This is a genomic window from Streptomyces sp. NPDC050535, from assembly GCF_044457665.1.
Lineage (GTDB): Bacteria > Actinomycetota > Actinomycetes > Streptomycetales > Streptomycetaceae > Streptomyces.
In genome coordinates this window covers 461,374-519,044 of sequence record NZ_JBITHE010000004.1, presented here as the reverse complement: position 1 = coordinate 519,044, position 57,671 = coordinate 461,374, and the positions used below count along the sequence as shown (strand labels likewise).

Genomic DNA, 57,671 nt, shown 5'->3' with positions numbered 1-57,671 from the left:
CGGCTTCCTCAGCGACCAGTGGCTGCTTCTGCTGAGCGCCATGGCCGTCACGATCTGGAAGGGGCTCGGCTACTACATGATCATTTATCTGGCCGCGCTCGCCAACGTGCCGCGCGAGCTGCACGAGGCCGCCGCGGTCGACGGCGCGGGGGCGGTGCGCCGCTTCCTCACGGTCACCGTGCCCGCCGTCCGCTCCACGATGGTGCTGGTCGGCGCGCTGTCCTCGGTGGCCGCCTTCAAGGTGTTCTCCGAGGTCTATCTGATGGCCGGCCCGGACGGCGGCCCGGCGGGCGAGGACACCACCCTCGTCATGCTCGTCCAGCGCACCGGCACCGGACTGACCGGCCGCGTCGGCTACGCCTCCGCCATGTCGGTCGTCGTCTTCGTCGTCACCGTCGCCCTGATGCTGCTGGTGCTGCGCGCCGACCGGAAGGAGGACACGTGAGCGTGCTGGAGAAGGTACGTCCCGCCGAGCGCCCGGCGCAGGCGAAGCGGCCCCGTCGCCGGGTCACCGACGAGGACGGCCGCCGCGTACGCGCCTGGGAACTCGCCCTGCGCTACCTGCTGTTGATAGCCGTACTCGCCCTCACCGTCGGACCCTTCCTGTGGCAGCTGTCCACCTCGCTCAAGGGCCCGACCGAGGACATCTACAGCTCGACGCCCAAGTTCCTGCCCAGCCACCCGACACTGCACAACTACGACCGGGTCGCCGAGACCATCCCGGTCTGGGACTACGCCCTCAACTCGCTGAAGGTCGCGGGCGCCAACGTCGTGACGAACTGCGTCGGGTCGGCCCTCGCGGGCTACGCCCTGGCCCGGATGCGCTACCGGGGCCGGCGGGTGGCCACCCTCGTCTTCATCCTGGCGATGCTGGTCCCCGTGGAGAGCATCATCATCGCCCAGTTCACCACCATGCGTGAGCTCGGCCTGAACAACACCCTCATCGGGGTGGTGCTGCCCGCCTGCGTCAGCGCCATGAACGTCCTGCTGATGCGCAACGCCTTCCTCAACCTCCCCTACGAGATCGAGGAGGCCGCCTTCGTCGACGGGGCGAACGCCTGGCAGCGGTTTCTGCGGATCGCGCTGCCCTCGGTGAAGGGAACCCTCGCCGTCGTCGCGATCTTCGCCTTCATGGGCGCCTGGGACGACTTCCTGTGGCCGCTCATCGTGCTCAGCGATCCCTCGAAGTTCACCCTGACCATCGGACTCAACTATCTGCACGGCACCTTCGCCAACGACGAACGGCTCGTCGCCGCGGGCACGATCATCGCCGTGGCACCGCTGATCATCCTCTTCGCCTGCCTCCAGCGGTACTTCTTCCGCGGGGTCGGCGAGGGCGCCGTCAAGGGCTGACCGCTCCGTACCTCCCCTTCGCCCCGCAAGGATCCCGCATGCCTGCTGTCGTGCGCTTCGGCGTCAACTACACCCCGAGCCAGGGGTGGTTCCACCACTGGCTCGACTTCGACCTCGACGCCGTACGCGCCGATCTGGACTCGATCGCCGCACTCGGTCTTGACCACATCCGGGTCTTCCCGCTCTGGCCCTACTTCCAGCCCAACCGCACCCTGATCCGCCCGCGCGCCGTGGAGCAACTGCTCGCGCTCGCCGACGCGGCCGCCGAACGCGGACTCGACGTCAACGTCGACGGCCTCCAGGGGCACCTGTCGAGCTTCGACTTCCTGCCCGCGTGGACCCAGACCTGGCACCGGCGGAACATCTTCACCGACCCGGAGGTGGTCGAGGGCGAGGCCGACTACCTCCGGGTGCTCGCCGCCGCGCTCGCCGACCGGCCCAACTTCATCGGCATGACGATCGGCAACGAGGTCAACCAGTTCGCGGCGGGCCCGCATCCCGACCCGGACCGCATCACGCCCGGGCAGGCGGAGGCCTGGCTGCGACGGCTGCTCGCCGCCTGCGAGGAGGGCGCACCGGGCAAACTGCATCTGCACGCCTCCTACGACGCCGCCTGGTACCAGGACGACCAGCCGTTCACGCCCGAGCACTCGGCCAGGCTCGGCGCCGTCACGGCCGTGCACTCCTGGGTGTTCAACGGCACGGCCCAGCGCCACGGCCGTACCGGCGTCGCCACCGAGCACCACGCCGCGTACCTCATCGAGCTCTCCAAGGCGTGGGCCGACGATCCGCGCCGGCCGGTGTGGCTCCAGGAGGTGGGCGCGCCCGCTCCGCTGATCCAGGCCGGGCACGCGGCCGCGTTCACCGAGGCGACCGTCGCGAACGCCCTGGACTGCCCCGACGTGTGGGGCATCACCTGGTGGTGCTCGCACGACGTCAGCCGCGACCTCGCCGACTTTCCCGAACTCGAATACAGCCTCGGCCTGTTGACCAACGACCGGCAGGCCAAGCCCGCGGGTCGCACCATCGCGCGGATCATCGGGGAACAGCGCGACCCCGGCGGTCCGTACGGGCCCCCCGCACCCCGGACCACGGCCCTGGCGGTCGACATCACGCCAGGCCGTTCCGTGTGTGCCCCTGGTGGGCAGGTCTTCGAGGCCTTCGCCCGGCTGACCGCCGACGGGGCCCGCCCCACCACCGTTCTCGCGAGCCGCGCCGACGACAGGGAACACCTCGCGGCCCGTGGCATCACCGAAGTCGTCACACCTGATCAGGTCACCGAGTAGCCCGTCCCCACGACCACACGGAGCACACAGTGAACCTCAGCAGACGCACCGTCCTGCTCGCCGGAGCAGGCGTCGCCGCCGGACTCGCCCCCGGCCTCTCCGGCACCGCGGCGGCCGCCGCCCGAGACCTCCAGCCCTACGCCTCCTACTGGTACCCCGACTCGCTGCCCTCGGGCACCCCCGGCACCGGCATCACCTGGCGCGCCCTGAAGAGCTGGAGCGCCGCCAACGACGCCGACCTCGCGTTCAACGCCGCGTCCGTGCCGCTCGCCGCGCGCTTCACACCTACCCCGGCGAACACGACCGCCCGCGACGGCCAGGCCCGTATCCAGTCCCTCGTCTCCTTCGGCCCCACGGCGAGCAACCCCTCGCAGGGCGCGGCCGACGCCGACTACTACGCGCTCACCCACTGGGCGTACGTCGACGAACTCGTCTTCTGGGGCGGCTCGTCGGGCGAGGGACTGATCCTGGCCCCGAACGCGCCGATCGTCGACGCGGCCCACCGCCACGGCGTACCCGTCCTCGGCAATGTCTTCCTGCCGCCGGTCGCCTACGGGGGACAGCTCCAGTGGACCCGCGACCTGGTCCAGAAGGACTCCGCCGGGCACTACCCGCTGGCCGCCCAACTCGTCGCGGTGGCCGACGCGTACGGCTTCGACGGCTGGTTCGTGAACGCCGAGACGAGCGGCGGCAACGCGGCGCTCGCCACCGACATGCTCGGCTTCCTGAAGGAGCTCAAGGCGCTCGGCACGGCGAAGGGACAGCGCGTCACCTGGTACGACTCGATGACCGTCGGCGGCTCGGTGAGCTGGCAGGGCGCGCTGAACAGCCAGAACCAGACGTTCTTCCAGTCCGCCGACTCCATGTTCATCGACTTCCGCTGGTCACAGAGCAGCCTCGCCTCGTCAGGGACGCTGGCGCAGCAACTAGGACGCAACCGCTACGAGTTGTGGACAGGCGTCGATGTGGAGGCCAGCGGTACGAGCAAATCGGTCAACTGGAACGCCATCGTGCCGACCGCCGCGGCCCACGTCACCTCCATCGGTTTCTACCGGCCCGAGTGGACCCGCAACCACCTGCCCGCGGGCCGGACGCCCGGTGACTTCCACGCCGCCGACGACCTCTTCTGGACCGGCGCCTCCCTCGACCCCGCCAGGCCCAACACCACGGCCAGTTGGCGCGCACCGGCCCTCTCCGTCGCCGACCGCTCGACCGTCACCACCGTCCCCTTCGCGAGCACCTTCAACACCGGCCACGGCCTGAAGTGGTACGAGGACGGCACGGCGACCTCGGCGACGGCCTGGAACCACCTCGGTCTCCAGGACCGGCTGCCGTCCCGCCGCTGGGTCACCCGGACCACCGGCCAACGCCCCGCCGTCACCTTCGACTTCGCGGACGCCTGGCGCGGCGGCAGCAGCGTCCTCGTCGACGGCGCCCTCGACGCCCCGACCACGCTTGACCTGTACGCGACCCGGCTGCCACTGGGCACGGACACGGTGGTCGAGCTGACCCACCGCGCCGTCTCCGGAAGCGTGCGGGTCGAACTCGCCGTCGCCACCGCCGAACCGGACGCCGCGGGCGGGGCGCCCCCGTACACGTACTTCCCGGTGAGCGCGGGCGCCGACTGGGGCACCTCGACCGTGCACCTGACGGAACTGCCGGGAGAGGTGCGTGCGCTGGGCGTGCGGCTCACCGCCACCGGCGGGCCGGTGCGCTGGCGGCTGGGCGGCCTCGCCGTCCGGGACGCGGTGGTGACCCCTGCCGCGCCCACCGGCCTGCGCGTCACGGACTCCGACGCGGGCAGCCTGCGCTTCGCCTGGGAAGGCGCCCCGGGACCCGTGCGCCACTACGAGCTGTACCGGACTCTCCCCGACGGCACCCGCCGCTTCCTCGGCGGCACCTGCCAGCGCGCGTTCTACGTCGGCGGTCTCGTCCCCGAGCAGGGGGAGACGGCCGCGCGGTTCGAACTGCGGGCGGTGGGGGAGCTGTTCACCGTCTCCCTACCCACCACGACCACCCACACCTGGTAGCAGGCACCACCTCACCCCACGGAGCACTCTCATGCATGACGACCGCACTCTGGTCGAAGCCCGTCTCAAGCGCGTTCTCGACGAGCGCATCCGTCCCGCCGTGTATCCCGAGTCCGTACCGCTCCAGGTCGCGGTGTGGCACGCGCCCGGCGAGCCGGTCCCGGTGGCCGAGGGCCTGGCCGCCGCGACGGAGCCGATCGAGGTGGGCGCGCGCTGGGGTGCTCCGTGGGGCACGAGCTGGTTCCGCGTCACCGGCACCGTCCCCGAGGCGTGGGCCGGCCGCACCGTCGAGGCGCTGCTCGACCTCGGCTTCGACGAGAACATGCCCGGCTTCCAGTGCGAAGGACTCGTCTACCGGCCCGACGGGACTCCGGTGAAGGGTCTCAACCCGCGCAACCAGTGGGTCCGGGTCGGCGCACCCGTCGAGGGCGGCGAGGAGGTCCGGCTGCACATCGAGGCGGCCTCCAACCCGGTCATCCTCGACTACCACCCCTTCCTGCCGACCCAGTTGGGCGACAAGGAGACGGCGGGCAGCGAACCGCAGTACAAGCTGGAGCGGATGGATCTCGCCGTCCTCGACGAGACCGTCTGGCAGCTCGTCCTCGACCTGGAGGTGCTCGGCGAGCTGATGGCCGAGCTGCCGGTGGAGTCGGCGCGGCGCTGGGACATCCTGCGTGCCGTCGAGAGGGCGCTCGACGCCGTCGACCTCCAGGACGTCAACGGAACAGCGGAGGTGGCGCGTTCACGGCTCGCCGGGGTGCTGGCCGAGCCCGCCGTGCCCTCCGCGCACCGGATCAGCGCCGTCGGACACGCGCACATCGACTCGGCGTGGCTGTGGCCGCTGCGGGAGACGGTCCGCAAGGTGGCCCGGACGACCTCCAACATGACCGCGCTCATCGAGGACGAACCGGACTTCGTCTTCGCCATGTCGCAGGCCCAGCAGTGGGCGTGGGTGAAGGAGCACCGGCCCGAGGTGTGGGCGAAGGTGAAGAAGGCAGTCGCCGACGGGCGGTTCGTGCCTGCGGGCGGCATGTGGGTCGAGTCGGACACGAACATGCCGGGCTCGGAGGCGATGGCCCGTCAGTTCGTCCACGGCAAGCGCTTCTTCCTCGATGAGTTCGGCATCGAGAACGACGAGGCCTGGCTGCCGGACACCTTCGGCTTCGCCGCCGGACTGCCGCAGATCATCAAGGCCGCCGGATCCAAGTGGCTGCTGACCCAGAAGATCTCCTGGTCGCAGACCAACAGGTTCCCGCACCACACCTTCCAGTGGGAGGGCATCGACGGCACCCGCATCTTCACGCACTTCCCGCCCGTCGACACCTACAACTGCTCCATGAAGGGCAGCGAGATCGCCCACGCCGCCCGCAACTTCAAGGACAAGGGCGTTGCCCGGCACTCCCTCGCGCCCACCGGCTGGGGCGACGGAGGCGGCGGCACGACACGCGAGATGGTCGCCAAGGCGGCCAGGCTGCGGAATCTCGAAGGCTCCGCGACGGTGGTGTGGGAGACGCCGGAGGAGTTCTTCAAGAAGGCCGAGGCCGAGTACCCCAACGCCCCCGTTTGGGTGGGTGAGTTGTACCTCGAACTGCACCGCGCCACGCTCACCAGCCAGGCGAGGACCAAGCAGGGCAACCGGCGCAGCGAACACCTCCTGCGCGAGGCGGAACTCTGGGCGGCGACCGCGACCGTGCGAACCGGATCCCCTTATCCGTACGAGGAGTTGGACCGTATCTGGAAGACGGTGCTGCTCCACCAGTTCCACGACATCCTGCCTGGCTCCTCCATCGCCTGGGTGCACCGGGAGGCACGCGCCACCTACGACCGCCTCGCCGCCGAGCTGGACGGGATCATCGACACGGCCCAGCGCGCGCTGGCCGGCGAGGGCTCGGCCGCCCTCGTCTTCAACTCGGCGCCGCACCTGCGCGACGGTGTCCCCGCGGGCGGCGCGCGGACCGCGGCCATCGAGGGAAGCGCCGCGCTCGCACCCCGCGCCGACGGCGGTTTCGTCCTCGACAACGGGCTGCTGCGGGTCGCCGTCGACGCCCGCGGACTCGTCGTGTCGGCGTACGACATCGAGGCCGACCGGGAGACGATCGCGCCCGGCCAGGCCGCGAACCTGCTCCAACTGCACCCCGACTTCCCCAACATGTGGGATGCCTGGGACGTCGACGAGTTCTACCGCAACACGGTCACCGACCTGGTCGACGCCGACGAGGTCGTGCCCGGTGACGACGGCGTGTCGGTCCGGGTCGTACGGTCCTTCGGCGCGTCGCGGGTCACCCAGGTGCTGTCGCTCGCGGCGGGGGAGCGGCGGCTCGGCATCGACACCGAGGTCGACTGGCACGAGACGGAGAAGTTCCTGAAGCTCGCCTTCCCGCTCGACGTGCACGCCGAACGCTACGCGTCCGAGACGCAGTTCGGGCACTTCTACCGGCCCACCCACACCAACACCAGCTGGGAGGCGGCCAAGTTCGAGGCGTGCAACCACCGGTTCGTGCACATCGAGGAACCGGGCTGGGGCGTCGCACTCGTCAACGACTCGACGTACGGCCACGACGTGACCCGGACCGTCCGGGACACCGACTCCGGCACGACGACCACCGTGCGCGTCTCGCTGCTGCGCGCCCCGCGTTTCCCGGACCCCGAGACGGACCAGGGTGTCCATCGCTTCCGGCACGCGCTGGTGCCCGGCGCGGGGATCGGGGACGCGGTGCGCGAGGGATGGCGGATCAACCTCCCGGAGCGGCGGGTGACCGGTTCCGGGGAGGTCGCGCCGCTGGTGACCGTCGACCAGGACGCCGTCGTCGTCACGGCGGTCAAGCTGGCCGACGACGGCAGCGGCGACGTGATCGTCCGCTTCCACGAGTCACGCGGCGCCCGTACGCGCGCCACGCTGACTCCCGGGTTCGGGTTCGCCGGCGTCACGGTGACCGACCTGCTGGAGCGGCCGTTGGCGGACGCCGCCGCCCCCGAGCGGGACGGTGACCGCCTCACCCTGCGGCTGCGGGCCTTCGAGCTGGTGACGCTGCGACTGACCCGGGCCTGAGGAACCCCCGGCGCCCAGTACGGGCCGAAGCGATCGCGGCTCGATCGATGCGGGCGGTCCCGGCTACGGCGTGAGCTGGGACCGCAGCCACTGTTCGACCTCGCCCACGTGCGCGGCGGCGGCCGCCCTGGCCGCCTCCGGGTCGTGCGCGACGAGAGCCCGGTGAATCGCCGCGTGCTCGCGCCGGGTCCGTTCGAAGGCCCCCTCCTCCTGGTAGCCGCGCCAGACCCGGGCCCGGAAGGTACGGGAGGAGAGGCCCTCCAGGATGGCCGCCATCGTCTCGTTCCCGGCCGCACCCGCGATGGCGCGGTGGAAGGCGAGGTCGTGCGCGAGGATCTCCTCGGGGTCGTCCGTCGCGTTCATCGCCGCCAGGTGTTTCTCGACATCGGCGAGCTGGTCCTCGGTGATCCGCGCGGCGGCCAGCGCGGTCGCCGTCGACTCGAGGATCCGCCGGATCTCGAGCAGCTCGACCAGTCGCGGACCCCGGGACAGATCGGCCACCACGCCGAAGGTCTCCAGGAGGTCCCCGGCCTCCAACTGAGTGACGTAGATGCCCGATCCGTGCCGCGCCTCCAGTACCCCGAGCACGGTGAGCGCGCGGATCGCCTCACGCATGGAGCTGCGGGAGATCCCCAGCTGGGCGGCGAGATCACGCTCGGTCGGCAGCCGCTGCCCCGGCTCCAGCCGCCCCTCGCGGATCATCTCCTTGATCCGGTCGATGGCGCGCTGCGTCACGGTGCCCTTCTGCCGGGCGGGCTCGTCCACGCGATCTCCTCCAGTTGCCGGGTGCGCCGCAGTCTAACCAGCCAAGTGGTCCGACCACTACGGCCGAAAGTCAGGAAATTTTGGCGTCAAGGGGTGTTGTGACCCCGAAGTGGTCTGATAAATATTCGGCGCGGCGGCTGGAAGAGGGACCCTCCGGCCACCCGTCCTGCTCGATCTCGCTCAATGAGGAGCCGTCAGATGGCCGGCAGAACTGTGCGGAACACGCGAATCTCGTCGCGAACGGTGCGTGCGGCGGCTGCGGCCGCCTGCGCCACCCTCATGCTCGCGGCCTGCGGCAGCACCAAGGACACGGTCGCCTCGGGCGACTCGGGAGGCGACGGCGACGGCAAGGTCGGGGTGATCCTGCCCCTGCTGACCTCGCCGTTCTGGCAGTCGTACAACGACTACGTGCCGAAGATGGCGAAGTCCGAGGGTGTGAACGCGCTCAAGACCGTCAACTCCAACAGTGACCCGTCGCAGCAGATCACCGACATCAACAACCAGCTCAACCAGGGCGTCGAGGGCATCGTCGTGGCCCCCCTCGACAGTGCGGCGATAGCCGCCGGGCTCGACCAGGCCGAGCGCAAGGGCGTCCCCGTGGTCGCCGTCGACGTGGCGCCCGAGAAGGGCAAGGTCGCCATGGTCGTACGCGCCAACAACGTCGCGTACGGGGAGAAGGCCTGCGAATACCTCGGCGAGCAGGTCAAGTCCGGCAAGGTCGTGCAGATCATGGGCGACCTGGCGTCCGTCAACGGCCGTGAGCGCTCCGAGGCCTTCCGCACCTGCGTGAAGGAGAAGTTCCCGAAGCTGTCGGTCCTGGAGATCCCCGCCAAGTGGGAGTCCGACACCGCCGCCTCCAAGCTGGACACCCTCCTGAACGCCAACCCCGACATCAAGGGCATCTACATGCAGGCGGGCGGCGTCTACCTCGCGCCCACCCTGCAGACCCTCAAGTCCAAGGGCATGCTGAAGACGGTCGGCCAGGCGGGCCACATCGCCATCGTCTCGAACGACGGCATCCCGCAGGAGTTCGACGCCATTCGCAAGGGCCAGATCGACGCCACCGTCTCGCAGCCCGCCGACCTGTACGCCAAGTACGGCATGTACTACATCAAGGCGGCGATGCAGGGGAAGACCTTCAAGCCCGGCCCGACCGACCACGACTCCGAGATCGTGAAGCTGCCCAGCGGCATCCTCGAGGACCAGCTGCCCGCGCCGCTGGTGACCAAGGACAACGTCGACGACACGTCGCTCTGGGGCAACACGGTCGGATGAGTACACCACTGGTGGAGGCACGGGGGGTGGCCAAGCGGTACGGCCCCACCGTCGCTCTCCAAGACGGCCGGCTCACCGTGTTCCCCGGTGAGTCCCACGCCCTCGTCGGCCGCAACGGCGCGGGCAAGTCGACCCTCGTCACCGTCCTCACCGGCCTCCAGGCCCCGGACGAGGGCACGGTCAGTTTCGACGGCGAACCGGCGCCCCCGCTCGCCGACCGGGACGCCTGGCGCCGCAAGGTGGCCTGCGTCTATCAGAAGCCCACCGTGGTACCGGAGTTGACGGTCGCCGAGAACCTCTTCATCAACCGTCAGCCGACGGGCCGGGGCGGCTTCATCAGCTGGCGCAGGCTGAGGTCCGAGGCGGCACAGGTGCTGGAGACCTGGGACGTGCACGTCGACCCGGAGGCGCGGACCGCCGACCTCAAGGTCGAGGACCGCCAAATGGTCGAGATCGCAAGGGCGTTGAGCTTCGGGGCCCGCTTCATCGTGCTGGACGAACCGACCGCTCAGCTCGACAACCGCGAGATCGAGCGGCTCTTCACCCGCATGCGCGCACTCCAGGACTCCGGCGTCACCTTCCTGTTCATCTCGCACCACCTCCAGGAGGTGTACGAGGTGTGCCAGACGGTCACGGTGCTGCGCGACGCACGCTGGATCACCACCGCGCCGGTCGCCGAACTGCCGCGCGCGGCACTGGTGGAGGCCATGGCGGGGGAGGTGATCGCCGAACGGTCCGTGCAGACCGGGAAGGTGGACCGGGAGGCGCCGGTCGTCCTCGACGCCAGGGGGCTCACCTCCGACGCGTACGAGAACGTCGATCTGACCGTCCGCCGCGGCGAGGTCGTCGGCCTCGCCGGCTCCAGCGGCAGCGGGAAGACCGAGCTGGCCGAGTCCTTCGCCGGACTCCACACACCGAGCGGCGGCACGGCGCAACTCGGCGGCAAGGGGCTCCCGTTCGGCGACGTGCAGGCCACGCTGAGGGCGGGCGTCGGCTTCGTCCCCCGGGACCGGCACGACCAGGGCCTCGTCTCCGGCATGACCATCGGCGACAACGCCACCATGACCGTCCTCGACCGGCTCGGCCGCTACGGCTTCATCGGCACCGACCGCAAACGCACCTTCGCCTCCGAGCTGATCGAACGCCTCGACATCCACACCGAGGGCCCCGACCAGCCCGTCTCCGACCTCTCCGGGGGCAACGCGCAGAAGGTCGTCATGGCCCGCGCGCTCGCCTCCGACCCGCGGCTGCTCGTCCTCGTCAACCCCACCGCGGGCGTCGACGTGAAGTCCAAGGAGTCCCTGCTGTCCCGCGTGGACAGCGCCCGTGAGGACGGCACCGCCGTACTCGTCGTCTCCGACGAACTCGACGACCTGCGCCGCTGCGACCGGGTGCTCGTCCTCTTCCACGGCCGCGTCGTCGCCGAGCATCCGGCGGGCTGGCGCGACCACGAGCTGATCGCCTCCATCGAAGGAGTGGACCATGGCTGACACGAAGGCCCCGTCGGCCTCGACCGCCACGCCCGTACGGGTTCCCGACCCCCGCGCCGCCAAGGCGGTGCTGCTGCGGCGGGCCCGCGAACTCGCCCTCGTGCCCGCGCTGTTGCTGCTCCTCGTCCTCGGCGCGTTCGTCAACGACTCCTTCCTCACCGAGCGCAACCTGATCTCCATCCTGGGCGCCTCGGCCGCGCTCGCGATGGTGGTGCTCGCCGAGTCGCTCGTCCTGATCACCGGCAAGTTCGACCTGTCGCTCGAGTCGGTCGTCGGCATCGCACCGGCCGTCGGCGCACTCCTGGTGCTGCCCGCCGCGCAGTCCGGCTGGGGCACCGAGTTCCCCGCCGTGCTCGCCATTCTCGCGATGCTCGTGGTGGGCGGTGTCGTCGGCGCCTTCAACGGCATCCTGGTCGTGAAACTCAAGCTCAACGCCTTCATCGTCACCCTCGCGATGCTGATCGTGCTGCGCGGCCTGCTGGTCGGCGCCACCGAGGGCAAGACGCTGTTCGGGATGCCCGACTCGTTCTTCTCGCTGGCCACCACCACCTTCCTGCGCATCCCGATGTCGGTGTGGCTGGCCGCCGTCGCCTTCGGCGTCGCGGGCCTGATCCTCAGGTACCACCGCATCGGACGTGCCCTGTACGCGATCGGCGGCAACGCGGACGCGGCCCGGGCCGCCGGTATCCGCGTGGAGCGCGTGATGCTCGGCGTCTTCGTCGTCGCGGGAGTCCTCGCCGCCGTCGGGGGGATCATGCAGACCGGCTACGTGGGGGCGATCAGCGCGAACCAGGGCAACAACATGATCTTCACCGTGTTCGCCGCCGCGGTCATCGGCGGCATCAGCCTCGACGGCGGCAAGGGCACCATGTTCGGCGCCCTCACCGGCGTGCTGCTGCTCGGCGTCGTGCAGAACCTGCTCACGCTCGCCCAGGTGCCGTCCTTCTGGATCCAGGCCATCTACGGCGGAATCATCCTGGTCGCCCTGATGATCGCCCGTGTGACCACCGGCCGAGCCCAGGACTGACACCTCGACCCCGCACGGTCACCGAGGATCCCCTGTCACCGATCGAAAGGCCTTCCGTGTCCCCGACCCCCGCCCGCGTCACCGCGGTCGACACCTACGACATACGTTTCCCCACCTCGCGCGAGCTCGACGGCTCCGACGCGATGAACCCGGACCCCGACTACTCGGCGGCGTACGTCGTCCTGCGCACGGACGCGGCCGACGGCATCGAGGGGCACGGTTTCACCTTCACCATCGGGCGGGGCAACGAGGTCCAGGTCGCCGCGATCGACGCGCTGCGCGGGCATGTGGTCGGACGGTCCGTCGACGAACTGTGCGCCGACCCGGGCTCCCTGGGCCGAGACCTGATCGGAGACAGCCAACTGCGCTGGCTCGGCCCCGAGAAGGGCGTGATGCACATGGCGATCGGCGCCGTGGTCAACGCCGTGTGGGACCTGGTGGCCAAACGCGCGGACAAACCGCTGTGGCAACTGCTCGCCGACGCCGAACCGGAGTGGCTGGTGCGGCAGATCGACTTCCGCTACATCACCGACGCGCTGACGCCCGAGGAGGCGCTCGACTTCCTGCGGCGAGGCAAAGAGGGTGCCGAGGAGCGCCGGGCCCGGCTCGTCGAGCGCGGCTTCCCCGCCTACACCACCTCGCCCGGCTGGCTCGGCTACAGCGACGAGAAGCTCACCCGTCTGGCAGCCCAGGCCGTCGCCGACGGCTTCACCCAGATCAAGCTGAAGGTCGGCGCGGACCTGGCGGACGACGTACGCCGATGCAGAGTCGCCCGTGCCGTCGTCGGCCCGGACATCCGCGTCGCGGTCGACGCCAACCAGCGCTGGAACGTCGACGAGGCCATCGCCTGGACCAAGGCCCTCACCGAGTTCGACCCCTACTGGATCGAGGAGCCCACCAGCCCCGACGACATCCTCGGCCACGCCGCCATCCGCAGGGCCGTCGCCCCGGTCAAGGTCGCCACCGGCGAGCACGTCCAGAACCGCATCATCTTCAAGCAACTCCTCCAGGCCGGCGCCATCGACGTTCTCCAGATCGACGCGGCCCGCGTCGGCGGTGTCAATGAGAACCTGGCCATCCTGCTGCTCGCCGCCAAGTTCGGCGTACCGGTCTGCCCGCACGCCGGCGGGGTCGGCCTGTGCGAACTCGTCCAGCACCTCTCGATGTTCGACTTCGTCGCGCTCTCCGGCACCACCGAGGACCGCGTCATCGAGTACGTCGACCATCTGCACGACCACTTCCTCGACCCCGTGGTGATCCGCGAGGGTCACTACACGGCACCCACCGCACCCGGCTTCTCGGCCGCCATGCGGCCCGAGTCCATCGCGGAGTTCACCTTCCCCGACGGCACCTTCTGGGCCGCCGACCTCGCCGAGCAGCGACTCACCGACCCGAAGGGAGCAGCGGCATGACCGACTTCGAGGGCCTCAAGGCACTGGTCACCGGCGGCGCCGCAGGTATCGGCCGGGCCACCGCCGAGCTTCTCGCCGCCCGCGGCGCCCAGGTCGCCGTACTCGACCTGGACCCGTCGTCCGTGCGGAAGCCGCTCCTCGGCTACCGCGCCGACGTCTCCGACGACACCTCCGTCACCGAGGCCGTGGCCGCCGCCGTCGCCGAACTCGGCGGACTCGACGTGCTGATCAACAACGCGGGCATCGGCGCGGCCGGCACCGTCGAGGACAACGACGACGAGCAGTGGCACCGGGTCCTGGACGTCAACGTCGTCGGCATGGTCCGTACGGCGCGCGCGGCCCTGCCCCACCTGCGCGCCTCCGCGCACGCGGCGATCGTGAACACCTGCTCCATCGCCGCCACCGCCGGACTTCCGCAACGCGCCCTGTACGCCGCCTCCAAGGGCGCCGTGCTGTCCCTCACCCTCGCGATGGCCGCCGACCACGTCCGCGAGGGCATCCGGGTCAACTGCGTCAACCCCGGTACCGCGGACACCCCTTGGGTCGGCCGCCTCCTCGACGCGGCCCCCGACCCGGTCGCCGAGCGGGCCGCACTGGAGGCCCGCCAGCCCTCCGGCCGTCTCGTCTCGGCGGCCGAAGTGGCGGGCGCCATCGCCTATTTGGCCAGTCCGCTGTCCGGCGCCACCACCGGCACCGCGCTCGCCGTCGACGGCGGCATGCAGGGGCTGCGGCTGCGTCCGGCGGGACAGTGAACGCGCTCGGGAGGAGCGGCGTCGAGGTCAGCGCACTGTCCTTCGGCGCCGCGGGCATCGGCAACCTGTTCACCGCGGTGAGCGACGAGCAGGCGCGGGAGGCCGTGGACGCCGCCTGGGCGGGCGGCATCCGCTACTTCGACACGGCCCCGCACTACGGCATCGGGCTCTCCGAGCGACGCCTCGGCGCGGCCCTCCGGGACCGGCCGCGCGCCGAGTACTCCGTGTCCACCAAGGCGGGCCGCCGTCTGGAGCCTGCGGACCCGGCGGCCGGTGACGACCTGGACGACGGATTCGCGGTGCCCGCCACGCACCGCCGCGTCTGGGACTTCAGCGCGGACGGCATACGCCGGAGCCTGGACGCCAGCCTCGAACGCCTCGGCCTCGACCGCGTGGACACCGTCTACCTCCACGACCCGGACGACCACGCCGAGCAGGCCTTCCGCGAGGGCTACCCGGCCCTGGAGAAGCTGCGCGCCGAAGGCGTGGTGGGCGCGATCGGCGCGGGCATGAACCAGACCGAGATGCTGACCCGCTTCCTGCGCGACACGGACGTCGACGTGGTCCTGTGCGCCGGCAGGTACACCCTGCTCGACCACCGCGCCCTCACCGACCTGCTGCCCGCGGCGCGTGAACGCGGCAGGTCGGTCGTCATCGGCGGCGCCTTCAACTCCGGCCTGCTCGCCGACCCGAAGCCGGGAGCGACGTACGACTACGCCACCGCGCCGCCCGGGTTGCTGAAGCGCGCCCTGCGTCTGCGGGCGATCGCCGAACGGCACGGCACGACCCTGCGGGCCGCCGCCCTGGCCTTCCCCGCCGCCCATCCGGCGGTGGCGAGTGTTCTGGTGGGCGCCCGCTCATCGCACGAAGTCCGTGACTGCGTCGAGCAGTTCGCGACGCCGGTACCCGCGGCCTTCTGGCAGGAACTGCGGGCCGAGCACCTGCTGCCCTCCGATGCCCCCGTACCCGTACAGGAGCCGTCATGAGAGTCGTGCTGCACACCAGGGTCCGCGCGGACCGCGTCGCCGAGTACGAGGCCGCCCACCGAAAGGTCCCCGCCGAACTTGTCGCCGCGATCCGTGCGGCGGGAGCCAGTTCCTGGACGATCTGGCGCAGCGGCACCGACCTCTTCCACCTGCTGGAGTGCGAGGACTACGGCCGGATGCTCGCCGAACTGGAGAAACTGCCCGTCAACATCGCCTGGCAGGCCAGGATGGCGCAACTCCTCGACGTCGTGCACGACTACTCCGGCGCGGGTGCGGAGGCGGGCCTGCCCGTCGTATGGGAGCTGCCGTGACCGTCGACGCCCACCACCACGTCTGGGACCTCTCGGTCCGGGACCAGGACTGGATCGCAGGGGCCGAACTCCAGCCCCTGCGGCGGAACTTCACTCTCGCGGACCTCGCACCGGAAGCACGGGCCGCCGGAGTCGACCGCACGGTCCTCGTGCAGACGATCACCGTGGCGGCCGAGACCCCCGAATTCCTCGCCCTGGCGGCGGAGACCGAACTGATCGGGGGAGTGGTGGGTTGGACCGACCTGACCGCGCCGGATGTCGCCGACGAGCTCGCGCGGCTGCGGGAGCTGCCGGGCGGCCGCTACCTGAAGGGCATCCGTCATCAGGTCCAGGGCGAGCCCGACCCCGAATGGCTGCTGCGTCCGGACGTACGGCGGGGACTCGGCGCCGTCGCCGACGCGGGGCTCGTCTATGACCTGATCGTCCAGCCCCACCAGCTGCCCTCCTGCGTCGAGGTGGCGGCGGCGCTGCCCGAACTCACCTTCGTGCTCGACCATCTGGGAAAACCGCGCATCGCCGCCGGCGACCTCGAACCCTGGGCGTCCGACGTCCGGGCACTCGCCGCCCGGCCCAACACGGTGTGCAAGCTCTCGGGCATGGTGACGGAGGCGGACCCCGCGAAATGGACGTCCGACGACCTGCGCCCGTACGCGGACACGGTCCTGGACGCCTTCGGGCCCGGCCGCCTGATGTTCGGCACCGACTGGCCGGTGTGCACGCTGGCCGCAACGTACGGCCAAGTCACCAAGACAGCCGGGGAGTTGACCGCCGGCCTGGGCGCGGGCGAGCGCGAGCAGGTCTTCGCGGGTACGGCCACCCGCGTCTACCGCCTCTGAACCCCCGAGTCGAGCCGAGTCGGCGGCAGGAACTCACTTGCGTACGTCCGCTGCCAGCACGCGCCCGTCTCCCGCAGCTCGCGCCAGGTCGTGTAGCGGTACCGGTAGAGGCGGGCGCGGACATAGCGGGGCGGGGCGTCGGCCGGGAACGGGCAGTGGCGCAGCAGCCGTAGCGTGTCGCGGTCGTTCTCCAGGAGCCGCTCGACGAGACCCGCGAACCAGGTGTCGGCGTACGCGGGTGAGAGCGCCGCGAACCACATCATCCAGTCGAGCCGCAGATGGTACGGCGCGAACTGGCGCGGCCAGTGTCGCGGATCGCCCGGCTTGCCCTTGAACTCGTACTCCCGCCAGCCGGAGTCCGCACGCGGCTGCTCGTCCGACGTTCCCTCGATGACCACCTCGTGACGCACGCGGCCGATGCTGCCGAACGCGCCGTAGGCGTTGACCAGATGGAGCGGGTCGAAGGAGCGGTTCATGACCTGGCGCCGGGACAACAGATTGCGGACCGGGTGGTAGCCGAGCGCCAGCAGGGCTGTGGCCACCGCGAGGACCACGACCTCGTACCAGCCGGGTGCGCCGGTCATGTCCGGTGCGTCGGTGGGGAGTTCGACCGCCGACAGGGCCAGCACGATCGTGATCCAGTTCAGCCAGGAGAAGTTGCCGGACAGGATCAGCCACAGCTGGGTGAGGATCATCAGCGAGGCGGCGGCGGTGGCGATCGGCTGCGGTGTGAACAGCAGAACAGGGACGACCAGTTGGGTGAAGTGGTTGGCGGCCACCTCGACCCGGTGGAGCGGGCCCGGGAGGTGGTGGAAGAACCAGCTCAGCGGACCCGGCATCGGCTGGGTCTCATGGTGGTAGGCGAGACAGGTCAGGTTCCGCCAGCAGGGATCGCCCCGCAGTTTGATCAGCCCGGCGCCGAACTCGACGCGGAACAGCACCCAGCGCAGCAGGAAGAGGACGACGACCGGCGGAGCCACCTCGTCGTTGCCCAGGAAGACGGCGAGGAAGCCCACTTCCAGGAGCAGCGACTCCCAGCCGAACGCGTACCAGGTCTGGCCCACGTTGACGACGGACAGATAGAGCAGCCACGGCACGAGCCACAGCAACATGGCGCCCCAGAGCGGCAGATGGGAGTCCAGACCCGCGATCAGCGCCACCGACACCGCGCAGCCGCTCCAGCACCAGACCCCGAAGAAGCGGTCCGAGTAGTGGAGCTGGAACACACTCGGCGCGTGCCGGAACGGCGTCCGCGCCACGAAGCGGGGGACCGGCAGCATCCCGTGCTCCCCGATCAGCGCGCGGAACTGGAGCGCCGCGCCCAGGAACGCGACGAGGTACACCACGCCGAGCGCCCGTTGGAGGACGAGCCGGCTGAGCCAGTACTCGGGTGCGACGAACCACTCCACGATGGGTGCCCTCCTCTCCGTCCCCATTGTGACGCTGGGTGACCGGCTCCGCTTGCGACACCCAAGTGGGTGACGCAGACAATGGGTGACGAACTGCCCGGAACGGACGGGAGAACGTGGTGCGCAAACCCTCCAGAACCCTCGCCACAGCCTGCGCGCTCTCGGCGGCGTTCCTCGTCGGCGGGTGCGGCGGCGACGGCGGCCGGGACCGGACGTCCGACGGAGCCGGCGGTGAGCTGTTCCTCGAGCCGGTCGCGGCTCGGGGCACCGATCCCTTCACGGACCCCACCGCGACCCCACCTCCCGTCACCCGAATGCCGCAACCGGCCCCGACCGGCAATGCCTCCGCCCCGACCGGCAGCGCCCCCGCCTGGCGGAGCGCGCGCTCCCTCTCGGGCTCCACGCCGGGCCTCTACAGCGGCGTCCACGCCGTCGGGAGCTGCGACGTGGAGAAGCAGATCGGACTTCTCACCGCCGACCGGACCAGGGCCCAGGCCTTCGCGCGGACCGCCGGCGTCTCCCGGGCCTCGGTCCCGGGTTATCTGCGAGGGCTGACCTCGGTCGAGCTGCGGGCGGACACGCGGGTCACCAACCACGGGTTCAGCGACGGGCGGGCGGCCGGCCGTCAGTCGGTCCTCCAGGCGGGTACCGCCGTGCTCGTCGACAACCGGGGCGTGCCCCGCGTCCGCTGCGGCTGCGGCAACCCGCTGAAGCCGCCCGTCGAGTCCGGGCGGACCACGGACACCCACGGACAGGCCTGGTCCGGATACCGGACCGCCGAGGCAGTCGTCGTGACCCCGGCGCCGACGGTGATCACCAACATCACGATCATCAACATCGTCGACAACACCTGGATCGAGCGGCGGATCGGCGACGACGGCCACCACGACCACGCCGTACGGCCGCCGCGGGACTGGACGCGGTCTCCGGAACCCGAGGACTCGTCTCCGGGCGGCCGCCCGAGGGAGGAGGACACCCGGCCGGACGAGTCGGCGTCCGACTGTGTGACACCCATCGTGACGGTGGCGCCTGGGGAGACCGGGAGTGCCCCGGGGGATCCCGCCGACCGCGCCCCTGAGGGGCCTGCGGACTGCGCCACAGCCACCGTCACCGCCCCGCCCGCGACGGATCCGGGAAGCACACTGCCCCCCACGGACGAGAGCACCGCTCCCGAGACGGGGACGGAGACGGATTCCGGGCCGGACACGACCACGCCCGACCGGTCCACCCCCGAGGACCTGTCGACCTCCGACGGCTTCTCCATGCCGGAGGAGCCCTCCACGCCCGAGGAGCTCTCGTCCCCGCCGGACTCGACGACGTCGAACGAGGAGGTCGGCCCCGACACGGTGCCGGAGAGCCCCGACATCCCCGACGGCGGCGGGCTGATTCCCGACGACCCGACCACCTCGGACAGCGTCTTCGACGCGGCGACCGACATGTCCGGCGGTTGAGCGTCCGCCCGCCCCGGGAGCCAGGCACCGGGCTCCCCGGAAGCCAAAGTCGAATAATCCGGAAAATCCTGACAAAGTGGGCACATGGTTGATCGGGGAGCGAGCGCCCTGTCACTCCCGGACGACTGGCCCGCCCACCCGGATCCGATCCTGGCGCTCAACCGCATGGGCAGCTTCGACTGGGACCTGGACGCCGGATTGTTCCAGATGGACGCCCAGGCCCACGAGGTCTTCGACCTGCTGCCCGGGGAGTACGACGGGCACTCGGAGAGCCTCTCCGTGCGCGTACCTCCGGTCGAGGGCATCCGCCTGGACACCCTGGTCTCCCAGGCGCTCAAGGACGGCAGCGAGAACTACGGCGCCTACTTCCGCATCCGCTGCCGAGACGGCTCCCTGCGCTGGACCCACACCCAGGGCTACATCCGCCGTGACGAGACCGGCCGGCCCCGCCGGATCATCGGCATCGTCCGTGACGCGACCCAGGAGCTCGGAGAGCGCGCGGCGCGCCGGGAGCAGGCCGCCCAGGACGAGGCCCGCCGCCAGCAGACGAGCGTCGTGCAGATCACCACGGCGGCCCTCGCCCACGCCCGCACCGTCCAGGACGTCATCGACGTCCTGGAGGACACCCAGGGCATCACCCACCTCGGGGCCACCAGCCTGGTCATCGGCCTCGTGGAGGCCGGCCGCATCAACATGGTCGCCGCGGGCCCCAGGGACAGCTACGTGCCGGGCACCCGGATCACCCGCATCGACGCGCGGTACCCGATGAACGAGGTCGTACGGAGCCTCCTGCCGCACTTCATCGAGTCACCGGAGGAGTTCGCCGAGTCGTACCCCCTGCTGTGGCCGCACATCACCGACCTGAAGATCACCTCGGCCGCGTATCTGCCGCTCATCGTGCAGGCCAGGCCCATCGGCGCGATCGGCCTGCTCTACAACGACCGGCACGGCTTCTCGGAGGAGGACCGCAACGTCCTCCTTGCGCTCGGCAGCAGCATCGCGCAGAGCCTTCAGCGGGCCATGTTCTACGAACAGGACAAGGATCTCGCCCAGGGCCTCCAGCAGGCCATGCTGCCGCGCTCCATCCCCGACGTGCCCGGCGCCGACATCGCCGTCCGCTACCGCTCCGCCTCCCTCGGCAGGGACATCGGGGGTGACTGGTACGACGTGATCCCGCTGCCCGGCGGCCGCGTCGGCGCGGTCATCGGCGACGTCCAGGGCCACGACACGCACGCCGCCGCCGTCATGGGCCAGCTGCGCATCGTGCTGCGCGCCTACGCCGCCGAGGGACACACCCCGGCCACCGTGATGGCCCGCGCCTCGGTCTTCCTGAAGGAACTCGACACCCAGCGCTTCGCCACCTGCCTCTACGCCGAGGCCGACCTGTCCACCGGCGTGGTGCAGCTCGTGCGGGCCGGCCACATCGACCCGCTTGTCCGGGAATCCGACGGCGGCTGCCGCCGACTGCCGGTGGCAGGGGGCCTGCCGCTCGGTCTGTCCGCCGAGTTCGGCTGCCTCGAATACCCCGTGAGCACCTTCGAGCTGGACCCCGGGCACGCCCTGCTGCTCTACACCGACGGCCTGGTCGAGCAGCCGGGCATCGACCTCGACGAAGGCATGCGCACCCTGGAGGCGCTCATCCGCTCGGGCCCGGACGACGTCCACGACCTCGCGGACCGGCTCATCGACGTGGCCGAGGACCGCGGCGGCGACGACGACGTCGCCCTGCTGCTCCTGCGCCGACGCACCCTCACCGCCCAGCAGTCCGGCGGACGCCTCCAGCAGCATGTCGCGGCAGGTGACCCGGAGGCGCTCGTCGGGGCCCGGCACATGATCCGCGCGGCTGTCGTCACCTGGGACGCGGCGGAGCGCGCCGACGAGATCGAGCTGGTCGCCGACGAGCTGATCACCAACGCCCTGATGCACACCGAGGGCTCCGCGATCGTCACCCTGCGCGCCCTGACGGGCACCGACCGACGGTTGCGCGTCGAGGTCGAGGACTCCTCCAGCGCCCTGCCGCGCCGCCGCGAGGCCGGTGAGTCCGGCGTGTCGGGCCGCGGCCTCCTCCTCGTCGACCGGCTCACCGACGTCTGGGGCGTGGAGGCCCGCGGCGGCGGCAAGTGCGTGTGGTGCGAGTTCATCGTTCCGGAACGCGACTGACCTCCGGTCCACATCGTGATGTCGGCGCTCGGTGGCACTCTGGACGTATGCCGGAACTGCCCGAGGTCGAAGCGCTGAAGGACTTCCTGGCCGACCACCTCGTCGGCCGCGAGGTCGTGCGCGTGCTGCCCGTCGCCATCAGCGTCCTGAAGACGTACGACCCTCCCGTCAGCGCCTTCGAGGGCCGCGAGGTCACCGCCGTGCACCGGCACGGCAAGTTCCTCGACATCGAGGCGGACGGGCTGCACTTCGTGACCCACCTGGCCCGCGCCGGCTGGCTGCACTGGAAGGACACCCTGCCCGACGGTCCGCCCCGCCCCGGCAAGGGCCCTCTCGCGCTGCGCGTCGCCCTGGAGACCGGCGAGGGCTTCGACCTCACCGAGGCCGGCACCCAGAAGAAGCTCGCCGTGTACATCACACGGGATCCGGCGACGATCCCCGGCGTCGCGCGCCTGGGCCCCGACCCGCTCGCCGACGACTTCGACGAGGTGCGGTTCGCCGGCCTGCTGGCCGGCGAGCGGCGTCAGCTGAAGGGCGCGCTGCGCGACCAGAGCCTGATCGCGGGCGTGGGGAACGCGTACAGCGACGAGATCCTGCACGCCGCCAGGATGTCGCCCTTCAAGCTCGCCTCGACGCTGAGCCCGGAAGAGACGCGGCGACTGTACGAGGCGCTGCGCTCCACGCTCACCGAGGCCGTGGAGCGCTCCCACGGGCTGGCCGCCGGACGGCTGAAGAAGGAGAAGAAGAGCGGTCTGCGGGTGCACGGCCGGGCGGGGGAGCCCTGCCCGGTGTGCGGCGACACCATCCGCGAGGTGTCCTTCAGCGATTCCTCGCTCCAGTACTGCCCGACCTGCCAGACGGGTGGGAAGCCGCTCGCGGACCGCCGGATGTCGAAGTTCCTCAAGTAGCCCCGCGCCGACGGCACCTGACGTCAGCTGCCGGTGCCGGGCTTGAGCGTCACCAGGTGTTCGCCGGCCGTCGTGCGCACCTCGAACCGGCTGATCTCCGTGGGCCGCAACGCGGCGCCGCCCTGCATGCTGGTGGCCTCGCCGCTGTCCTCCCGGGCCATCCAACTGGTCACCGTCTGCTCGGAACCGTCCTTGCCGACGGCGATGAGCTGACAGGCGCGCGGTCCTCCCGCGTCCTTGACCCGCACATCGACCTCGCTGCCCCAGACCCGGTCCTCGGAGGTGACCTGCGCCCACACACCGGTCTCCGCGTCCGTCGCGGCGACCTGCGTGGTCGGCGCGCCGTCCGCCGTCAGGATCGCGACCGCCGGCCCGCCCGCCGCGATCACCACGCAGGCGGCCACGGCGTACAGCCACCGTCGGCGCCCGGCCCGGTGCCGGTTCGCCACCTCGCCCAGCAGCCGGTCGAGCAGCCGGGGCCCGGGGGCGGCGAAGGGGTGCACAGAGCGCGGGGTGGCCCGGCGGTACAGCATCATCTGCCGTGCCGCGGGCCGGAACTCACTCACATGGGTGGCGCACTGAGGACACTCCATGAGGTGATCCTCGAAGCGGAAGGCGTCCGCCTCATTCAGCACACCGAGCGCGTATGCGCCGACGTCGCGATGCCGTTCCAGGGACCTCATACCGAATACCGAATCCTCGTGGCGATGGTGGTGATGATGCGGGGTGGGGGTGCTGTTACTGCTGCCCACCGGTACGCACCAGACCGCCGAATCACTCAAGACCCGTTCGGAATAGCGACCAGGACGTTCGGAGCGGGTGGGCCCGCGGATTGGTGCGAGCCCGAAAAAGTTTGGAGAGCGGAGAGAACGGTCAGAACAGATGGATCGCCAGATGCCCGAGCGGTAGTCCCAGCCGCCAGGCGGGCGTCCACACCTTCGGCCCGTCGTCCTCTCCCGGCACCGGTCCGCCACCGGGCACGGCGTCCAGGTCAGGGGCGAGCAACTCGGTCTCCTCCAGCCAGCGCCAGGCCTCCGAGGCCAGTTCCAGGTCCGGGTCGGGGGCGCCCGAGTCGACGGCCTCGGCCACGAGCCGCGCCATGTGCTCGCGCACCCAGTCCTGCCACGGCTGGTCGTACGCCGTCAGCGAAAGCCAGGTCTCCAGTTGGGTGATGACCCTGATGCCGGAGAGCTCACCGCCGACGTCGGACAGGAAGATGGTCAGCGCCAGGGCATCCCGCCCCGCGCGGAACTCGAAGGAAGTGGGCGGCATCAGGTCGCCGGTCCGCAGCAGTTCGTCGGCGATGTACTCGGCGTACAACCACGCCATGGGAACGGTGAGTTCACCGCCGCCGGTGCCTTCCGTGCTTTCTTGACCTCTGTGCAGCATCCCTTCCTGCCTTCCTCCGGTGCGTGCGCGTCGCCCGACCCCGGGCCCCAGTCCGGAACACGGATGAGGACAGCAGATTGCTCAACCATGGTCCTTGGCAGGCGCTTTACGGAGGCTTGACCCGACCTTCGGTTTCAGCGCAGGTCGGCCGCGTATCCCGGAAGTACCCGGCGCAGGGCGCGGAGCGCGTAGTACGCGCGGGACTTCACCGTACCGGGCGGAATCCCGAGCGCCGCGGCGGCCTCCGCCACACTCGCCCCCTGGAAGTACACGAGCACCAGGACTTCACGGTGCTCCGGAGTGAGTGTCTTCACAGCCTCACGCACATCGAGCGTCGCCGCCGACCTTTCGGCGTGGTCGGCACACACGCGAGCACTCTCCAGCACCGCGTCCCCCACCTCGGCCGGCCGCGCCTGACGGGCCCGCCGGGCGTCTATCGCCAGCCGCCTCGCGACGGTGAGCAGCCAGGGACGTACGGAGTCGAAGTCGTCGGCACGCAGCGCCTCGGGGTGCTGCCAGGCCCGTACGAAGGTCTCCTGCACCAGATCCTCGGCGCGCTGGCGGTCGCCGTCGGAGAGCCGCAGGAGCAGCGCGAAGAGAGGGCGGCCGTGCTCGCGCTGAAGCGCGGCCAGCTCGTGCTCGGCGGTCGTTCCGCGGGCGATGGTGGTGGTTCCGGCCGTCATGGCGTGTATGCCAGCCGGTGCCGCTCCGTGAGGACAGGGCCGGCACACGGTTGTGCGGTGGGCGGTCGATGCCGTCGGTGAACGGCGCGACGAACGGTCCATCGGGTGAGCGTCGCCCTCGGTAGCCGGCACTCCGCTTTCCGGACGGCCATTCGTTCCGGCGTGTCCGTCCGCAAGCCGCCGGACGGGCGAAAAGCGTGCGTCGCTCCTTGACTCCGAGCCGTACGCGTAGGTGGATTCACATCGGTTCGTATTTAAATGTGACTGCATCGGGGCTGGGTATGAGGACACGTACGCGCCGGACCGTCTTGGCCATCGCGGCCCTGACCGTCGTCACTGGCTGTCAGGCCGCCGGGGACCCGCCGGCCGGGCGGACCGGGCTGCCCGCGGCTCCCGCCGACCCCCGCGAGTTCACTCTCGTCGCCTCCGGTGACGTACTGCCGCACACCTCCGTCATCGAGCGGGCACAGGCGGACGCGGGCGGCGACGGATACGACTTCCGCCCGATGTTCGCCGGGGTCCGACCCGTCGTGTCCGGCGCGGGGCTGGCGATCTGTCATATGGAGACGGTGTACGGCGGGGACGGCGACTACACGGGCTACCCGACCTTCAAGTCCCCGCCCCAGGTGGCCGAGGGGCTCGCCGCGACCGGCTACGACGCCTGCTCCACCGCCTCCAACCACACCCTGGACGACGGAGCCGAGGGCATCCGGCGCACCCTGGACGCGCTGGACCGCGCGGGTGTGCGGCACGCCGGCTCGGCGCGTACGGAGGCCGAGAGCGGTGCCACCGTGATGCGGGCGGGCGGCGCGACGGTCGCGCAACTCGCCTACACCTACGACACGAACGGCCTTCCGCTTCCGCAGGGGCGGCCCTGGGCCGTCAACCTCATCGACCCCGACAGGATCGTCGCGGACGCCCGGGCCGCCCGGAAGGCGGGCGCCGAGGTGGTCGTCGTATCCCTGCACTGGGGCACCGAGTGGCAGGACGAGCCGGACGAGCGGCAACTGGCCCTGAGCGAACAGCTCACCGCCTCCCGCACGAACGGGCGCCCCGACATCGACCTCCTCCTCGGCACGCACGCCCATGTCCCGCAGGCCTACGAGAAGGTCAACGGCACCTGGGTCGTCTACGGGATGGGCGACCAGATCGCCGGCGAGATGACCAATCACCAGGGCGTCACGGACCCCCGGGGCAACGAGAGCACCATCGGCCGCTTCACCTTCGCCCCGCCCGCACACCCGGGCGGCCGGTGGGAGGTGACGAAGGCCGAGTTCATCCCGCAGGCCTACGACCTCGACGCCGGCCGCGTCGTCGACCTCAACGCCGCCCTCGCGCAGGGGGCCGACGTCGGCGGTGTCCGCGACCGCATCAGGTCCGTCGTCCTCAGCCGCGGCGCGGCCAAGGACGGCCTGGTGATGGGACAGTAGCGGGGTCCCCCGGGGTGTTCGGTGCCAGGCGTGCGGTTACGGAACGACGGTGACCGGCCAGCGCCCCGCCTTCACCAGCCGGATCGCCACGGACCCCACGATCCGGTGCCCGGCCTGCTCGGAGGCACCGACCACCACGGCGTCCGCCTTCAGCTTGTCCGCCGCGGTCACCAGGCCGTTGTACGGGTCGCCGCGGAAGGTGTGGAACTCCCAGCGCACATCGAATATCCCCTTGACCCGCTCCGCGGAGTCGCGGATCTGGGTGACGAGATCCTCGGCGATCTCGTCCGTCGTATCGGCGATGGGCACCCCGAGCGCCGCGCCCGCCGCCATCACGGGCTGGACATAGACGACGGCGAGCAGCGCGTGCTGCCGGCGGGCCAGGCCTCCCGCGTACGCCGCCGCGCGCAGTGAGGAGTCGGAGCCGTCCACTCCGACGACGATGACCTTGGGGCCGTCCGTGCCTCGCTCGAACCCCTGCGAGTGCTGCTGTTCCGTCACGGCTGCGAGGTTATCGGAACCCCCAGGTCCGGCAGCCACACGGGCACACCCGGTCCGGATGACCCGAAATGCGTGGGGCCATTGGTGAGCCGCCTCAGAAATGGTCCAGGCGGGTGCTTTCGTGGGCCCGCACCGGTGTTGCTGAGCCGCGCCGCCCATCGACTGGGTGACTGATGAGTCATGAAAAAGGATCAGCTGATTGTCCGACGCCGGGCCTTGATCGCCGGCGCCGCCGTCCTGGGAGCGGCCGGTGCGGCGGGCACGGCTCACCTCCTCACCGCCGAACCGGCCACACCGCCGGTGGGCAGTGCCCCGCCCGCGTCGGGCCCGCAGGCACGCCGTGCCCTCAAGCCCTCCGCCTACCGCCTCCAGCCCATGACCGGCTACGGCCCGCAGCGCGCCAGGCCCGCCCGGGCCCTCGTCCGCCACGAACCGTTCCTGCGCATGTCCGGCCGCGGCCGCAGCATGGTGCTGACCTTCGACGACGGCCCCGATCCGCGCTACACCCCGGACATCCTCAGCACGCTGCGCGACTACGACGTGCGCGCGATGTTCTTCGTGTGCGGGGAGATGGCCGTCGACAACAAGGACCTGCTGCGCGAGATGGCCGACGACGGACACGTCGTGGGCAACCACACCTGGTCCCATCCGCTGCTGACCAAGCTCTCGCGCTCGGCGATCCACACGGAGATGGAGCGCACCTGCAAGGTCATCGACGACGCCTGCGGTGAGCCGCCCAGCTGGTTCCGCGCGCCCTACGGGGCCTGGAACCGGGCCGCCTTCCAGATCGGCGCCGAACTGGGGATGGAGCCGCTGGCCTGGACGGTCGACACGCTCGACTGGACGTCCCCCGGCACCCGCACCATCGTCGGCCGGGTCGAGGGCGGCGCGGCCCCGGGTGCCGTGGTGCTCTCGCACGACGCCGGCGGCGACCGCTCGCAGAGCGTACGGGCGCTGCGCGACTATCTGCCGCGGCTGCTGGATTCCGGCTATCACCTCACCGTGCCGCGACGGCGTTATTCATAGCGGGGCTCCACGGGCTTTCGCCCGCCCGGCCGGGGAACGCTCAGCGAACCTCGGCCAGGCGGGCGAACACGACGACGTTCCCGTCGTAGCCGTGCTGCTTGGAGAAACCGCCCCCGCAGGTGATGACCCGCAATTCGGGGGCTCCCTTGCTGCCGTACACACGGTCGCCGGGGAAGTTGTTCTTCGCGAAGACCTCGATGCCGTAGATCTCGAATACGGCGGTCTTCCCGTCCTTGCGCTGCACCTCGATCCGGTTTCCCTTTTTGAGCGCTCCGAGGCCGTAGAAGACGGCCGGGCCGCGCGTGTTGTCCACATGGCCGTCGATCACGGCCGTGCCCTTCTCGCCGGGCGAGACCGCGCCGCTGAACCAGCCCGCCAGGTTCGGGTCGTCCGGCGGCGGTGCGTCGACCCACCCGTCCATGTCCAGGCCCACCGGCATGACCGGGGCGTCGACGCGGATCGCCGGGATCCTGACCCGGTCGGCCACGGAGTACGGCAGCGGGGTCGGCAGGTTCGAGAAGGTGCCGCCCTGGGAGCGGGCGCTGTCCGCAGCCGCCGCCGAGGCGGGCTGCGGCGGGCCCACGTCGAACTCACCGGAACCATTCCGGATGAGCGCGAGGCCGGTCAGCAGAACAAGCGCTATCACGCCCCAAGGGGCGCGCCTCTTCTGCGGCTCCTCCTCTTCGGCCAGCTCGGACGCAGACATTCGCAATCCCCTCTCGACGCGGCCGTCGCCGCGTCCGTCGCGCATATGAGAACGCTAAGTGCAGCACGCCCGTCGGGCGACGGGGCAAAGGCGAACGGGTGGTGGAGTACGCCCTTCGTGAGCCATCCGAGTTGCCGAGGCCAGGAATTTTCTGACGGTCCGTGACCTGCGGCAATATCCGATTGTGTGGAATTCTCTCGGCGTGTCTTCTCACCAGGACGGACCATTCTCGAAATGCGGCCCCGCGCACGGCATCTGAGGGTCTGTCTGGGAGGCGCTTTCTCGCCGATCGACCGGGGACGGGTCCCGGGGCGTCTTCCGCGGAGGATCACATGCGTACTACTCGTGCCCTGGCGGTCAGTGCCGCCGCGGTCGCCGCGGTGGGGCTCGCCGCTCCGATGGCCGCGGCGTGGAACAACCCCAGCAACATCGTCGCCATGCCCAGCGTCATCGCCAGCGGCGGCCGGCTGACGGTGACCGTCGACGGGTGCCCCAGAGGCGGCACCATGACCTCGCCGGCGTTCCGGCAGGCGACACTCTCCTCGATCAACGGCAGCAACGAGACGTCGAGCGGAACGGCGACCATCGACCGCAACGCCCGCGCCGGCTCGTACGACATCTCGGTCAACTGCAGCGGGACGGGCACCTTGACCCGCCCCGCGGCCTTCACCGTCATCGGTGGTGTCCGCGGTGGTCTCGGCGGCAGCACCACCAGCGGTGCCACGCCCACCGACATGGCGATCGGTGGCGGGCTCGTGGCCGCGGCCGCCGTCGGTGGCGGGGTGTTCTGGATGCGGCGCAGGTCGGAGAGGAGAATCTGACCGGCCGCCGTAGCGGAGACCGCACGTGACAGCCCTTCGCCCCGGACCCTGCAGAGAGGGTCCGGGGCGAGGGGCTGTGCGGCGCCGTCAGGAGTCGTCGGAGGCGGTACGGCGGCGCGTCATGTACCAGGCGGCGCCCACGGAACCCGCGATGAGCGCGGCTCCCAGGCCGATCTCCTTGAGGTCGAAGCCGCCGACGGTGCCGCCGACACCGGCCCTGACGCCCCGTTGCAGAGGCACGGGGTAGTGGGTCGGGTCGCTGGGGCGGCCGGTGGCGATGGTGAGATCCGTGCTGCCGCTCATGCCGTCACACATGAACGTCACCTCGTACACGGCGCCCGGCTTCGCGTCCCAGTCGACCATGGCCGTCGCCGAGGACTGGCCCTTGGAGATGGTGACGGTGTCGAAGACACCCGAGGTGACCGTGGCGCGTCCCGAACAGCCCCCGTCCCTCTTCAGCAGCAGCGAGACCTGGCCGCCGGCGGCGATGGTCGACGGCTGCACGCTGAAACCGAACGGGGTGATGTTGTGGTTCTCGTCGCCCGCGACGGCGGCGGGTGCGGTGAAGGTCAGGGCGGTGACGCCCAGCAGTGCGGCCGAAGCGACGCGTATCGCGCGCATGGTGAGCCTCCAGGTCCCCGAGGAGCCTTGCTGCGGACCTTTTCCGCTTGCGTCAGAAATGCACCTCGATATCCGAAACGCTAGGAAAGGGTGGGCCCGGGCGCGATCGCAGTCGCGCGAATGGGGCAACGGTGTGGGCCGCACAGGGGACGGAGTGCGTGCAGAAGGGGGACGGACGCGGCGTGGCGTCCGTCCCCCGGCCGGGGAGCCCTGCCCCGGAAACCCCGTTGAGGGTCCGTTAGCCGGGCAGATTCGGGAACATCGCCATGAACGGCTCGGCCGATGCCGTGATCCCCCTGCTGTAGGGCGCGTCGAAGTCCCAGATCAGGAAGAGCAGGAAGGCGATCAGCGAGGAGAAGAGCCCGGCGAGGATCAGCTCCCGTGCCGTTCTCCTGATCTGGAGCGCGAAGACCATGCCGAGGGTGACCACGCCGCCGGTGATCAGACCGAACCACACCACGCCCGGCATGGTCGCCCCCGTCGAGCCGGCGCGGGAGTTCCGTGCCCCGTCCGCCACGGTGACCTGGTCGAGGAGCGGCTGGTACGCCTGGGCCTCGAAGTCGGACGCCGGTTCGTAGTCGGTGACATCCGCACGGACGCGTTCGAAGAGCCGGCCGCCCTTGTCGGTCACCCGGCCCTGGTTCGCCATGGTCTTCCACTCGGTGGTGACGACGTAGCCGACGTAGGTGTCGATGTCGCCGCGGATGCGGTCACGGACGTCGGGCGGGTAGACCCGCACTCGCTCCGAGATCTCGTGCAGCGCCTGGGCCTCCGTCTGAACGTGGTCCTGGGCGACGCTCCGCGCCTCCCAGACACCGGCGATGGCGAGACCGAGGACGATGGCGTAAACCACACCGATCATCATCGTCATGTACTCGATGACGTCCGGAGTCTCGGACGGATCCTCGTCCTCGCGTGCCGCGCGATGCCGTACGAGGGTCACGATGAGCACGACGACGCACGCGGCGGCCATCGCGAGGGCGAGAACAAGCCATTCCGACAAGGGTGCCTCCAGAAGTCAGCGCGGGCGCAGCGCCGCGACGGCGAGTACCGCGGGCGCGGTGATCAGCAGGGTGAGCGAGACCAGTGACGGGCCACTGCGCGGCGTGTGCCGTCGCGTCTGGGCGCGGTACGCCGGATAACTCACCGGGGACGGCGGCGGTTTGGGGCGCGCGCTCGGTGTGGGCGTGGGTGTCGGGGTGGGTTTCGGTGTGGGTGTGGGCGTAGGTGTGGGTGTGGCGATCGGTGCCGGTACGGGCTTCGGTGCGACCGGCAGTGGCGCCGGCGCCGGTGGTGGCGGAGGGGGCGGTGGTGGCGGTGGTGGTGGCGGCGGCTCGGGCGCCGGTGTGGGCGTCGGTGTAGGTGTGGGTTTGGGGGGTGGCGGTGGCTTGGGAGTCGGTTTGGGCGTCGGGGTGGGCTTCGGCGGTTTGGGCGTCGGGCTCGGGCTGCAGTAGCCGTCGCCGGCGACCGCCACCGCGTGGGTGCCGTCCGGGCCTACGGAGGCGTACGCGCAGGAGTCGGCGACAGCCGGGCCCCCCGCGGGTCCGCCGAGGATCCAGGCCAGCGTCAGCAGCGCCAATGCCCGTATGACGAGGGCGGACCGGGTCCGCTTGGGTCCATGCACGACGGCGATCATCGGTTGTTCCGCGTCCTCGTAGGAGCCAGTGGGGAGGGGTTAGCCCGAACGAAGGATGTCCGCGTCCGGGTGGTTTGACGTGTCGAGCGGTAAACGCCCGAGAAGGAGAACAGTTGCGCGATCTGTCGCGAGAGGGCGCCGCCGGGGCACAGGGGTCGTAAAGACACCGGTTCACAGGGTTCGTAAAGAAATTTGAGAGGCGGTTGAACATTCCCGCCGGTCCCGCCCGTACCTATGGCCATGCGCGGTGCCGCAGGGCGCCGCAACATCTATGCCAACAGCGGGAGTTACCAAATGAAGACCTCCTGGCGGAGCGCCTCGCTCGTAGCGACAGCTGCGGCCATGCTGGCGCTCACGACGGCGTGCGGTCAGGAACAGGGCACCCCTTCCACCGTGGGCCAGAACGTCGGCGCCACCGCGGCCGCGGGGGACTACGGGCTGAGCAGCCCCAGCCCGGCCGGGGTCGGCGCCCAGGCCGCGACCCAGGCGAAGTCCGCGGGTGCGCTCACCGTTGCGAAGGACGCGAAGCTCGGCGAGGTCATCACCGACAGCGCCGGACGCACCTTGTACCGCTTCGACAAGGACACGGCCGAACCGCCGAAGACGACCTGTGAGGGCGACTGCGCCACCGCCTGGCCGCCGGTTCCGGCGGACGGTGCCACGGCGGCCACCGGTGTGGACGCGGCGCTTCTCGGCGAGGTCACCCGGCCCGACGGCACCAAGCAGCTGACCGTCGGCGGCTGGCCGATGTACCGGTACGCGAAGGACACGAAGGCCGGTGACACCCTTGGCCAGGCCGTGGGCGGCACCTGGTTCGCCTCGTCCCCCGAGGGCAAGAAGGCGACCCTCGCCGACCTGCCCGGCCTGTCGACCCGCAAGGACGCGAAGCTCGGTGAGATCGTCGTCGACAAGAACGGCCTGACGGTCTACCGCTTCACCAAGGACACCGCATGGCCCGACTCGATCTCGGCCTGCACCGGCGCCTGCCTGGAGAAGTGGCCGGCGGTCGCGCCGGTCGAGGAGGCCGACGTCAAGGGCCTCGACATCGACTCGGACGGCCTCATGCCCTTCACCCGGTCGGACGGCATCAAGCAGATGGCCCTCGACTGCTGGCCTGTCTACACCTTCTCGGGTGACGAGGCCCCCGGAGACACCAACGGGCAGGGCGTAGGCGGCACTTGGTATGCCGTCTCACCCGAAGGAAAGCTGGTCGGCGCGCCGAAGAAGTAGGTCACCTCCCCAGGGCTGATCGTCTCACCCGGACACCCTCGGAACGTGGAAGGGAGTGGACACAGACAGGCTGGAGTGCCGGAAGAGAAGAAAGCAGCGCGCGCGACCAAGGTCCGCTCCCTCCGCACCGCACGGAGGGAGCGGGCCACTTGGCGTTCCCGGCCGAGGGAATCCACGGCGACTCTTCGTAACTCCTGGAGCCTTTTTGGAGTGCTTCGGAGCGATTTCACGGTTACGGCTGACGGCGTGTTCGAAGGCTGTTCACAGGTCGTCAATTCGGCACTTGCCGGAGGCAGTGACCGGGAACGGACGGTCAATTTCCGTTTTGACTCGCTCCTTTGGCGGGCGATCAGTAGCCTCAGCTCGAACACCGGATCGCCTACGCCGTCGTCTACGCCTTGGAGAGATAGATGGAGCGTCCCGCCTGGGCCCCTCGGAGCATTGACATCTCAGTGCCGAGCGTCTCCCGCATCTATGACTACTACCTGGGCGGTTCGCACAACTTCGAGGTCGACCGGGAGGCGGCCCGCAAGGCGATGGAGTTCATGCCGGGACTTCCGAAGATCATGCAGGCCAACCGGGCGTTCATGCGCCGCGCGGTGCGCTTCGCGGCCGACGAGGGCATCACCCAGTTCCTCGACATCGGTTCCGGCATCCCGACCTTCGGCAACGTCCACGAGATCGCGCAGGCGTCCAGACCCGGCGCGCACGTCGTGTACGTCGACAACGATCCGGTGGCCGTCGCGCACAGCCAGGCCGTCCTCGAGGGCAACGAGGACGCGGGCGTCCTGGCGGCCGATCTGCTCAAGCCCCAGGAGATCCTGGCGAGTTCCGAGGTTCAGCGACTGATCGACCTGAACCGACCGGTCGCCCTCCTCCTCGTTGCCATACTTCACTTCGTGGAGGACGCGGACGACCCGTACGAAGCTGTGGCCGAGCTGCGCGACGCGCTCGCGCCGGGCAGCCTGCTCGTCGTCACGCATGCCTCGTACGAGGGAATTCCGCTGCCTCAGGAACAGGCCGAGGGCACGGTCGACGTGTACAAGAACATCCGCAACCCACTGATCATGCGCTCGCGCGAGGACATCGCGCGGTTCTTCGAGGGGTACGACATGGTGGAACCGGGACTGGTGCCGATGCCGAACTGGCGGCCCGACACGGCACCCGAGGACGAGGATCCGTTTTCCTTCTCCGGATTCGCCGGCGTGGGGCGCACGGCGTGACGGCCGAGCCGGACGGGCCGGAGGACAGACTCCGCAGATTCGCGACGATCTGGAGCCGGGCGGTTTTTCCGGTCACCTCCACGTCGCTGACCAGGCCCGAGTTCGAGATCCAACTCCTGCCGCTCGCCCGCAGGTTGAGTGTGGCGCTGCTGGCCAGGACCTTCGAGTCCGCCGAGGGCCGGGCGGTCGGCGCCGCACTCGTCGACGCGCACTGCACCGACCCGGAGGCGCTCAGCCGCGCGCTCGACTGCGTCGACGCCTATCTGGTGCTCTACTGCGGTGAGGACGGGCCCCAGGAGGCTCTGCGGGCTCGCTCGGCGCGCCTGCAGCACGCCATGGCCGCCGGGTTCGCGCAGGCGCTGCGGGAACGGACACTGGCCGAGCAGGAGGCCATCTCCCGGGCCGCCCTGAACGCCCGCAGTCTGGTGGCGGAAGCCCTGCACGCCAGTGAGGCCCGCTTCCGCGCGGTGTTCGAGGGCGCGGCCATAGGGATCGGCATCGCGGACCTCGAGGGCAACATCCTCCAGGTCAACGGAGCGCTGCTGCGCATGTTCGGCGGCTCCGAGCAGTCGATGCGCGGCCGCCGGGTCCAGGACTGGACGCACCCCGACGACGCTCCTCAGGTGTGGCCCCTGTACGAGGAGTTGGTACGCGGCGAGCGTGAGCACTACCACGTCGAAAAGGCCTTCTACCGTCCCGACGGCACGGCCCTGTGGACCAACCTGACGGTCTCCCTGCTGCGTGACGCGGACGGTGCGCCGCAGTACCAGCTGGCGCTCATGGAGGACACCACCGAGCGGCGGCTGCTGAATCTGCGGCTGCGGTACGAGGCGACCCACGACGCGCTCACCGGACTGCCCAACCGGACCCTGTTCTTCGAGCGTCTGGAGAAGGCGCTGTCCGCGGGCGAGGGCCAGCGTTTCGGGCTCTGCTATCTCGACCTCGACGGTTTCAAGACCATCAACGACAGCCTCGGCCACGCGGCCGGCGACCGGCTGCTCGTCGAGGTCGCCGACCGGCTGCAGTCCTGCGCGACGGCTTCCGGCGAGATGGTCGCCCGGCTGGGCGGCGACGAGTTCGTGGCGTTGACCACCGGACCCGACACCGAGCGCGAGGTCGACGAACTCGCAGGGCGCATCATGAACGCGCTGGTCACCCCGATCAGCATCGACGGACGTGACCTGACCGTGCGCGGCAGTATCGGCGTCGTCGAGGGCCCTGCCGGGGAGCGTGGCCCCGCGGAGGTGCTGCGCAGCGCGGACATCACCATGTACCGCGCCAAGTCCGCGGGCGGCAACCGCTTCGAGCTCGCCGACCCCGAGGCCGACGCCCGCGCCATCACCCGGCACGGGCTCACCACGGCGCTGCCGGCCGCGCTGGAGCGGGGTGAGTTCTTCATCGAGTACCAGCCCCTGGTGCACCTCGGCGACGGCGGTGTAAGAGGCGCCGAGGCACTGGTGCGCTGGCTGCACCCGCAGCACGGGGTGCTCGGTCCCGACCAGTTCATCCCACTCGCCGAGCACACCGGACTGATCGTGCCGCTCGGCCGCTGGGTCCTGGAGCAGTCGGTCCGGCAGGCCCGCCTCTGGCAGGAGCGGCGCACCGACGCGGGTGCGCTGCGCATCAACGTCAACCTGTCGCCGTGCCAGCTCACCCATCCCGGCCTCGTCCAGGACACGGTCGACATCCTGGAGCGGGCCGGGCTCGAACCGGACGCGCTGTGCCTCGAGGTCACCGAGTCCGCGCTGATCGGCGCGGACGACGACCTCCTCAAGCCGCTGCGCCGTCTCGCCGAGATGGGCGTCGACATCGCGCTCGACGACTTCGGCACGGGCTACTCCAACCTCGCCAACCTGCGCCGTCTCCCGGTCAGCGTCCTCAAGCTGGACCGGTCCTTCACCCAGAGCATGCAGCAGTTCCCCGCGGACCCGGTCGACCTGAAGATCGTCGAGGGCATCGTCACCCTCGCCCACAGCCTCGACCTCACGGTCACGGTCGAGGGTGTGGAGACCGGCGCCCAGGCCGAGCAGCTCCGGATACTGGGCTGCGACACGGCCCAGGGCTGGTACTACGCCCGGCCGGGCCCGCCGGAGCGGCTGCACGAGCTGGCCCTGGTCGACGCGATCAGCTGAGCATTCCCACGCGGCGCGGTCTCCCGGAAGGGGGCCGCGCCGCGCGCTCGCGGGAGGGAGGCCCGCCGGACCGTGCCGGACCTCGTCACCGCCCGGTGGACCGGGCGCCTGCCGCCGGGATGCCTCGCGCGCCCGGCCTTGCGTGTGTCTCACTGGTGGAACGCATCTCTCTCAGATGGAGCCGAGGACCGAATGAGCAGCGAACTTCAGGGCAGGACCGCCGTCGTCACCGGAGCCAGCAAGGGCATCGGACTCGCGATCGCCGAGGCGCTGGCCGAAGCGGGCGCGACGGTGATCGCCGGCTCCCGTGGCACGACCTCGGACCTCGACGCGCTGGTCGACAAGGGACACGTCACCTGGGTGCCGGTCGACCTCGCCGAACCCGATGCCGCGGGGCGGCTGGTCGAGGCGGCGGGCGGCCGGATCGACATCCTGATCAACAACGTGGGTACGGCCCCCGCCCGCACCGGCGGCTTCCTTTCGGTGACGGACGAGGAGTGGCGGCGCACGGTCGATCTGAACCTGCTCGTGGCCGTACGGGTCACCCGCGCGGTTCTGCCTTCGATGCTGACCGCCGGGCACGGCTCCGTCGTGACGATCGGTTCGGTCAACGCGACTCTGCCCGACCCCCTCGTCATCGACTACAGCGCGGGCAAGGCCGCCCTGGTGGCGTTCTCCAAGGCGTTGTCGAAGGAGGTCGGACCCAAGGGCATCCGAGTCAACACCGTCAGCCCGGGCCCGGTGGAGACCGAGCTGTGGCTCGGCGGCGGGGGAGTGGCGGCGTCGGTCTCGGCCGCGGCCGGCACCACGCCCGAAGACGTGGTCGCCCAGGCGTCCGGCGCGACCGTCACCGGGCGCTTCTCCAAGCCGTCCGAGGTCGCCGACCTGGTTGTCTTTCTCGCGGGGGACCGTGCCGGGAACATCACGGGCAGCGACTTCGTCATCGACGGCGGCCTCATCCCCACCTGGTGAACCGGGACCCGGCCCACCAGGCCGCGCGGCGCGCCCCGGGGTTCGCCCGCACGCGCCGCGCCCGGGTTCGCCCGCCGTCAGCGCTCCAGCAGCATCCGCTGGAGCTCCCTGGCCGCCCGGGGCGGAGCCACATCGCTGCGGTGAGCCAGCGCGATCGTCCGGTGGAGGCCGGGCCGCGCCAGCGGAGTCACCCGGAGGCCGCGTCCCGAACGGGTGGCGACCATGCGGGGGACGACGGCAACGCCGAGCCCCGCCCGGACGAAGCCCAGGACCGCGTCCATCTCGCCGCCCTCGACGGCGAAGTCGGGCTCGAAACCCTCGGCGCGGCACGCCGCGACCGTCAGTTCGCGCAGGTCGTAGCCGTGCCGGAACATCACCAGGCGTTCGCTCTCCAGGTCGGAGACCCGTACGGTGCTGCGGCCCCGGCCGGGCGCGGGCGCGGCCGGTGACGACACCACCACCAGGTCCTCGCGCAGCAACTCCACCGTGGTCAGCGCCGGGGACGGGGTGGGCAGGGGCAGCACGACGAGGGCGAGGTCGAGGGCACCGCGCGCGAGCTCCCGTACGAGATCGTGGGAGCCCCCCTCCTCGATCAGCAGCCGGATGCCCGGATAGCGGTCGTGGAAGGCGCGCAGGACGTCCGGGAGCAGGCCTGTGCACAGACTGGGAGTCGCACCGAGGCGGACCCGGCCGCTTCGCAGCTGGGCCAGCTCCTGGACCTCGTGCCGTGCCGTGTCCGCGTCGGCGAGGATGCGTCGGGCCAGCGGAAGGAGCGCCTCCCCGGCGTCCGTCAGCGTGATGTTGCCCCGCGCCCGCAGGAACAGATCCGCGCCGAGCTCGCGCTCCAGCGACTTGATCTGCTGGGAGAGCGACGGCTGGGCGACATGGACCAGATCGGCGGCCCGGGTGAAGTGCCGGGTCTCGGCGACCGCCACGAAGTACTGAAGCTGTTGGAACTGCACAGAGCCACGATAGGCCATGCCTATGGAATCGAGCCGGTCCATGTCTTGGACCGATCGGCCCCTTCGGCCCTAGCGTGCTGTGACATGGCACTGGCAACGCGGACGGAACGAAAACCGTCCTTGACACGCACCGTGTGGGACTCGTCCGTCGGCAAGAAGACCGTGATGGCCGTCAGCGGCCTGATCATGCTGCTGTACCTGGTCGTCCATATGCTCGGCAACCTGAAGATCTTCTTCGGGCCGGGCGAGTTCAACCACTACGCGCACTGGCTGCGGACCCTCGGCGAGCCGTTCCTGCACTACGAGTGGGCTCTCTGGATCATCCGCGTCGCGCTCGTCGTGGCCGTCGTCGCGCACGCCACCGCCGCCTACCAGCTGAGCCGCCGCGACATCAGGGCGCGCCCCAGCAAGTACGTGCACAAGAAGGCGCGTGCCAGTTATGCCACCCGCACCATGCGCTGGGGCGGCGTCATCCTCGGCCTGTTCATCGTCTGGCACATCCTCGACCTGACGACCGGCACCGTGCACCCGGACGGCTTCCAGGCCGGACACCCGTACCAGAACGTCATCGACACCTTCTCGACCTGGTACGGCGACACCATCTACATCGTCGCGATGCTCGCCCTCTGCCTGCACATCCGGCACGGCTTCTGGAGCGCCGCCCAGACGCTCGGCGCCGGCAGCCGGTCCCGCGACCGCGCCCTCAAGACCATCGCCAACGTGCTCGCGCTGGTACTGACGGTGGGCTTCCTCTCCGTACCCGTCGGTGTCATGACCGGATTGGTGAGCTGACTATGACTTCCTACGCGGACTTCGCGACCGGTGAGCCGGTCGTCGACGGCAAGGCCCCGAAGGGCCCGGTCAACGAGCGCTGGGACACCCGCCGCTTCGAGGCCAGGCTCGTCAACCCCGCCAACCGGCGCAAGCACACGGTGATCGTCGTCGGCACGGGCCTCGCGGGCGGTTCCGCCGGCGCCACGCTCGCCGAACAGGGCTACCACGTCGTGCAGTTCTGCTACCAGGACTCGCCCCGCCGCGCCCACTCGATCGCCGCCCAGGGCGGCATCAACGCGGCGAAGAACTACCGTAACGACGGCGACTCCGTCCACCGGCTCTTCTACGACACCGTGAAGGGCGGCGACTTCAGGGCGCGGGAGTCCAACGTCCATCGCCTCGCGCAGATCTCGGTCGAGATCATCGACCAGTGCGTCGCACAGGGCGTGCCCTTCGCCCGTGAGTACGGCGGGCTGCTCGACACCCGCTCCTTCGGCGGCGTCCAGGTGTCCCGGACCTTCTACGCCCGCGGCCAGACCGGCCAGCAGCTCCTGCTCGGCGCGTACCAGGCGCTGTCGCGGCAGATCGCCGCCGGCAACATCGAGATGCACGCGCGGACCGAGATGCTCGACGTGATCGTCGTCGACGGCCGGGCACGCGGAATCGTCGCCCGCGACCTGATCACCGGGAAGATCGACACGTACTTCGCGGACGCCGTCGTACTGGCGAGCGGTGGTTACGGCAACGTCTTCTACCTCTCGACCAACGCCATGAACTCCAACGCGACCGCGATCTGGCGGGCTCACCGGCGCGGCGCCCTCTTCGCCAACCCCTGCTTCACCCAGATCCACCCCACCTGCATCCCGCGCACCGGCGAACACCAGTCGAAGCTGACGCTGATGAGCGAGTCGCTGCGCAACGACGGCCGCATCTGGGTGCCGAAGGCGCGGGGCGACACCCGCCCCGCCAACGAGATCCCCGAGGACGAGCGCGACTACTACCTGGAGCGCGTCTACCCGGCGTTCGGCAACCTCGTGCCCCGCGACATCGCCTCCCGGGCCGCCAAGAACGTCTGCGACGAAGGCCGCGGTGTCGGCCCCGGCGGCCAGGGTGTCTACCTCGACTTCGCCGATGCCATCCGGCGGATGGGCAAGGCCAAGGTCGAGGAGAAGTACGGCAACCTCTTCGACATGTACGCCCGGATCACCGCCGAGGACCCGTACACCGTGCCGATGCGGATCTACCCCGCCGTGCACTACACGATGGGCGGACTGTGGGTCGACTACGACCTCCAGACCACGATCCCGGGCCTGTTCGCGATCGGCGAGGCCAACTTCTCCGACCACGGCGCCAACCGGCTGGGCGCCTCGGCCCTGATGCAGGGCCTCGCCGACGGCTACTTCGTACTGCCGTCGACGATCAACGACTACCTCGCCCGCCATCCGCACACCTCCACCGAGGACGCCCTCACCGACGAACACCCCGACGTCCAGGAGGTGCTGGCCGAGACCGAGGACCGCCTGCGGCTGCTGCTCGCCGTCGACGGCGACCGCACACCCGACTCCTTCCACCGCGAACTCGGCGAACTCATGTGGGAGTTCTGCGGCATGGCCCGCACGGAGACCGGGCTGCGCAAGGCACTTGAGCGCATCCCGCAGATCCGCGAGGAGTTCTGGCGGCGCATCAAGGTGCCCGGCACCGGCGAGGAGTTCAACCAGTCCCTGGAGAAGGCGAACCGGATCGTCGACTACCTGGAGCTCGCCGAGCTCATGTGCCTCGACGCCCTGAACCGCGCCGAGTCCTGCGGCGGACACTTCCGCGAGGAGTCCCAGACCTCGGACGGCGAAGCGGCCCGCAGGGACGAGGAGTTCTCCTACGCCGCCGCCTGGGAGTTCACCGCCACCGGCGACGCGCCCGTCCTGCACAAGGAAGACCTGGTCTTCGAGTACGTCCACCCCACCCAGCGGAGCTACGCATGAAGCTCACCCTGCGCGTCTGGCGGCAGCGCAACGCCGACGCCGACGGAGCGATGTCCACCTACGAGGTGGACGGCATCTCGGCCGACATGTCCTTCCTGGAGATGCTCGACACCCTCAACGAGGAACTCATCCTCAAGGGCGAGGACCCCGTCGCCTTCGACCACGACTGCCGCGAGGGAATCTGCGGCGCCTGCTCGCTCGTCATCAACGGCGACGCGCACGGCCCCGAGCGCACCACCTCCTGCCAGCTGCACATGCGGTCCTTCCGGGACGGCGACACGATCGACGTGGAACCGTGGCGCGCCTCGGCGTTCCCGGTCGTGAAGGACCTCGTCGTCGACCGGTCCGCCTTCGACCGGATCATCCAGGCCGGCGGCTACATCACCGCCCCGACCGGCGCCGCACCCGAGGCCCACGCGACGCCCGTGCCCAAGCCGGACGCCGACTTCGCCTTCGAGCACGCCGAGTGCATCGGCTGCGGCGCCTGCGTCGCGGCCTGCCCCAACGGCGCCGCCATGCTGTTCACCTCGGCGAAGATCAACCATCTCAACGTGCTGCCGCAGGGCGCGCCCGAGCGCGAGACCCGGGTCCTCGACATGGTCGCGACGATGGACGACGAGGGCTTCGGCGGCTGCACTCTCGCCGGCGAGTGCGCGACCGCCTGCCCCAAGGGCATCCCGCTGTTCTCCATCACCAGCATGAACAAGGAGTGGCTGCGCGCGACCCGCAAAGCGGGCAAGCGCTAGCCGCAGGACGTTCGCCGTCAAGGTGCGAACGGGCGGGACCGGGGGTGGTGCTCAGCCCCGGTCCCGTCTCGCGTTCGCGGAGGGGCCGATTCCGTACGGGCGCCCGTACCGGCCGTCCCCTGGCATTCAGCATCCTCACATCCTGGCTCTCGGCACAGGTCACGCGTAGGCCAACCGGCGTCGGAAGAACAGGAGCGCGCAGACCGAACAGTTCCGGTCCGCCACCGCTCCGCCGAACCGGCCCGTGACCAGGAGAGTGCCATGACCGGCGTTTCCACCCTCGACAGCCCCCCACTGTCGACCGCACCCACCCGCTACACCGTCACGCTCGCCCGCGACGAGGACGACGTACGCGCCGCGCAGCGACTGCGTCACGACGTGTTCGCCGGAGAGATGGGCGCCCTGCTGACCACCCCGCAGCCGGGTCTCGACATCGACGCCTTCGACGCGTACTGCGATCACCTCTTGGTCCGTGACACGGTGACCGGTCAGGTCGTCGGAACCTACCGGCTGCTGCCGCCCGACCGGGCCGCCGTCGCCGGACGCCTGTACTCGGAGGACGAGTTCGACCTCGGCCCGCTGGCCGCGATCCGCTCGGGGCTCGTCGAGGTCGGCCGCTCCTGCGTGCACCCCGAGCACCGCGACGGCGCCGTCATCGGTCTGATCTGGGCGGGGATAGCGCGCTACATGGTCGAAGGCGGCCACGAGTGGCTGGCGGGCTGCTGCTCCATCCCGCTCGCCGACGGCGGCGCGGTCGCCGCGGGCACCTGGGACCGGGTCCAGGCCAAGTACCTGGCGCCCGAGGAGTACCGCGTACGGCCGCTGCTGCCCTGGAGCGCCGAGGGTGTCACCCGGCCCGCGCGCACCGAACTGCCCCCGCTGCTGCGCGGCTATCTGCGGCTCGGCGCCTGGGTGTGCGCGGAGCCCGCGCACGACCCCGACTTCGGCGTCGCAGACCTGTACGTGCTGCTGTCGATGCGCAAGGTCAACCCGCGCTACCTGCGGCACTTCCTCTCGCTCGTACCGGCCTGATGAGCGCCTCCCGCACCGGCGTCATGGGCGCCACCCGCAACGGGGTCATAGCCGCCGGCAACGGGGTCATCCGCGCGTCCCGGGTGGGCGTGATCCTGCGCCCCCGCCGGGACACGACGGCGCTCGTCGGCCCGGCGCTCACCACGGCGGCCTTCCCGGCCGCCCCCACGAAGGTGCCGTCGCCCCGCCGCCGCGCCGGCGTACGGCCGGTCACGTTCCGGCCCGTCCAGCAGCCCACGAGCGCCTGGCTGCCCAGTGCCCCGTGCACCCCGCGCTTCTGCGTGGATGCCACGGGGTCCAGGGCGGGCGTGCCGCGTGCCGCGCTGCGGCTGGCCACCCTCCTGTTCGTGCTCACCTTCGGGATCGTGCTGATCCCGGTCGTCGGCCGGATCCCGGCCGCATCGCGCGACCGGCTCATCAGGACCTGGTGCCGGACGATGGTGCGGGCCGCGGGCGTGCGCCTGCGGGTCACCGGTTCCACCCCTCCCGCCGGCGGCCTGCTGGTGGTCGCCAACCACATCTCCTGGATGGACATCCCGCTGCTCGCGGCGGTCCGTCCCGGACGGATGATCGCCAAGGCCGAGATCCGACAGTGGCCGGTGGCGGGCGCGCTGACCGCGAGCAGTGGCGCGCTGTTCATCGAGCGCGACCGGCTGCGCGCGCTGCCGCGGACGGTCACGCGGATCGCGGACACCCTCCGCGACGGGTCCACGATGGTGGTGTTCCCCGAGGGCAGCACCTGGTGCGGCAGGGCTCAGGGGCATTTCCGGCGGGCCGTCTTCCAGGCCGCGCTCGACGCCGGAGTGCCCGTCCAGCCGGTGCGCATCCACTACCGCCTGGACGGCGGGACGGACAGCACCGCGCCGGCTTTCGTCGGCAGTGACTCCCTGCTCACCTCGGTGTGGCGGGTCGTCTCGGCGCGCGCCCTGGTCGCGGAGCTGGACCTGCGGCCGGTACTCGCATCCGAGGACTACGCCGACCGCCGAGACCTGGCCCGCGCCGCGCAAGGAGGACTGCGGTCGCCGGGCCCGCACGCACTCCCCTACGGGGTTTGAGGGAGCGCGCGGGCGAGAAAGGGAGCGGTCGTGCTCCCCTCCGCCCGTGCCACCTCGGCCGGCGTCCCCGCCGCGACGATCCGGCCGCCCGCGTCCCCTCCGCCCGGGCCCAGATCGATCACCCAGTCCGCGCCGGCGACCACCGCCATGTCGTGCTCGACGACCACGACGGTGTGCCCGGCGTCGACCAGTCCGTGCAACTGGCGCAGCAGCACCTCGACGTCGGCCGGGTGCAGCCCCGCCGTCGGTTCGTCGAGGAGATAGAGCGTGTGACCGCGGCGTACCCGCTGCAACTCGCTCGCCAGCTTGATCCGTTGGGCCTCACCGCCCGACAACTCGGTGGCTGGCTGGCCCAGTCGCAGATAACCGAGCCCGACGTCGAGCAGCGTGTCCAGGCTGCGCGCGACGGCCGGAGTGTCCGCGAAGAACTCCGCCGCGGCTTCCACGGTCAGGTCCAGCACCTGCCCGATGTTCCGTCCGCGGTACGTCACTTCGAGCGTCTCGGGGTTGTAGCGCGCCCCACCGCAGTCCGGGCAGGGCGCGTACGTGCTCGGCAGGAACAGCAGCTCGACACTGACGAAGCCCTCACCCTGGCAGGTCTCGCAGCGTCCGCCCGCGACGTTGAAGGAGAAGCGCCCCACCCCGTAGCCGCGTTCCTTCGCCTCCTCCGTGCCGGCGAACACCTTGCGTACGGTGTCGAAGAGACCGGTGTACGTCGCCAGATTCGAGCGCGGGGTACGGCCGATGGGCTTCTGGTCGACGCCGACGAGACGTCCGACGCCCGCCAGGTCCTCCGTCACCTCGCCGATGAGCGTGGACTTGCCCGAGCCGGACACACCGGTGACGGCGGTGAACACGCCGAGCGGCAACTCGGCCGTGACCCCGCGCAGGTTGTGCCGGGTGACCGGACCGACCTTCAACTGGCCGCGCGGCAAACGCACTTCACGTACCGGTGCGGGAGAGCGGTCGAAGAGGAAACGGGCCGTCGCCGACTCGTCGACGTCCGCCAGCGCCGCCACCGGCCCGCTGTGCAGCACGCGTCCGCCGTGCTCGCCCGCGCGCGGGCCCACGTCGACGAGCCAGTCGGCGCGGCGTACGACATCGAGGTGGTGCTCCACGACGAACACCGAGTTGCCGGCCGCCTTCAGCCGGTCCAGGACCGAGAGCAGGGCCTCTGTGTCCGCCGGGTGCAGTCCTGCGGACGGCTCGTCGAGCACGTACACCACCCCGAACAGCCCGGACCGCAACTGCGTGGCCAGCCGCAGGCGTTGCAGCTCACCCGCCGAGAGGGTGGGGGTGGCGCGGTCGAGGCTCAGGTAGCCGAGGCCGAGTTCGGCGACGGGCGCGATACGGGCCCTGAGGTCGTCGATGAGGACGCGGGCCGCCTCGGAGGCGGCGGTCAGCGACCCGGCGAGCTCGGACAGCGGCAGCGCGGCCAGCTCGGCGATGGTCCGCCCCGCGAGTGTCACCGCGAGGGCCTCGGGACGCAGCCGGCTGCCCCCGCACACCGGGCAGGGCGCACTGACGAGGTAGCGCTCGGCCCTGGCCCGCAGAGTCTGGCTCTTCGAATCCGAGAACGTCTTCATGACATAGCGCCGGGCACTCATGTACGTGCCCTGGTACGGGCGTTGGATCCGTCCCGCGTCCCGCACAGGATGCACGGTGACCACCGGCTGCTCGTCCGTGAACAGGATCCACTCGCGCTCCTCGGCGGGCAGTTCGCGCCACGGCCGGTCCACGTCGTGGCCCAGGGCGTCGAGGACGTCGCGCAGGTTCTTGCCCTGCCAGGCGCCCGGCCACGCGGCGATCGCGCCCGCACGGATCGACAGCGACGGATCCGGGACCAGCGACTCCTCGCTCGTGGTGTGGACCCGGCCGAGACCGTGGCACTCGGGGCAGGCCCCGACCGCCGTGTTCGGCGAGAAGGAGTCCGAGTCCAGGCGCTCGGCACCCTCCGGATAGTCACCCGCGCGTGAGAAGAGCATCCGCAGGGAGTTGGACAGGTTGGTGACCGTGCCGACCGAGGAGCGTGACGTGGGCGCCGAACGGCGCTGCTGGAGCGAGACCGCGGGCGGCAGACCGGTGATGTCCCCGACCTTCGGCGCACCGACCTGGTGGATCAGGCGCCGGGCGTACGGGGCCACCGACTCGAAGTAACGCCGCTGGGCCTCCGCGTAGATCGTGCCGAAGGCGAGCGAGGACTTCCCGGAGCCGGAGACGCCGGTGAAGACCGCCAGGACGTCGCGTGGGATGTCGACGTCCACCCCCTGGAGGTTGTGCTCACGGGCGCCGCGTACGCGGACGTAGGAGTCGTGAGGGCCGTTCGGGGTGGGCATCGGCGGGACTCCTGAGGACGTCGGGGCAAACCCCACGATTCTAGGTCGCGGTGAGTCCCGCGACCCGGGCGAGCCTCCGGAAGGAGTCGAGGAGGGCGTCCCGGTCGTACGTACTGGTCGTGACCAGCACCTCCTGTGCGCCGGTTTCCTTGATCACCGTCTGCAGTTCGTGGGCGACCTGTTCCTCCGTGCCCGCGAGCTGACCGGTCAGCCCGGACTCGTAGAGATCCCGCTCCCTGCCGCTCAGCGCCAGGCTCGCGACCCGTTCGGCGGGCGGCAGGGGCGGGAACGTGCCGTGGGTGCGGGAGTAAGCCATCGACCAGGCTTCCGGGAGCAGCAGGCGCCGCGCGTCCTCGGGGGTCGCGGCGACCGCGACCGTGCCGGAGATCACGACGTACGGCTCCCGGGCCCAGACGGAGGGGCGGAACGTCTCGCGGTAGTGATCGATGCCGCGCCTCATCCGGTCGCGGTTCCTGAGGTCGCCGATGACCATGGGCAGGCCGGCTCGCGCCGCGATCGTGGCGCCCTCGCCCATGGCGAGCAGGAAGGGCGGCACGGTCAGGCCCTCGGAGGGGCGGGCGTGGACGCCGGTCGACGACGTGCCGCGGAACCAGCCGAGCAGTTCGGTGAGCTGCGCCGCGAAGTCGTCGCTGTCGGCCGCGTCCTTGTCCCGGCCGAGGGCCTTGCGGACTCCGTCGGTGAACCCGACGGAACGGCCAATACCCATGTCGATCCGGCCGGGGAACAGGGACTCCAGGACGCCGAACTGTTCGGCCACGATCAGGGGTTGGTGGTTCGGCAGCATCACGCCGCCGGTGCCGACCCGGATCGTACGGGTGGCGGCGGCGACCGCGGCGGCCAGGACGGTCGGCGCGGAGCCCGCGACCCCCGGCACGCCGTGGTGCTCCGAGACCCAGATCCGGTGATAGCCGAGGGCCTCCAGGTCCTGGGCCAGTCGCACGGTGTCCCGCAGGGCCTCGGGAGCGTCGTGGCCCTCGCGGGTGCGGGAGCGGTCGAGCACGGAGAAGCGCACGGCTTCAGGGCGCGGCCCCGGTGTGCTGGGGTGCTGCTGCGGGCTCGGCATGGCTGCTCCGGCGGAGATCGGTCGCTGTCGTCATGGACGTCAACCACGGATCTCCTCCGGGGCTTCCCGGCCCGTCGGCCTCACACCTGGGGCTCGGCCGCCAGGAACTGTGTCGCCGCCAGTTCCCGGTAGAGCTCGTCGTCGTCGACGAGGGTGCGGTGGGTGCCGATCGCGCGGACGTCACCGTGCTCCAGGAGCACGATCTGGTCGGCCCCGGTCACGGTGGAGAGCCGGTGCGCGATGAGTATGACCGTGCACTGTCCGGCGGTGCGGGCGACCAGTTCGCTCAGGGCCTGCTCGTTGCGGGCGTCGAGCTGGGCGGTCGCCTCGTCCAGCAGCAGTACCTGGGGGCGCCGCAGCAGGGCGCGGGCGATGGCCAGGCGCTGGCGCTCACCGCCGGAGAGCGTGACGCCGCGGGGGCCCACAGGCGTGTCCAGGCCCATCGGCAGGCGGGCGACCAGCGCGTCCAGACGGGTGACGGCCAGCGCCTCGGACAGGTCTTCGGGCGTGGCCGAGGGAGCGGCGTAGAGCAGGTTCTCGCGGAGGGTGCCGGACATGACGGGGGAGTCCTGCTCGACGTACGCGATCCGGCGTCGCAGCTCGCCGCGGGTCAGGGCGGAGATGTCCTGGCCGCCGATCCTGATGGTGCCCGCGGCCGGCTCGTAGAAGCGCTGGAGGAGGGAGAAGAGGGTGGTCTTGCCCGCGCCGGACAGGCCGACGAGCGCGGTCTGGGTGCCGCCGGGGACGGTGAAGCTCACGCCGCGCAGGGCCGGGGCACGGCCCGGGTAGGTGAACTCGACCCCGCTCAGCTCGATGTCCGGCGGCGGGCCGGGGGCGGGGGCGGCGGGGGAGTCGATGTCGGCCTCGACAGGAAGCCCGGCCGCCTCCTGGATCCGGCCAACCGCGCCGAGCCCCTGCTGGAGCTGGGCGGCGCCGCCGACGAGCTGGGATACCGGGATCGCCAGGAAGAACACGTACAGCAGGAAGGCGATCAGCTCGGAGACCGACATGGTGTCGTTCGCCACGAAGACGCCGCCGACGCCGAGGACCACGAGGAACGCGCTCTGGATGGAGGCGCCGCCGACCATGGCGACGAGGGCGCTGTAGCGGGCGCCGACCAGTCCGGCCGCGTACGCCTCGTCGACCGCCTCCTCGGCGGCGCGGGTCTCGCGGCCCTCGGCGCCGTTGGCCTTGACCGTACGGGCCGCGCCGAGGGTGCGGTCGAGGACGGCGCCCACCGCGCCGACGGAGGTCTGCGAGCGGGCCACCGCGGCCTTGATCCGGGGCAGGATCATGGTGATCACGATGCCGACCAGGGTCAGTACGAGGAAGGTGACACCCAGCAGGCGCACGTCCAGCGTCGCCATCATGAGCAGGGTTCCGGCGAAGGTCAGTACGCCGTTGACGGTCATGATGAGGCCCTCGGTGGCGGCGCTCTTGAGAAGCGTGCTGTCGGAGGTCACGCGGGCGATGAGGTCGCCGGGCGCCCGTCGGTCGAGCTCGGAGACCCGGAGCCGGATCAGCCGGTGCACCAGACCGCTCCTGACCTGCCGGACCACCCGTTCCGAAGTCCGTTGCTGGAGCCAGGCGTTGATCCCGGTGAGCAGGGATCCCGCCGCAAGGAACGCGGCGAGCAGCGCGACCGGCGCGGCCACGCCGGCGCCCTCGTCGAGCCGGTCCAGGATCTCCTGCGCGAACTTCGGCTGCACCAGGCCCGAGGCGCTGGCCAGCAGGGTGAGGACGAGGGAGAGGAGCAACACCCGCCAGTGCGGCCTGGCGTAGCCGATCAGGGCGGCCAACGTGCCTACGGGTGAGCCTGGGTGGGTGGCGGAGGCGCCCTCGCCTTCGGCGACGGGGTGGTTGGTGGGCGGGGCGGCTGGGGTGCTCGGGCGGTCGGTGGGCGGGCTGGTCGGGGTGCCCGTGCGGTCGGCGGACGTGCCGTTCGGGGTGCCCGGCGGGGCAGCGGCGGCACCTGGGGAGGTAGCGGGCCAGACAGCAGCGGTGTCGGGTGAGGCACCGGGCCGGTCAGCGCCGGTGCCCGGTGCGGTACCGGGTCGGGCAGCGGGCGCGTCGCCCGCGGCGTCCGGCCGGGCGTTGGAAGGGTTGCTCGAGGCGTCCGGCCGGTCGGCGGCGGCACCCGGCTGGGCGACGGACGTGCTGTTCTCGGTCATGCGCCTCGTACTCCGGTCGCGGCCGGCACGGCCGGCAGTGTTTCGAGCCGGGTGGCGGCGGCCGCGCTGCCACCCGCCGCCCGGAAGGACTCCCCGATCGCCTCGGCGGCCTTGCGGTGACCCCCGGAGGGATCGAGCACGGCCTCGACCGCGGCACCGATCCGCGTCGCGTCGGCCCGCCCGAAGCGCAGCCGCACTCCGGCGCCCGCGTCGACGACCTGACCCGCGACGATCGGCTGGTCGTCCCGGATGGGGGCGACGACGAGGGGGACGCCGTGCCACAGCGCCTCGCAGACCGTGTTGTGGCCCGCGTGACAGACGACCGCGTCGAGCCTTTCCAGCAGGGCGAGTTGGGGCACGTGCGGGCGCAGCAGGATGTTGTCGGCGACCGGGCCCTCGACGACCTCGCCGGGATCGACGAGCACGGCGCGCACCCGGTCCGCCATCGCGGCCAGTGCCTCGACGGCCGTGTTGAGGAAGCGGGCACCCGCGTCCGTGTTCGCGGTGCCCAGGCTGACCAGCACGGTGGGCAGCGCGGACGCCTCGAGCCAGGCCCAGGGAAAATCGTCGGGACGTGCCGGGCGGGCGGCGACCGAGGGGCCCACCAGCCAGACCCGGCCGGGGAGTTCGACCGGGCCGAGCAGCGCGCGCGTGGTGTACGCGAGCACGCCGTGCGGTGAGAAACGCGGGTCCGCCCCTCCCGAGCCGCCCGCGATCCGTCCGCGCAGTTCCGCGAGCAGCCCGTCCAGCCAGGCCGCGACCTTGGGCAGGCCGGCCAGCGGGTCGACCAGTTCGGCGGAGGTGGTGGCCGAGGTCACCCAGGTCAGACCGAGGGACTCGGCGACCAGCGCGCCCGCCACCGCCTGCTGGTCACTGACGACGACATCGGGACCGTACGCCTCGATCGCGGCCCGTACCCCGGGCGCCATCGCGTCCGCGAGCGGGATCAGGAAGCTCTCCCAGAGGAACTGGAAGGCGGCGGGGCCCTTCAGCTCGGGTGGCCGGGACGGCGCGTCCTCGGGCACCCCGCACGGGAAGACGACGGCGTCGGCTCCCGCGAGGCTCCGGATCAGCTCGGGGTGGCCCGCCCAGGCGATGTCGTGCCCGCGGGCGGCCAGCGTCGCCGCGGTGCCCACCGCCGGGTTCACGTGCCCGACCAGCGGAGGCATCACGAACAGGAACCTGCCCATCTAGCGGGCCTCCCGCAGCGCGCGCGCCTCCTGGCGGAACAGCCAGTCGCGCACCAGGGCGTACGTCTCCTTGGTGGCCTCCACCATCACGGAGTGCCCCCGGTCGGGCAGCACGACCGCGCGGCAGTCCTCCAGGGCGGCCTCCATCGCGCCGGCCTGCGCGGCGAGCACCGACGCCCCGCCGTACAGGGCGAAGACGGGGCAGCGGATCGCGGACAGGTCCTCGTCGATGAGGTCGCTCTGCGGGATCTCCTGGGCGACGGTGGTCTCGTCGAGCATCTTTCCGGCGGCCCGGAACGGCCGGGCGTTGCGCTCGCCCGGGTTCTCCCGCAGCCACTCGGTGACCTGCTCGACCACCGAACTCCCCTGCACCAGACCCTCGTACATGCTCTGCGCCCAGGGCCTGGCCGGCGGCTCCGCCTCGATGGCGACGACGCTGGCGACCCGCCCGGGGCGGGCGGCGGCCATGGCGTACGCGACGGCGCCGCCGAAGGAGTTGCCGACGAGGTGCACCGGGCGGTCGACGGCGAGCGCGTCGAGCAGCTCGTCCAGGTCGGTGACGAAGTCCTCCATGCGGTAACCGGTCGGAGGCCGGGAGGTCTTGCCGTGCCCGCGCAGGTCGTACATCACGACGTCCATGCCCTCTTCGGCGAGCTGTGGGGCGAGGCTGAAGTAGTAGCTGGCGAGGCTGTCGATGAGCAGGCCGTGAATGAGGACGACGACGGGACGCGGCGCGTCACCGGTGTGGCCGAGGCGCTGGACGTGCACGTCGAGGCCGTTCACCCGGATCGTGGGCATCGTCAGCTCACCTCCGCGACGGCGAGCGAGCCCACCACATAGCCGACGAGATCGCCGACGGTCAGCGCGATGATCTCCTCCAGGCCGCGATCCGCTATGAACGCGGCGAAGTTGACGCGCTCGCCGTAGAACTCGCGCAACTGGGCGGACAGCGTGACGAGGTCGATGCTCTCCAGCTCCAGGTCGTCGTGGAAGGACGTGGCCAGGGTGATCTCGGCGTCGTCGAGCCCGTACTCCTCCAGCACGGTGCGCAGGATGGCCGAGATGTCGGCGAGCGCGGTCGACTCGTCGGGGGCGGCCGGGCGCGCGGCGGCTTCGAGTCCGGTGAGTTCAGTGGTCATCTGCGTTCTCCTGATCATTGACGGCCGTCCAGGCCACGACGTACTGCTTGCCGGGGCGGTCGGACGGCTGGGGGGTGGTCAGCTCGCGATGCCGCACGAGGTACTCCTCGCCCGCGGTGCGTACGGTCAGCAGGGCGCCGTCCGCCGCGGTGATCTCGAACTGCTTGGGCTCGCCGCCGAGTCCGGTGCCGCGCGCCTTTGCAACGGCTTCCTTGGCGGCCCAGAACCTGGTGAACCAGAGTCGTTCGGGGGCCTGTTCCGAGAGCCCTCTGAGCAACTCGCTCTCGTGGGGGGTGAGTGCGACGGCGAGGGTGCCTTCGGGGCGGTCGGTGATCTCCTCGATGTCGATGCCGCAGGGTCCCTCCGCCCTGGCCATCGCGACGGCGGTCTCGCCGCGATGGGCGAGGGAGACGTGCAGCGCGGGCAGGGTTCTGCCGTAGCCGCCGGTGACGAAGGGACGGCCGCCGGGCTGGTTGCCGACCCGCACCTCGGCGGGGAAGAGCGGACCCGCGCCGCCGTCCCACAGCAGATGCCGTACCGCGTCCTTCACCGCGATCCTGCCGAGGAGCCACTGCCGTCGGCCGCGCGGCGCGTGTGCCGCGTACTGCTCACGCTCCTCGCCCGCCAGGATGTTCCGCATGATCAGTTCACGGGTGGCCAGGTCCGGCCACTCCTCGTGGACGAGCGACCAGCCGCCCGGCTGCATCAGCGAAAGGGTGCGCAGCTCGGGCTCGCGGTCCACGGCGCGAATCCGTGGATTGCTGTCGAAGCGGCGGTCCTGCCAGCCGGTGAACTCCGCCCACACACGCCCCTGGTGGACCAGCTGCATGTCCGCCTCCAGCGTCGCGTCGGTGACGGACGTGATCCTGATCAGGCACTCCAGCTGTTCGCCGGCGGCCGGATGCGGTCCGTGGAAGCGGATCTCCTTCATGCCGACCGGGAACACGGTGGTGCGCACCGGGAGGCTGGACATGATCCAGTAGCCGAGGAGTTGGCCCACGTTGTCCAGCAGCGCTCCCGGCGCGGGCGGGGTGACGATCACGCCGCGGACGTGCCGGTCGCCGACCGCGGTCAGTTCGCTCACGCCCTGGAACCGCGGACCGTGGAACATCCAGCGGCGGGTGTAGAGCTCCGCCGCCGTCATGTCGGGCTTCCGCTCTTCCGTGGCCGGGAAGGTCCAGGGGGCGCTGGGCGTGGACTGCGTCTGTCCGGGGGCGAGTTCGACCACGGCTTTCGCGTAGGAGCCGAACGAGGCGGTGACCCGGTCCGGCCCTTCGGGCACGATCCGTACCGGGATGTCTACCGCGGGAGTGGCGGCTACCCACTGGTGCAGCCGTACGTCGTGGACGGCCACCGCGCGGTGACCGGGCACGGCCCGCTCCGCGAAGTCCATGAGGTGGGCGACCACCGTGGTGCCGGGGACGACGGGCCAGTGGTCGGCGGGATCGGCTCGGGCGGGCTGCTTGTAGAAGCAGTGGTCGAGAAGGTAGGGCATGGAGTCGACGGAGACGTGCAGGGTGGCTTCGAGGGGGCGCACGGCGGGCGGCCGGGGGTCCGACTCGACCGGTCGGGGCCGGCGAACATGGTCGGCGGGAGCGGAACGGCCGGGCCTGCGGCGGCTCGCCGTCACCACGTCCGAGGCGAGCGCGGTCGCGTCGCGCAGCAGCGCCGTCAACTCCATTCCCAGAGCGTCCTGTTCGCCGACCCCGGCCAGGTCGAGGCCCGCCTGCGGAGCGGGCGTACGGCGGAGCGCCGCACCCACCCGCCGACGCGTCTCCGCGTCCAGGGAGACGTTCGCGCCTCCGAGGTCCAGCTTGACCGGGCGTCGTGAGCGAGCGGGAGTCGCGGCCTTGAGGCTGCCGAGCAGCGGCGCCAGTTCCGGTGTTGCCCCGTCCGCCCACAACGCGCTTGCCACCCGGTGCAGTTGCGGCAGCCCCGACCGGTGCGGCGAGTGCGCGGGGACGACGAGGTGGTCGCGCCCTTGCAGGGTGTCGCCGATGAGCGACCCGAGCTGTCCGGCCCCGAGCTGGACGAAGGCACGGAAGCCCGCCGCGTACATGGTGTCCACCAGGGGCCGGAAGCGGACCGGTTCCAGCAGATGGCGGATGAACAGGGCCTGGATCGCGGCGGGTTCGGCGGGATACGTGGTGACGGTCGTCGCGGACCACAGCGGAAGCCGCGCCGGGTGCAGCGAGTAGGCCTCCGACGCCTCCCTGATGGGACCCAGGTACGGCTTCAGCATCGGCGTGTGGAAACCCGAGCGGAACGGCAGGATCTGCGAGATCGCCGCCCGGGCACGGAACCGCTCGACGAGCTCGCCGACCGCGGACTCCGGACCGCAGATCATCGACTGGTTGGGGGAGTTGTCATGGGAGAGCACCACGTCGTCGCGGCCGGACAGCTCCTCCAGCACCTGCTCGGCGGGCGCGCCGATCACCGCGAAGGCCAGTCCGGGGACGTTCAGCGCGTCGGGGTCGAAGCCGGCGAGGAAGGCGTCGACCTCCTCCGGCGCGTGGATCCCGGCGGCGGCCATCGCCGTCCACTCGCCCAGGCTGTGACCGGCGAGCGCGTCCGGTACGACGCCGAGCCTTCGCAGCGCGGCGTCGAGGAGCCGGCCCAGTTCGAAGACGCCGGTGCCCTGGCGGCCCACGTCGCCCACGGTGGCGTCGGCGACGGCGGGCAGGTCGAAGTGGCGCGCGAGGTCATCGGAGTTGGGCGTGAACTCGGCCTCAAGACCCGGGAAGACGAAGGCGAGCTTCCCGCCACCGGGGCCCAGCAGCGGGCGAGGCACGAACCACACGTCGTTGCGGCCACGCCAGCCCCTGCCCTTGGCGACCGCCTTCCGCGCCAGCGCCAGCCGCTTCGCCGTCGGGTCGACGACAGCGAGGCGAACCGGGTCCGAGCCCTGAGTTGCCGCCCGCTCGTCGAGACCGGCCGCGAGGAGCGTGGTGTCGTCGCGGTCCAGCAGCTCGGCCATCGCCTCCGGCGTCGGCGCGGTCAGCCGCAGTACTCGCTCGGGCTCGTAGACCCCCACCACCGGGACCTTCACCACCGGCCTGGCCGCGACCTGTTCGAGCACCACATGCGCGTTGATGCCGCCGAACCCGAAGGCGTTGACGGCGGCACGGCGCACGGGCTGCCGTTCGTCGGTGTGCCAGGGGCGGGCGGTGTCGATCGGGGTGAACCGGGTGCGGGCGAGTGCCGGGTGCGGGTCGTCGCAGTGCAGGGTGGGCGGCAGTACCGCGTGGTGCACGGCGAGCGCGGCCTTGACGAGCCCGGCGACGCCCGCGGCGGGCATGGTGTGGCCGATCATCGACTTCACCGAGCCGATGACGGCGGACGGCCGCTCCGCGGTCGCTTCCTCCGGCGGCGGCCCGAACACCTCGGCCAGCGTGGCGAGTTCCGTTCCGTCACCGGCGGGTGTCGCCGTGCCGTGCGCCTCCAGGAGCCCGATCGAACCGGGTGCGGCCGGGTCGAGCCCGGCGGCCTCCCAGGCCTGCCGCACCGCGCGGACCTGGCCGCCCGAGTCGGGGGCCATCAGGCTGGTCGTACGTCCGTCGGAGGCGACGCCGGTCCCGGTGATCGCGGCGTAGATCCGGTCGCCGTCGCGCTCGGCGTCGGCGAGCCGCTTCAGGACGACGACGCCGGTGCCCTCACCGATCAGCACCCCGTCCGCACCCTTGTGGAACGGCCGGATGCGTTCGCTCGGCGAAAGTGCCCCCAACTGGCTGAACACGCTCCAGAAGGTGATGTCGTGGCAGTGGTGCACCCCACCGGCGAGCATCAAGTCGCAACGTCCGCTGGCGAGTTCGCGCACCGCGTGGTCGACGGCGATGAGCGAGGAGGCGCAGGCGGCGTCCACGGTGTACGCCGGACCGCGCAGGTCGAGCCGCCCGGCCAGCCGGGACGCGGCGAGGTTCGGCACCAGGCCGATCGAGGACTCCGGCGCCTCGGGCCCGAGCCGGTCGGTGAACGCCTGCCGTACCGACTCCAGTTGGTCGGCGCCGAGGTCGGGCAGCAACTCGCCCAGGGTCCGTACGAGCTGGCTCGCGGTGCGGACCCGCTGGTCGAGCCTGACCAGACCGGGGGTGAGGTAGCCGCCCCGGCCGAGGACCACGCCGATCCGGTGCCGGTCGGCGGGCAGCCGGTCCGCGCCGCCCGCGTCGGCGATGGCCTGCGCGGCGACCTTCAGCGCGATGAGCTGGTCGGGCTCGGTGGCGACCACCGAGGCCGGCATGATCCCGAACTCGGTGACGTCCACCTCGGCCAGTTCGTCCACGAAGCCGCCGCGCCGGCAGTAGACCCGGTCCGCGCGGGGCTCGGCGCCGGGCGCGTAGTGCTCGTCGGCGTCCCAACGCCCGGGCGGGACCTCGGTGATGGCGTCCACACCGGCGACCAGGTTCCGCCAGTACGCGGCGAGGTCGGGGGCGCCGGGGAAGAGCACCGACATCCCGACGATGGCGATGGGTTCGGCGCGTGCACCGGTCATCCGGTTCACCAGCCGGAGGCGGTGTAGACGACGGCGGTGTCGCCCTCGGGGCCCCAGGCCAGTTCGCGCAGCAGACTCATGGTGCCCTCGTCGGGATCGATGAGCTTGATGCCGCGGCCCGCGTAGTGCCGCATCAGCTCGGGCGTGACCATGCCGTGGTTGCCGGCGCCCGTGGGCGCCCAGGGGCCCCAGTGGACGGTCAGTCCCCGGCGGCCCGCACCGCCGCCCGCCCAACGGGCGCCGAGGGTTTCCAGGGCGTCGTTGGCGGCGGCGTAGTCGGACTGGCCGCGGTTGCCCAGAGTCGCCGCGATGCTGCCGAACAGCACCGCGAACCGCGGCCCGTCATGCAACTCGCCTATGGCGTCCAGTAGTTCACGCGCCCCGTCGACCTTCGTACGGAACACCCTGTCGTAGGACTCCGGGCTCTTCTCCGCGATCAGCTTGTCCTCGATCACCCCGGCCGCGTACACGACGCCGTCGAGCCTGCCGTGTTCGGCGTGGATCTCCTTGACGGCCGCGCGCACGGCGTCGCCGTCCAGGGCGTCGACGGCGCGGTAGCGCACCTGGGAGCCGAGCCCGGCGAGCTTGAGCAGCGTGCCGCGTACCTCGCGTTCGGCCTGGATGCGGTTGATCGCCCGCTCGATCTCGGCGGGCACCCGCAGCCCGCTCGCGATGAGCGCCGTCCGCAGTTCGCCCGCGGTGCGCGCGGCGGCGAGAGAGGGGTCCTCCTCGCCCTCGGGGAGGGCGGTCCGGCCGAACAGCTCGATCCGGCAGCGGCTCGCCCCGGCGAGGGTGGCGGCGAAGCGGGCGGTGATCCCGCGCGCCCCGCCCACCAGGAGCACCACCGAGTCGGAGTCGAGGCCGAGCGCGACCGCCTCGGCGGCGCCGTCCCCGGCCGGGCCCGCGCCCGTACTGCCCAGCAGGCCGAGACCCTCCTCCGCCATACGCAGTCCACGCCGGACGCCGGGCGAGCGCAGGACGACCGGCTCGCGGTCGGACGCGGTGAGTTCGGCGACGAGATCGGAGGCCACCTCCTCGGGCGCGGTGCCGGGGGAGTGCTCGACGACCCGGGCGACGGTGTCGGGGTACTCGCGTGCGACCGACCGGAGGAATCCGCGGAGTCCTGCCGAGGCGCCGGCGGCCAGCACCCAGCGTGGGTTGTCCGCCAGCACACGCTGATAGGCGGCGAAGACATCCGGGAGGACGGGCGGCGCGTCCGGTGCGACGAGGTGGATGAGTCCGTCGAAGCTCCGGCCGGCCACGGGCTCGTGGGCGGTCAGCGTCTCGGCCCCGTGCGCGCGGAGGAGCCCGGCCAGTGCGTCGGCCACCGGTCCGTCGCCGAGGATCAGGAAGCTGCGGCCGGTCAACGCGCCTTCGACCACGTTGGCCGGGGCGAGGTCGAACTCCCGCATGACGAGGCGCCTGGGAGCCACGACGACGGCGGAACCGGTGTCCGGGGACTCGGGCTCGGCCCCCGCTCCTGCGGGGGGTTCGACCCCCGCAAAGGGCCCGGCAGCCGCCGATGGGCCGGCTCCCACGGAAGGCCCGGCTGCCGCGGAGGCGACAGCCGGGGCGGGCAGAGCCGGTGCCGCCCTACCCCGAACGCCCGCCACCAGCACGGCGATCCCCGCGGCGGTACGGGCCTTGGCGAGCTCCTCGACGTCGGTGTCACCCGTCGCGGTCAGGCCGAGTCGTCCGGCCAGTTCTCCGGCGATTTCGGCGCGTTTGATGGAGTCGACGCTGAGGTCGGCTTCGAGGTCGAGGTCGGGTTCGATCATGTCGACCGGGTAGCCGGTGCGTTCGCCGATCACCTCAAGCACCAGTGCGAGGACGTCTTCGGCGGT

47 protein-coding genes (2 of these 47 only partly in view) are annotated in these 57,671 nt (G+C 71.2%); 28 read left to right on the top strand and 19 right to left on the bottom strand.

The annotated features are described in order from the left end of the window. The 5 genes in view from ACIBLC_RS12880 to ACIBLC_RS12860 are tightly spaced (at most 38 nt apart) and all read left to right on the top strand, a layout consistent with a single transcriptional unit that may run on beyond the window. On the top strand, nt 1–445 hold the 3' end of the coding sequence (locus tag ACIBLC_RS12880; RefSeq protein ID WP_399210906.1) for a carbohydrate ABC transporter permease. It extends 527 nt beyond the left edge of the window; only the last 445 of its 972 coding nucleotides appear in the window; its start codon lies beyond the left edge, outside the window; the stop codon is at nt 443–445. Next, nucleotides 442–1,353 (top strand): carbohydrate ABC transporter permease, encoded by a 912-nt coding sequence (locus ACIBLC_RS12875; protein WP_399210905.1) that lies wholly within the window; start codon nt 442–444, stop codon nt 1,351–1,353. The genes ACIBLC_RS12880 and ACIBLC_RS12875 overlap by 4 nt, the downstream gene beginning before the upstream one ends. 38 nt (nt 1,354–1,391) lie before the next feature. Then, nucleotides 1,392–2,639, top strand: a complete 1,248-nt coding sequence (locus ACIBLC_RS12870; protein WP_399210904.1) for a glycosyl hydrolase — start codon at nt 1,392–1,394, stop codon at nt 2,637–2,639. Between the two features lie 29 nt (nt 2,640–2,668). Continuing rightward, complete coding sequence (locus ACIBLC_RS12865) at nt 2,669–4,669, top strand: endo-beta-N-acetylglucosaminidase (protein ID WP_399210903.1); 2,001 nt, start codon at nt 2,669–2,671, stop codon at nt 4,667–4,669. A 31-nt stretch (nt 4,670–4,700) separates the two neighbouring features. After that, nucleotides 4,701–7,718: an alpha-mannosidase gene (locus ACIBLC_RS12860; protein ID WP_399210902.1), complete on the top strand. Its 3,018-nt coding sequence runs from the start codon at nt 4,701–4,703 to the stop codon at nt 7,716–7,718. A 63-nt stretch (nt 7,719–7,781) separates the two neighbouring features. On the opposite strand, the gene ACIBLC_RS12855 is transcribed toward ACIBLC_RS12860, so the two are convergent. Continuing rightward, entirely contained in the window at nt 7,782–8,483 is a 702-nt protein-coding gene (locus ACIBLC_RS12855) for a FadR/GntR family transcriptional regulator (protein ID WP_399210901.1), read from the bottom strand. Nucleotides 8,484–8,681: 198 nt separating this feature from the next. Here ACIBLC_RS12855 and ACIBLC_RS12850 point away from each other — a divergent pair, with 198 nt between their 5' ends. Genes ACIBLC_RS12850 through ACIBLC_RS12815 form a run of 8 tightly spaced genes read left to right on the top strand, consistent with a single transcriptional unit; the run spans nt 8,682 to nt 16,572 of the window. Next, nucleotides 8,682–9,758 (top strand): sugar ABC transporter substrate-binding protein, encoded by a 1,077-nt coding sequence (locus ACIBLC_RS12850; RefSeq protein WP_399210900.1) that lies wholly within the window; start codon nt 8,682–8,684, stop codon nt 9,756–9,758. Further along, entirely contained in the window at nt 9,755–11,248 is a 1,494-nt protein-coding gene (locus tag ACIBLC_RS12845) for a sugar ABC transporter ATP-binding protein (protein ID WP_399210899.1), read from the top strand. Before ACIBLC_RS12850 ends, ACIBLC_RS12845 begins: the two co-directional genes overlap by 4 nt. Continuing rightward, a complete protein-coding gene (locus ACIBLC_RS12840; RefSeq protein ID WP_399210898.1) occupies nt 11,241–12,275 on the top strand; it encodes an ABC transporter permease in 1,035 nt (344 codons plus the stop codon). The genes ACIBLC_RS12845 and ACIBLC_RS12840 overlap by 8 nt, the downstream gene beginning before the upstream one ends. A gap of 56 nt (nt 12,276–12,331) precedes the next feature. After that, the gene (locus ACIBLC_RS12835) at nt 12,332–13,687 is read left to right on the top strand and encodes an L-fuconate dehydratase (protein WP_399210897.1); all 1,356 of its coding nucleotides are present in this window, start codon (nt 12,332–12,334) and stop codon (nt 13,685–13,687) included. Continuing rightward, nucleotides 13,684–14,439 carry an SDR family NAD(P)-dependent oxidoreductase gene (locus tag ACIBLC_RS12830; RefSeq protein WP_399210896.1) on the top strand — a complete coding sequence of 252 codons (756 nt, stop codon included), beginning with the start codon at nt 13,684–13,686 and terminating at the stop codon, nt 14,437–14,439. The genes ACIBLC_RS12835 and ACIBLC_RS12830 overlap by 4 nt, the downstream gene beginning before the upstream one ends. Next, complete coding sequence (locus ACIBLC_RS12825) at nt 14,436–15,425, top strand: aldo/keto reductase (protein ID WP_399210895.1); 990 nt, start codon at nt 14,436–14,438, stop codon at nt 15,423–15,425. The genes ACIBLC_RS12830 and ACIBLC_RS12825 overlap by 4 nt, the downstream gene beginning before the upstream one ends. Further along, entirely contained in the window at nt 15,422–15,736 is a 315-nt protein-coding gene (locus ACIBLC_RS12820) for an L-rhamnose mutarotase (RefSeq protein WP_399210894.1), read from the top strand. The genes ACIBLC_RS12825 and ACIBLC_RS12820 overlap by 4 nt, the downstream gene beginning before the upstream one ends. Continuing rightward, nucleotides 15,733–16,572 (top strand): amidohydrolase family protein, encoded by an 840-nt coding sequence (locus ACIBLC_RS12815; protein WP_399210893.1) that lies wholly within the window; start codon nt 15,733–15,735, stop codon nt 16,570–16,572. The genes ACIBLC_RS12820 and ACIBLC_RS12815 overlap by 4 nt, the downstream gene beginning before the upstream one ends. On the opposite strand, the gene ACIBLC_RS12810 is transcribed toward ACIBLC_RS12815, so the two are convergent. Further along, entirely contained in the window at nt 16,560–17,981 is a 1,422-nt protein-coding gene (locus ACIBLC_RS12810; protein WP_399210892.1) for a lipase maturation factor family protein, read from the bottom strand. The genes ACIBLC_RS12815 and ACIBLC_RS12810 overlap by 13 nt on opposite strands. Before the next feature lie 119 nt (nt 17,982–18,100). Between ACIBLC_RS12810 and ACIBLC_RS12805 the strand changes: the two genes are divergently transcribed. The 3 genes from ACIBLC_RS12805 to ACIBLC_RS12795 all read left to right on the top strand — a co-directional run bounded on the left by ACIBLC_RS12805 (nt 18,101) and on the right by ACIBLC_RS12795 (nt 22,500). After that, nucleotides 18,101–19,432, top strand: a complete 1,332-nt coding sequence (locus ACIBLC_RS12805) for a DUF6777 domain-containing protein (protein ID WP_399210891.1) — start codon at nt 18,101–18,103, stop codon at nt 19,430–19,432. Nucleotides 19,433–19,516: 84 nt separating this feature from the next. After that, nucleotides 19,517–21,592, top strand: a complete 2,076-nt coding sequence (locus ACIBLC_RS12800; protein ID WP_399210890.1) for a SpoIIE family protein phosphatase — start codon at nt 19,517–19,519, stop codon at nt 21,590–21,592. A gap of 47 nt (nt 21,593–21,639) precedes the next feature. After that, nucleotides 21,640–22,500 (top strand): Fpg/Nei family DNA glycosylase, encoded by an 861-nt coding sequence (locus tag ACIBLC_RS12795; RefSeq protein ID WP_399210889.1) that lies wholly within the window; start codon nt 21,640–21,642, stop codon nt 22,498–22,500. Nucleotides 22,501–22,523: 23 nt separating this feature from the next. Here the strand turns inward: ACIBLC_RS12795 and ACIBLC_RS12790 are convergent, their stop codons facing one another. From ACIBLC_RS12790 to ACIBLC_RS12780, 3 genes are all read right to left on the bottom strand, one after another. Further along, nucleotides 22,524–23,183 carry a zf-HC2 domain-containing protein gene (locus ACIBLC_RS12790; RefSeq protein WP_399210888.1) on the bottom strand — a complete coding sequence of 220 codons (660 nt, stop codon included), beginning with the start codon at nt 23,181–23,183 and terminating at the stop codon, nt 22,524–22,526. Between the two features lie 190 nt (nt 23,184–23,373). Continuing rightward, nucleotides 23,374–23,889, bottom strand: coding sequence for a hypothetical protein (locus ACIBLC_RS12785; RefSeq protein WP_399210887.1), 516 nt, complete (start codon nt 23,887–23,889; stop codon nt 23,374–23,376). A gap of 134 nt (nt 23,890–24,023) precedes the next feature. Next, nucleotides 24,024–24,572: a sigma-70 family RNA polymerase sigma factor gene (locus tag ACIBLC_RS12780; RefSeq protein WP_383689651.1), complete on the bottom strand. Its 549-nt coding sequence runs from the start codon at nt 24,570–24,572 to the stop codon at nt 24,024–24,026. A 281-nt stretch (nt 24,573–24,853) separates the two neighbouring features. On the opposite strand from ACIBLC_RS12780, the gene ACIBLC_RS12775 reads away from it, so the two are divergent. Beyond that, complete coding sequence (locus tag ACIBLC_RS12775) at nt 24,854–26,002, top strand: CapA family protein (protein ID WP_399210884.1); 1,149 nt, start codon at nt 24,854–24,856, stop codon at nt 26,000–26,002. Between the two features lie 36 nt (nt 26,003–26,038). Here ACIBLC_RS12775 and ACIBLC_RS12770 read toward each other — a convergent pair whose 3' ends face one another. Further along, nucleotides 26,039–26,503, bottom strand: a complete 465-nt coding sequence (locus ACIBLC_RS12770; protein WP_399210883.1) for a universal stress protein — start codon at nt 26,501–26,503, stop codon at nt 26,039–26,041. A gap of 180 nt (nt 26,504–26,683) precedes the next feature. Here ACIBLC_RS12770 and ACIBLC_RS12765 point away from each other — a divergent pair, with 180 nt between their 5' ends. Then, the gene (locus tag ACIBLC_RS12765) at nt 26,684–27,529 is read left to right on the top strand and encodes a polysaccharide deacetylase family protein (protein WP_399210881.1); all 846 of its coding nucleotides are present in this window, start codon (nt 26,684–26,686) and stop codon (nt 27,527–27,529) included. Between the two features lie 40 nt (nt 27,530–27,569). Here ACIBLC_RS12765 and ACIBLC_RS12760 read toward each other — a convergent pair whose 3' ends face one another. After that, nucleotides 27,570–28,235, bottom strand: coding sequence for a class F sortase (locus tag ACIBLC_RS12760; protein WP_399210879.1), 666 nt, complete (start codon nt 28,233–28,235; stop codon nt 27,570–27,572). A gap of 332 nt (nt 28,236–28,567) precedes the next feature. Here ACIBLC_RS12760 and ACIBLC_RS12755 point away from each other — a divergent pair, with 332 nt between their 5' ends. Beyond that, the gene (locus tag ACIBLC_RS12755) at nt 28,568–29,056 is read left to right on the top strand and encodes a hypothetical protein (RefSeq protein WP_399210878.1); all 489 of its coding nucleotides are present in this window, start codon (nt 28,568–28,570) and stop codon (nt 29,054–29,056) included. A gap of 87 nt (nt 29,057–29,143) precedes the next feature. On the opposite strand, the gene ACIBLC_RS12750 is transcribed toward ACIBLC_RS12755, so the two are convergent. From ACIBLC_RS12750 to ACIBLC_RS12740, 3 genes are all read right to left on the bottom strand, one after another. Further along, nucleotides 29,144–29,677, bottom strand: coding sequence for a hypothetical protein (locus tag ACIBLC_RS12750; RefSeq protein ID WP_399210877.1), 534 nt, complete (start codon nt 29,675–29,677; stop codon nt 29,144–29,146). A 238-nt stretch (nt 29,678–29,915) separates the two neighbouring features. Further along, the gene (locus ACIBLC_RS12745) at nt 29,916–30,680 is read right to left on the bottom strand and encodes a hypothetical protein (RefSeq protein ID WP_399210876.1); all 765 of its coding nucleotides are present in this window, start codon (nt 30,678–30,680) and stop codon (nt 29,916–29,918) included. 15 nt (nt 30,681–30,695) lie between these two features. Further along, nucleotides 30,696–31,301 (bottom strand): hypothetical protein, encoded by a 606-nt coding sequence (locus ACIBLC_RS12740; RefSeq protein ID WP_399210874.1) that lies wholly within the window; start codon nt 31,299–31,301, stop codon nt 30,696–30,698. 306 nt (nt 31,302–31,607) lie between these two features. Between ACIBLC_RS12740 and ACIBLC_RS12735 the strand changes: the two genes are divergently transcribed. The 4 genes from ACIBLC_RS12735 (at nt 31,608) to ACIBLC_RS12720 (ending at nt 36,870) form a co-directional block, all read left to right on the top strand. Continuing rightward, complete coding sequence (locus ACIBLC_RS12735; RefSeq protein ID WP_399210873.1) at nt 31,608–32,543, top strand: SCO0930 family lipoprotein; 936 nt, start codon at nt 31,608–31,610, stop codon at nt 32,541–32,543. Nucleotides 32,544–32,953: 410 nt separating this feature from the next. Continuing rightward, the gene (locus ACIBLC_RS12730) at nt 32,954–33,766 is read left to right on the top strand and encodes an SAM-dependent methyltransferase (RefSeq protein ID WP_399210872.1); all 813 of its coding nucleotides are present in this window, start codon (nt 32,954–32,956) and stop codon (nt 33,764–33,766) included. Continuing rightward, nucleotides 33,763–35,898: a putative bifunctional diguanylate cyclase/phosphodiesterase gene (locus ACIBLC_RS12725; protein WP_399210871.1), complete on the top strand. Its 2,136-nt coding sequence runs from the start codon at nt 33,763–33,765 to the stop codon at nt 35,896–35,898. Before ACIBLC_RS12730 ends, ACIBLC_RS12725 begins: the two co-directional genes overlap by 4 nt. A 192-nt stretch (nt 35,899–36,090) precedes the next feature. Continuing rightward, the gene (locus ACIBLC_RS12720) at nt 36,091–36,870 is read left to right on the top strand and encodes an oxidoreductase (protein WP_399210870.1); all 780 of its coding nucleotides are present in this window, start codon (nt 36,091–36,093) and stop codon (nt 36,868–36,870) included. A gap of 77 nt (nt 36,871–36,947) precedes the next feature. Here ACIBLC_RS12720 and ACIBLC_RS12715 read toward each other — a convergent pair whose 3' ends face one another. After that, complete coding sequence (locus ACIBLC_RS12715) at nt 36,948–37,832, bottom strand: LysR family transcriptional regulator (RefSeq protein ID WP_399210869.1); 885 nt, start codon at nt 37,830–37,832, stop codon at nt 36,948–36,950. A 120-nt stretch (nt 37,833–37,952) separates the two neighbouring features. Between ACIBLC_RS12715 and ACIBLC_RS12710 the strand changes: the two genes are divergently transcribed. The 5 genes from ACIBLC_RS12710 (at nt 37,953) to ACIBLC_RS12690 (ending at nt 43,418) form a co-directional block, all read left to right on the top strand. Continuing rightward, nucleotides 37,953–38,624, top strand: coding sequence for a succinate dehydrogenase (locus ACIBLC_RS12710; RefSeq protein WP_399210868.1), 672 nt, complete (start codon nt 37,953–37,955; stop codon nt 38,622–38,624). Between the two features lie 2 nt (nt 38,625–38,626). Further along, nucleotides 38,627–40,585 carry a fumarate reductase/succinate dehydrogenase flavoprotein subunit gene (locus ACIBLC_RS12705; protein ID WP_399210867.1) on the top strand — a complete coding sequence of 653 codons (1,959 nt, stop codon included), beginning with the start codon at nt 38,627–38,629 and terminating at the stop codon, nt 40,583–40,585. Next, nucleotides 40,582–41,331, top strand: coding sequence for a succinate dehydrogenase/fumarate reductase iron-sulfur subunit (locus tag ACIBLC_RS12700; protein ID WP_399210866.1), 750 nt, complete (start codon nt 40,582–40,584; stop codon nt 41,329–41,331). Before ACIBLC_RS12705 ends, ACIBLC_RS12700 begins: the two co-directional genes overlap by 4 nt. 261 nt (nt 41,332–41,592) lie before the next feature. Beyond that, the gene (locus tag ACIBLC_RS12695) at nt 41,593–42,363 is read left to right on the top strand and encodes a GNAT family N-acetyltransferase (RefSeq protein ID WP_399210865.1); all 771 of its coding nucleotides are present in this window, start codon (nt 41,593–41,595) and stop codon (nt 42,361–42,363) included. Beyond that, nucleotides 42,363–43,418, top strand: a complete 1,056-nt coding sequence (locus ACIBLC_RS12690; RefSeq protein WP_399210863.1) for a lysophospholipid acyltransferase family protein — start codon at nt 42,363–42,365, stop codon at nt 43,416–43,418. The genes ACIBLC_RS12695 and ACIBLC_RS12690 overlap by 1 nt, the downstream gene beginning before the upstream one ends. Here the strand turns inward: ACIBLC_RS12690 and ACIBLC_RS12685 are convergent. From ACIBLC_RS12685 to ACIBLC_RS12650, 8 genes are all read right to left on the bottom strand, one after another. Next, nucleotides 43,406–45,754 (bottom strand): ATP-binding cassette domain-containing protein, encoded by a 2,349-nt coding sequence (locus ACIBLC_RS12685; RefSeq protein WP_399210862.1) that lies wholly within the window; start codon nt 45,752–45,754, stop codon nt 43,406–43,408. The two genes, ACIBLC_RS12690 and ACIBLC_RS12685, sit on opposite strands and share 13 nt — an antisense overlap. 40 nt (nt 45,755–45,794) lie before the next feature. Then, nucleotides 45,795–46,838, bottom strand: coding sequence for an LLM class flavin-dependent oxidoreductase (locus ACIBLC_RS12680; RefSeq protein WP_399210861.1), 1,044 nt, complete (start codon nt 46,836–46,838; stop codon nt 45,795–45,797). Nucleotides 46,839–46,918: 80 nt separating this feature from the next. Further along, a complete protein-coding gene (locus tag ACIBLC_RS12675; RefSeq protein ID WP_399210860.1) occupies nt 46,919–49,009 on the bottom strand; it encodes an ABC transporter transmembrane domain-containing protein in 2,091 nt (696 codons plus the stop codon). Continuing rightward, complete coding sequence (locus ACIBLC_RS12670) at nt 49,006–50,199, bottom strand: glycosyltransferase (protein WP_399210858.1); 1,194 nt, start codon at nt 50,197–50,199, stop codon at nt 49,006–49,008. The genes ACIBLC_RS12675 and ACIBLC_RS12670 overlap by 4 nt, the downstream gene beginning before the upstream one ends. Continuing rightward, nucleotides 50,200–50,997: an alpha/beta fold hydrolase gene (locus tag ACIBLC_RS12665; RefSeq protein ID WP_399210857.1), complete on the bottom strand. Its 798-nt coding sequence runs from the start codon at nt 50,995–50,997 to the stop codon at nt 50,200–50,202. Between the two features lie 2 nt (nt 50,998–50,999). Next, nucleotides 51,000–51,338, bottom strand: coding sequence for a phosphopantetheine-binding protein (locus tag ACIBLC_RS12660; RefSeq protein ID WP_399210856.1), 339 nt, complete (start codon nt 51,336–51,338; stop codon nt 51,000–51,002). Continuing rightward, entirely contained in the window at nt 51,328–55,827 is a 4,500-nt protein-coding gene (locus ACIBLC_RS12655; protein ID WP_399210855.1) for a type I polyketide synthase, read from the bottom strand. Before ACIBLC_RS12655 ends, ACIBLC_RS12660 begins: the two co-directional genes overlap by 11 nt. Nucleotides 55,828–55,832: 5 nt before the next feature. Next, a protein-coding gene (locus tag ACIBLC_RS12650) for an SDR family oxidoreductase (RefSeq protein ID WP_399210854.1) crosses the window boundary here: on the bottom strand, nt 55,833–57,671 show its 3' portion. It continues 5,334 nt past the right edge of the window; only the last 1,839 of its 7,173 coding nucleotides appear in the window; the start codon falls outside the window, past its right edge — the gene reads right to left on this strand; it ends in the stop codon at nt 55,833–55,835.

What these genes read in the sequence shown, in the direction of transcription:
- ACIBLC_RS12870 (WP_399210904.1), top strand. Translation starts at nt 1,392, where the DNA reads ATGCCTGCTGTCGTGCGCTTCGGCGTCAACTACACCCCGAGCCAGGGG.
- ACIBLC_RS12860 (WP_399210902.1), top strand. Translation starts at nt 4,701, where the DNA reads ATGCATGACGACCGCACTCTGGTCGAAGCCCGTCTCAAGCGCGTTCTC.
- ACIBLC_RS12850 (WP_399210900.1), top strand. Translation starts at nt 8,682, where the DNA reads ATGGCCGGCAGAACTGTGCGGAACACGCGAATCTCGTCGCGAACGGTG.
- ACIBLC_RS12845 (WP_399210899.1), top strand. Translation starts at nt 9,755, where the DNA reads ATGAGTACACCACTGGTGGAGGCACGGGGGGTGGCCAAGCGGTACGGC.
- ACIBLC_RS12840 (WP_399210898.1), top strand. Translation starts at nt 11,241, where the DNA reads ATGGCTGACACGAAGGCCCCGTCGGCCTCGACCGCCACGCCCGTACGG.
- ACIBLC_RS12830 (WP_399210896.1), top strand. Translation starts at nt 13,684, where the DNA reads ATGACCGACTTCGAGGGCCTCAAGGCACTGGTCACCGGCGGCGCCGCA.
- ACIBLC_RS12820 (WP_399210894.1), top strand. Translation starts at nt 15,422, where the DNA reads ATGAGAGTCGTGCTGCACACCAGGGTCCGCGCGGACCGCGTCGCCGAG.
- ACIBLC_RS12800 (WP_399210890.1), top strand. Translation starts at nt 19,517, where the DNA reads ATGGTTGATCGGGGAGCGAGCGCCCTGTCACTCCCGGACGACTGGCCC.
- ACIBLC_RS12795 (WP_399210889.1), top strand. Translation starts at nt 21,640, where the DNA reads ATGCCGGAACTGCCCGAGGTCGAAGCGCTGAAGGACTTCCTGGCCGAC.
- ACIBLC_RS12790 (WP_399210888.1), bottom strand. Translation starts at nt 23,183, where the DNA reads ATGAGGTCCCTGGAACGGCATCGCGACGTCGGCGCATACGCGCTCGGT.
- ACIBLC_RS12785 (WP_399210887.1), bottom strand. Translation starts at nt 23,889, where the DNA reads ATGCTGCACAGAGGTCAAGAAAGCACGGAAGGCACCGGCGGCGGTGAA.
- ACIBLC_RS12780 (WP_383689651.1), bottom strand. Translation starts at nt 24,572, where the DNA reads ATGACGGCCGGAACCACCACCATCGCCCGCGGAACGACCGCCGAGCAC.
- ACIBLC_RS12775 (WP_399210884.1), top strand. Translation starts at nt 24,854, where the DNA reads ATGAGGACACGTACGCGCCGGACCGTCTTGGCCATCGCGGCCCTGACC.
- ACIBLC_RS12765 (WP_399210881.1), top strand. Translation starts at nt 26,684, where the DNA reads ATGAAAAAGGATCAGCTGATTGTCCGACGCCGGGCCTTGATCGCCGGC.
- ACIBLC_RS12760 (WP_399210879.1), bottom strand. Translation starts at nt 28,235, where the DNA reads ATGTCTGCGTCCGAGCTGGCCGAAGAGGAGGAGCCGCAGAAGAGGCGC.
- ACIBLC_RS12755 (WP_399210878.1), top strand. Translation starts at nt 28,568, where the DNA reads ATGCGTACTACTCGTGCCCTGGCGGTCAGTGCCGCCGCGGTCGCCGCG.
- ACIBLC_RS12750 (WP_399210877.1), bottom strand. Translation starts at nt 29,677, where the DNA reads ATGCGCGCGATACGCGTCGCTTCGGCCGCACTGCTGGGCGTCACCGCC.
- ACIBLC_RS12735 (WP_399210873.1), top strand. Translation starts at nt 31,608, where the DNA reads ATGAAGACCTCCTGGCGGAGCGCCTCGCTCGTAGCGACAGCTGCGGCC.
- ACIBLC_RS12730 (WP_399210872.1), top strand. Translation starts at nt 32,954, where the DNA reads ATGGAGCGTCCCGCCTGGGCCCCTCGGAGCATTGACATCTCAGTGCCG.
- ACIBLC_RS12720 (WP_399210870.1), top strand. Translation starts at nt 36,091, where the DNA reads ATGAGCAGCGAACTTCAGGGCAGGACCGCCGTCGTCACCGGAGCCAGC.
- ACIBLC_RS12705 (WP_399210867.1), top strand. Translation starts at nt 38,627, where the DNA reads ATGACTTCCTACGCGGACTTCGCGACCGGTGAGCCGGTCGTCGACGGC.
- ACIBLC_RS12700 (WP_399210866.1), top strand. Translation starts at nt 40,582, where the DNA reads ATGAAGCTCACCCTGCGCGTCTGGCGGCAGCGCAACGCCGACGCCGAC.
- ACIBLC_RS12695 (WP_399210865.1), top strand. Translation starts at nt 41,593, where the DNA reads ATGACCGGCGTTTCCACCCTCGACAGCCCCCCACTGTCGACCGCACCC.
- ACIBLC_RS12690 (WP_399210863.1), top strand. Translation starts at nt 42,363, where the DNA reads ATGAGCGCCTCCCGCACCGGCGTCATGGGCGCCACCCGCAACGGGGTC.
- ACIBLC_RS12685 (WP_399210862.1), bottom strand. Translation starts at nt 45,754, where the DNA reads ATGCCCACCCCGAACGGCCCTCACGACTCCTACGTCCGCGTACGCGGC.
- ACIBLC_RS12680 (WP_399210861.1), bottom strand. Translation starts at nt 46,838, where the DNA reads ATGCCGAGCCCGCAGCAGCACCCCAGCACACCGGGGCCGCGCCCTGAA.
- ACIBLC_RS12675 (WP_399210860.1), bottom strand. Translation starts at nt 49,009, where the DNA reads ATGACCGAGAACAGCACGTCCGTCGCCCAGCCGGGTGCCGCCGCCGAC.
- ACIBLC_RS12670 (WP_399210858.1), bottom strand. Translation starts at nt 50,199, where the DNA reads ATGGGCAGGTTCCTGTTCGTGATGCCTCCGCTGGTCGGGCACGTGAAC.
- ACIBLC_RS12665 (WP_399210857.1), bottom strand. Translation starts at nt 50,997, where the DNA reads ATGCCCACGATCCGGGTGAACGGCCTCGACGTGCACGTCCAGCGCCTC.
- ACIBLC_RS12660 (WP_399210856.1), bottom strand. Translation starts at nt 51,338, where the DNA reads ATGACCACTGAACTCACCGGACTCGAAGCCGCCGCGCGCCCGGCCGCC.
- ACIBLC_RS12655 (WP_399210855.1), bottom strand. Translation starts at nt 55,827, where the DNA reads ATGACCGGTGCACGCGCCGAACCCATCGCCATCGTCGGGATGTCGGTG.